At 43.6% G+C, this 47,189-nt stretch carries 49 protein-coding genes, 12 tRNA genes, 3 pseudogenes, 1 riboswitch and 2 other annotated features; of the genes and pseudogenes, 16 read left to right on the top strand and 48 right to left on the bottom strand.

The features are described 5' to 3' along the window. Positions 1-101: 101 nt before the first annotated feature. From FFM78_RS10560 to FFM78_RS10545, 4 genes are all read right to left on the bottom strand, one after another. The gene (locus FFM78_RS10560) at positions 102-398 is read right to left on the bottom strand and encodes an ArsR/SmtB family transcription factor (protein WP_137638385.1); all 297 of its coding nucleotides are present in this window, start codon (positions 396-398) and stop codon (positions 102-104) included. A gap of 125 nt (positions 399-523) precedes the next feature. Next, the gene (locus FFM78_RS10555; protein ID WP_137638384.1) at positions 524-793 is read right to left on the bottom strand and encodes a type II toxin-antitoxin system RelB/DinJ family antitoxin; all 270 of its coding nucleotides are present in this window, start codon (positions 791-793) and stop codon (positions 524-526) included. Positions 794-930: 137 nt separating this feature from the next. Further along, positions 931-1,314 carry a type II toxin-antitoxin system HicB family antitoxin gene (locus tag FFM78_RS10550; protein WP_137638383.1) on the bottom strand — a complete coding sequence of 128 codons (384 nt, stop codon included), beginning with the start codon at positions 1,312-1,314 and terminating at the stop codon, positions 931-933. Between the two features lie 37 nt (positions 1,315-1,351). Continuing rightward, positions 1,352-1,549, bottom strand: coding sequence for a type II toxin-antitoxin system HicA family toxin (locus tag FFM78_RS10545; protein ID WP_137638382.1), 198 nt, complete (start codon positions 1,547-1,549; stop codon positions 1,352-1,354). A gap of 225 nt (positions 1,550-1,774) precedes the next feature. Between FFM78_RS10545 and FFM78_RS14000 the strand changes: the two genes are divergently transcribed. Both FFM78_RS14000 and FFM78_RS10540 read left to right on the top strand, forming a co-directional pair. After that, positions 1,775-1,933, top strand: a complete 159-nt coding sequence (locus tag FFM78_RS14000; RefSeq protein ID WP_223877056.1) for a hypothetical protein — start codon at positions 1,775-1,777, stop codon at positions 1,931-1,933. Positions 1,934-1,945: 12 nt separating this feature from the next. Then, positions 1,946-2,368 (top strand): annotated as a pseudogene (locus FFM78_RS10540) (nucleotidyltransferase family protein); the annotation flags it as partial. Between the two features lie 272 nt (positions 2,369-2,640). On the opposite strand, the gene FFM78_RS10535 reads toward FFM78_RS10540, so the two are convergent. The 5 genes from FFM78_RS10535 to FFM78_RS10515 are packed head-to-tail and all read right to left on the bottom strand — an operon-like array spanning position 2,641 to position 5,995. Continuing rightward, the gene (locus tag FFM78_RS10535; RefSeq protein ID WP_137638381.1) at positions 2,641-3,288 is read right to left on the bottom strand and encodes a hypothetical protein; all 648 of its coding nucleotides are present in this window, start codon (positions 3,286-3,288) and stop codon (positions 2,641-2,643) included. After that, the gene (locus FFM78_RS10530; protein ID WP_137638380.1) at positions 3,278-4,465 is read right to left on the bottom strand and encodes a hypothetical protein; all 1,188 of its coding nucleotides are present in this window, start codon (positions 4,463-4,465) and stop codon (positions 3,278-3,280) included. The genes FFM78_RS10535 and FFM78_RS10530 overlap by 11 nt, the downstream gene beginning before the upstream one ends. After that, positions 4,452-5,177 carry an ATP-binding cassette domain-containing protein gene (locus tag FFM78_RS10525; RefSeq protein WP_171001879.1) on the bottom strand — a complete coding sequence of 242 codons (726 nt, stop codon included), beginning with the start codon at positions 5,175-5,177 and terminating at the stop codon, positions 4,452-4,454. The genes FFM78_RS10530 and FFM78_RS10525 overlap by 14 nt, the downstream gene beginning before the upstream one ends. Continuing rightward, entirely contained in the window at positions 5,174-5,452 is a 279-nt protein-coding gene (locus tag FFM78_RS10520) for a hypothetical protein (RefSeq protein ID WP_137638378.1), read from the bottom strand. The genes FFM78_RS10525 and FFM78_RS10520 overlap by 4 nt, the downstream gene beginning before the upstream one ends. Positions 5,453-5,470: 18 nt before the next feature. Further along, positions 5,471-5,995: an RNA polymerase sigma factor gene (locus tag FFM78_RS10515; protein ID WP_171001878.1), complete on the bottom strand. Its 525-nt coding sequence runs from the start codon at positions 5,993-5,995 to the stop codon at positions 5,471-5,473. A gap of 207 nt (positions 5,996-6,202) precedes the next feature. Here FFM78_RS10515 and FFM78_RS10510 point away from each other — a divergent pair, with 207 nt between their 5' ends. Then, positions 6,203-7,060, top strand: a complete 858-nt coding sequence (locus FFM78_RS10510; protein WP_137638376.1) for a hypothetical protein — start codon at positions 6,203-6,205, stop codon at positions 7,058-7,060. A 78-nt stretch (positions 7,061-7,138) separates the two neighbouring features. Here the strand turns inward: FFM78_RS10510 and FFM78_RS10505 are convergent, their stop codons facing one another. The 5 genes and pseudogenes from FFM78_RS10505 to FFM78_RS14100 form a co-directional block, all read right to left on the bottom strand. Then, positions 7,139-8,833, bottom strand: coding sequence for an oleate hydratase (locus FFM78_RS10505; RefSeq protein ID WP_137638375.1), 1,695 nt, complete (start codon positions 8,831-8,833; stop codon positions 7,139-7,141). A gap of 21 nt (positions 8,834-8,854) precedes the next feature. After that, positions 8,855-8,983 carry a methanol dehydrogenase gene (locus FFM78_RS10500; protein WP_137638374.1) on the bottom strand — a complete coding sequence of 43 codons (129 nt, stop codon included), beginning with the start codon at positions 8,981-8,983 and terminating at the stop codon, positions 8,855-8,857. 319 nt (positions 8,984-9,302) lie between these two features. Further along, positions 9,303-9,466 (bottom strand): annotated as a pseudogene (locus FFM78_RS13995) (MFS transporter); the annotation flags it as partial. A gap of 3 nt (positions 9,467-9,469) precedes the next feature. Next, positions 9,470-11,491, bottom strand: a complete 2,022-nt coding sequence (locus FFM78_RS10490) for an immunity protein YezG family protein (RefSeq protein WP_137638373.1) — start codon at positions 11,489-11,491, stop codon at positions 9,470-9,472. After that, positions 11,488-11,619, bottom strand: a complete 132-nt coding sequence (locus FFM78_RS14100; RefSeq protein WP_263390753.1) for a hypothetical protein — start codon at positions 11,617-11,619, stop codon at positions 11,488-11,490. The genes FFM78_RS10490 and FFM78_RS14100 overlap by 4 nt, the downstream gene beginning before the upstream one ends. A 193-nt stretch (positions 11,620-11,812) precedes the next feature. Beyond that, positions 11,813-12,060 (top strand) — a binding site (T-box leader). A 182-nt stretch (positions 12,061-12,242) separates the two neighbouring features. Between FFM78_RS14100 and brnQ the strand changes: the two genes are divergently transcribed. Further along, positions 12,243-13,619, top strand: coding sequence for a branched-chain amino acid transport system II carrier protein (brnQ, locus tag FFM78_RS10480; RefSeq protein ID WP_137638371.1), 1,377 nt, complete (start codon positions 12,243-12,245; stop codon positions 13,617-13,619). A 110-nt stretch (positions 13,620-13,729) separates the two neighbouring features. On the opposite strand, the gene FFM78_RS10475 is transcribed toward brnQ, so the two are convergent. The 10 genes from FFM78_RS10475 to FFM78_RS10430 form a co-directional block, all read right to left on the bottom strand. Further along, entirely contained in the window at positions 13,730-14,041 is a 312-nt protein-coding gene (locus FFM78_RS10475; RefSeq protein ID WP_137638370.1) for a bacteriocin immunity protein, read from the bottom strand. Between the two features lie 36 nt (positions 14,042-14,077). Continuing rightward, entirely contained in the window at positions 14,078-14,404 is a 327-nt protein-coding gene (locus tag FFM78_RS10470; protein WP_137638369.1) for a bacteriocin immunity family protein, read from the bottom strand. A 46-nt stretch (positions 14,405-14,450) separates the two neighbouring features. After that, positions 14,451-14,624 carry a DNA helicase UvrB gene (locus tag FFM78_RS10465; RefSeq protein ID WP_137638368.1) on the bottom strand — a complete coding sequence of 58 codons (174 nt, stop codon included), beginning with the start codon at positions 14,622-14,624 and terminating at the stop codon, positions 14,451-14,453. 39 nt (positions 14,625-14,663) lie between these two features. After that, positions 14,664-15,314, bottom strand: a complete 651-nt coding sequence (locus FFM78_RS10460; RefSeq protein WP_137638367.1) for a CPBP family intramembrane glutamic endopeptidase — start codon at positions 15,312-15,314, stop codon at positions 14,664-14,666. After that, complete coding sequence (locus FFM78_RS10455) at positions 15,302-15,586, bottom strand: bacteriocin immunity family protein (RefSeq protein ID WP_137638366.1); 285 nt, start codon at positions 15,584-15,586, stop codon at positions 15,302-15,304. Before FFM78_RS10455 ends, FFM78_RS10460 begins: the two co-directional genes overlap by 13 nt. 18 nt (positions 15,587-15,604) lie before the next feature. After that, positions 15,605-15,871, bottom strand: coding sequence for a bacteriocin immunity protein (locus FFM78_RS10450; RefSeq protein ID WP_137638365.1), 267 nt, complete (start codon positions 15,869-15,871; stop codon positions 15,605-15,607). 51 nt (positions 15,872-15,922) lie between these two features. Beyond that, positions 15,923-16,693 carry a LytR/AlgR family response regulator transcription factor gene (locus FFM78_RS10445; RefSeq protein ID WP_137638364.1) on the bottom strand — a complete coding sequence of 257 codons (771 nt, stop codon included), beginning with the start codon at positions 16,691-16,693 and terminating at the stop codon, positions 15,923-15,925. Between the two features lie 5 nt (positions 16,694-16,698). Then, complete coding sequence (locus tag FFM78_RS10440) at positions 16,699-18,006, bottom strand: sensor histidine kinase (RefSeq protein ID WP_137638363.1); 1,308 nt, start codon at positions 18,004-18,006, stop codon at positions 16,699-16,701. A gap of 106 nt (positions 18,007-18,112) precedes the next feature. Then, positions 18,113-18,970 carry a ParA family protein gene (locus tag FFM78_RS10435; protein ID WP_137638362.1) on the bottom strand — a complete coding sequence of 286 codons (858 nt, stop codon included), beginning with the start codon at positions 18,968-18,970 and terminating at the stop codon, positions 18,113-18,115. 68 nt (positions 18,971-19,038) lie between these two features. Continuing rightward, the gene (locus tag FFM78_RS10430; protein WP_373280666.1) at positions 19,039-19,533 is read right to left on the bottom strand and encodes a methylated-DNA--[protein]-cysteine S-methyltransferase; all 495 of its coding nucleotides are present in this window, start codon (positions 19,531-19,533) and stop codon (positions 19,039-19,041) included. A 145-nt stretch (positions 19,534-19,678) separates the two neighbouring features. On the opposite strand from FFM78_RS10430, the gene FFM78_RS10425 reads away from it, so the two are divergent. Together FFM78_RS10425 and FFM78_RS10420 are read left to right on the top strand one after the other, a co-directional pair. Then, positions 19,679-20,251 carry a bifunctional transcriptional activator/DNA repair enzyme AdaA gene (locus tag FFM78_RS10425; RefSeq protein ID WP_137638360.1) on the top strand — a complete coding sequence of 191 codons (573 nt, stop codon included), beginning with the start codon at positions 19,679-19,681 and terminating at the stop codon, positions 20,249-20,251. Continuing rightward, the gene (locus FFM78_RS10420; protein ID WP_137638359.1) at positions 20,235-20,885 is read left to right on the top strand and encodes an endonuclease III domain-containing protein; all 651 of its coding nucleotides are present in this window, start codon (positions 20,235-20,237) and stop codon (positions 20,883-20,885) included. Before FFM78_RS10425 ends, FFM78_RS10420 begins: the two co-directional genes overlap by 17 nt. A gap of 177 nt (positions 20,886-21,062) precedes the next feature. Here FFM78_RS10420 and FFM78_RS10415 read toward each other — a convergent pair whose 3' ends face one another. Beyond that, positions 21,063-21,545, bottom strand: coding sequence for a cysteine hydrolase family protein (locus FFM78_RS10415; RefSeq protein WP_137638358.1), 483 nt, complete (start codon positions 21,543-21,545; stop codon positions 21,063-21,065). Positions 21,546-21,613: 68 nt separating this feature from the next. After that, positions 21,614-23,007 (bottom strand): annotated as a pseudogene (locus tag FFM78_RS10410) (L-cystine transporter). Between the two features lie 620 nt (positions 23,008-23,627). On the opposite strand from FFM78_RS10410, the gene FFM78_RS10405 reads away from it, so the two are divergent. After that, positions 23,628-24,221 (top strand): TVP38/TMEM64 family protein, encoded by a 594-nt coding sequence (locus FFM78_RS10405; protein ID WP_137638357.1) that lies wholly within the window; start codon positions 23,628-23,630, stop codon positions 24,219-24,221. Between the two features lie 43 nt (positions 24,222-24,264). On the opposite strand, the gene FFM78_RS10400 is transcribed toward FFM78_RS10405, so the two are convergent. Continuing rightward, positions 24,265-25,425: a pyridoxal phosphate-dependent aminotransferase gene (locus tag FFM78_RS10400; protein ID WP_137638356.1), complete on the bottom strand. Its 1,161-nt coding sequence runs from the start codon at positions 25,423-25,425 to the stop codon at positions 24,265-24,267. A 101-nt stretch (positions 25,426-25,526) separates the two neighbouring features. Here FFM78_RS10400 and FFM78_RS13880 point away from each other — a divergent pair, with 101 nt between their 5' ends. Then, a complete protein-coding gene (locus tag FFM78_RS13880; protein ID WP_171001877.1) occupies positions 25,527-25,685 on the top strand; it encodes a hypothetical protein in 159 nt (52 codons plus the stop codon). Here FFM78_RS13880 and FFM78_RS10395 read toward each other — a convergent pair. Further along, on the bottom strand, positions 25,682-26,110 hold the full coding sequence (locus FFM78_RS10395) for a hypothetical protein (RefSeq protein ID WP_137638355.1): 429 nt from the start codon (positions 26,108-26,110) through the stop codon (positions 25,682-25,684). The two genes, FFM78_RS13880 and FFM78_RS10395, sit on opposite strands and share 4 nt — an antisense overlap. 100 nt (positions 26,111-26,210) lie before the next feature. Between FFM78_RS10395 and FFM78_RS10390 the strand changes: the two genes are divergently transcribed. Continuing rightward, on the top strand, positions 26,211-26,525 hold the full coding sequence (locus tag FFM78_RS10390; protein ID WP_137638354.1) for a nucleoside triphosphate pyrophosphohydrolase family protein: 315 nt from the start codon (positions 26,211-26,213) through the stop codon (positions 26,523-26,525). Between the two features lie 55 nt (positions 26,526-26,580). On the opposite strand, the gene abc-f is transcribed toward FFM78_RS10390, so the two are convergent. Both abc-f and FFM78_RS10380 read right to left on the bottom strand, forming a co-directional pair. Next, positions 26,581-28,083 carry a ribosomal protection-like ABC-F family protein gene (gene abc-f, locus FFM78_RS10385; RefSeq protein ID WP_137638353.1) on the bottom strand — a complete coding sequence of 501 codons (1,503 nt, stop codon included), beginning with the start codon at positions 28,081-28,083 and terminating at the stop codon, positions 26,581-26,583. A 259-nt stretch (positions 28,084-28,342) separates the two neighbouring features. Continuing rightward, entirely contained in the window at positions 28,343-29,176 is an 834-nt protein-coding gene (locus FFM78_RS10380; RefSeq protein ID WP_137638352.1) for an NAD(P)H-hydrate dehydratase, read from the bottom strand. A gap of 106 nt (positions 29,177-29,282) precedes the next feature. On the opposite strand from FFM78_RS10380, the gene FFM78_RS10375 reads away from it, so the two are divergent. Continuing rightward, positions 29,283-29,366: transfer RNA gene (locus FFM78_RS10375), tRNA-Leu, on the top strand. A 392-nt stretch (positions 29,367-29,758) separates the two neighbouring features. Continuing rightward, positions 29,759-30,121: a DUF1304 domain-containing protein gene (locus FFM78_RS10370; protein WP_137638351.1), complete on the top strand. Its 363-nt coding sequence runs from the start codon at positions 29,759-29,761 to the stop codon at positions 30,119-30,121. Between the two features lie 36 nt (positions 30,122-30,157). Here the strand turns inward: FFM78_RS10370 and FFM78_RS10365 are convergent, their stop codons facing one another. Continuing rightward, entirely contained in the window at positions 30,158-30,610 is a 453-nt protein-coding gene (locus tag FFM78_RS10365; protein ID WP_137638350.1) for a universal stress protein, read from the bottom strand. 96 nt (positions 30,611-30,706) lie between these two features. Between FFM78_RS10365 and FFM78_RS10360 the strand changes: the two genes are divergently transcribed. Together FFM78_RS10360 and FFM78_RS10355 are read left to right on the top strand one after the other, a co-directional pair. Next, the gene (locus FFM78_RS10360) at positions 30,707-31,264 is read left to right on the top strand and encodes an Ntn hydrolase family protein (RefSeq protein ID WP_137638349.1); all 558 of its coding nucleotides are present in this window, start codon (positions 30,707-30,709) and stop codon (positions 31,262-31,264) included. A 59-nt stretch (positions 31,265-31,323) separates the two neighbouring features. Continuing rightward, positions 31,324-31,394 (top strand) — tRNA-Gly (locus FFM78_RS10355). 2,008 nt (positions 31,395-33,402) lie between these two features. On the opposite strand, the gene FFM78_RS10350 is transcribed toward FFM78_RS10355, so the two are convergent. Further along, a complete protein-coding gene (locus FFM78_RS10350) occupies positions 33,403-34,167 on the bottom strand; it encodes a sulfite exporter TauE/SafE family protein (protein ID WP_137638348.1) in 765 nt (254 codons plus the stop codon). Between the two features lie 54 nt (positions 34,168-34,221). Continuing rightward, complete coding sequence (locus FFM78_RS10345; RefSeq protein ID WP_137638347.1) at positions 34,222-35,691, bottom strand: MFS transporter; 1,470 nt, start codon at positions 35,689-35,691, stop codon at positions 34,222-34,224. 147 nt (positions 35,692-35,838) lie between these two features. Between FFM78_RS10345 and FFM78_RS10340 the strand changes: the two genes are divergently transcribed. Then, positions 35,839-36,615 (top strand): PhzF family phenazine biosynthesis protein, encoded by a 777-nt coding sequence (locus tag FFM78_RS10340; protein WP_137638346.1) that lies wholly within the window; start codon positions 35,839-35,841, stop codon positions 36,613-36,615. A 281-nt stretch (positions 36,616-36,896) separates the two neighbouring features. Here the strand turns inward: FFM78_RS10340 and FFM78_RS10335 are convergent, their stop codons facing one another. Beyond that, positions 36,897-37,622, bottom strand: a complete 726-nt coding sequence (locus FFM78_RS10335) for a pseudouridine synthase (protein WP_137638345.1) — start codon at positions 37,620-37,622, stop codon at positions 36,897-36,899. An 8-nt stretch (positions 37,623-37,630) separates the two neighbouring features. Further along, positions 37,631-39,262 carry a putative polysaccharide biosynthesis protein gene (locus tag FFM78_RS10330; protein WP_137638344.1) on the bottom strand — a complete coding sequence of 544 codons (1,632 nt, stop codon included), beginning with the start codon at positions 39,260-39,262 and terminating at the stop codon, positions 37,631-37,633. A 120-nt stretch (positions 39,263-39,382) separates the two neighbouring features. On the opposite strand from FFM78_RS10330, the gene FFM78_RS10325 reads away from it, so the two are divergent. Further along, positions 39,383-39,811: a universal stress protein gene (locus tag FFM78_RS10325; protein WP_137638343.1), complete on the top strand. Its 429-nt coding sequence runs from the start codon at positions 39,383-39,385 to the stop codon at positions 39,809-39,811. A 106-nt stretch (positions 39,812-39,917) separates the two neighbouring features. On the opposite strand, the gene leuS is transcribed toward FFM78_RS10325, so the two are convergent. Then, positions 39,918-42,338 carry a leucine--tRNA ligase gene (gene leuS, locus FFM78_RS10320; protein ID WP_137638342.1) on the bottom strand — a complete coding sequence of 807 codons (2,421 nt, stop codon included), beginning with the start codon at positions 42,336-42,338 and terminating at the stop codon, positions 39,918-39,920. A 59-nt stretch (positions 42,339-42,397) separates the two neighbouring features. Further along, positions 42,398-42,597, bottom strand: a binding site (T-box leader). A 124-nt stretch (positions 42,598-42,721) separates the two neighbouring features. Here leuS and FFM78_RS10315 point away from each other — a divergent pair. After that, positions 42,722-43,381 carry a phosphatase PAP2 family protein gene (locus FFM78_RS10315; RefSeq protein ID WP_137638341.1) on the top strand — a complete coding sequence of 220 codons (660 nt, stop codon included), beginning with the start codon at positions 42,722-42,724 and terminating at the stop codon, positions 43,379-43,381. On the opposite strand, the gene FFM78_RS10310 is transcribed toward FFM78_RS10315, so the two are convergent. The 12 genes from FFM78_RS10310 to FFM78_RS10255 all read right to left on the bottom strand — a co-directional run bounded on the left by FFM78_RS10310 (position 43,378) and on the right by FFM78_RS10255 (position 47,178). Beyond that, positions 43,378-44,850 (bottom strand): MDR family MFS transporter, encoded by a 1,473-nt coding sequence (locus FFM78_RS10310; protein ID WP_137638340.1) that lies wholly within the window; start codon positions 44,848-44,850, stop codon positions 43,378-43,380. The two genes, FFM78_RS10315 and FFM78_RS10310, sit on opposite strands and share 4 nt — an antisense overlap. 85 nt (positions 44,851-44,935) lie before the next feature. Continuing rightward, complete coding sequence (gene metK / locus FFM78_RS10305) at positions 44,936-46,123, bottom strand: methionine adenosyltransferase (RefSeq protein ID WP_137638339.1); 1,188 nt, start codon at positions 46,121-46,123, stop codon at positions 44,936-44,938. Continuing rightward, positions 46,121-46,213, bottom strand: a riboswitch (SMK box riboswitch). Its footprint overlaps the gene before it by 3 nt. A gap of 108 nt (positions 46,214-46,321) precedes the next feature. Then, positions 46,322-46,395: transfer RNA gene (locus FFM78_RS10300), tRNA-Asp, on the bottom strand. Between the two features lie 3 nt (positions 46,396-46,398). Next, positions 46,399-46,472 (bottom strand) — tRNA-Met (locus FFM78_RS10295). A 9-nt stretch (positions 46,473-46,481) separates the two neighbouring features. Then, positions 46,482-46,569: transfer RNA gene (locus FFM78_RS10290), tRNA-Ser, on the bottom strand. A gap of 10 nt (positions 46,570-46,579) precedes the next feature. Beyond that, positions 46,580-46,651: transfer RNA gene (locus FFM78_RS10285), tRNA-Glu, on the bottom strand. A 24-nt stretch (positions 46,652-46,675) separates the two neighbouring features. After that, positions 46,676-46,763 (bottom strand) — tRNA-Ser (locus FFM78_RS10280). A 4-nt stretch (positions 46,764-46,767) separates the two neighbouring features. Then, positions 46,768-46,841: transfer RNA gene (locus FFM78_RS10275), tRNA-Ile, on the bottom strand. 7 nt (positions 46,842-46,848) lie between these two features. After that, positions 46,849-46,919: transfer RNA gene (locus FFM78_RS10270), tRNA-Gly, on the bottom strand. A gap of 24 nt (positions 46,920-46,943) precedes the next feature. Continuing rightward, positions 46,944-47,016 (bottom strand) — tRNA-Phe (locus tag FFM78_RS10265). An 11-nt stretch (positions 47,017-47,027) separates the two neighbouring features. Beyond that, positions 47,028-47,101: transfer RNA gene (locus FFM78_RS10260), tRNA-Asp, on the bottom strand. Positions 47,102-47,104: 3 nt separating this feature from the next. Next, positions 47,105-47,178: transfer RNA gene (locus FFM78_RS10255), tRNA-Met, on the bottom strand. Between the last annotated feature and the right edge of the window lie 11 nt (positions 47,179-47,189).

Genomic DNA, 47,189 nt, shown 5'->3' with positions numbered 1-47,189 from the left:
GCAACAAATGCGGACCAAACCAAGTAAAAAAACAGCATTAGAAGTTAAGTAACTTCTAACACTGTAAAATTGACTATCAACAGGATTTGACAGAGAGCCATTTAAATACTGTCAAAAAAGCCGGTCACAAATTGCGCGATCGTTTGCCGATCAAGCGCAACGTACTTCTCGCGGGCTTCTTTTCTTGCCGTGATCAACCCAGCTGCTTGCAGCAACTTGAAATGATATGAACCAGAGGATTTACTAATATGAACTGCTTTTCCCACCTCGCCACAAGCAACCTCATGGTCAGTATTTTTCAAATACTTAATAATATCAAGTCGCACCGGATCAGCCAACGCCTTGAAAATCGCGATCCTTTGCGCTTCTAATTGGTCTTTATTTTGTTTAGTCATCATACTTTGTATTCTACTAGAAAAAGGGGCGGTTGCAAGCAATAATGATCTCGGTAAGGCGGCATCGGCCTAAATTCTTATCCAACTAGTCACACATTTGCGCCGGTATTACTGAAATAATGATTATTTTAATCTTTGGCGTTCAGCCATTCATTAACTTTGGCGGTTGTATCTAATTTTTTCGCCGGCAAACCTTTTGTCATTGCAAGTAGCGCAAGCGTATTTTGCTCCCGTTCAGTTAATGCAAACGGCAAGCCGCCTTGGGCAACGATTCGTTTGAAGAATAGATTAATTGCTGTCGTTGACGTTAAACCAAGCGTTTTTAAAACCTGCTCTGTTTGCTCAGCTAATGAACGGTCGATCTGGACCTGGATTCGCTTTTTAGCGGTCACCTTCAAAGTAATATCACCTTTTATCGTCTAAATCAATATTGAAATGATTTTATCTACTATTTTGAAAAAAGTATTAACATCAACGTGTCAGTAAATTCAGAATCGATTTTACTGACATTAATGCTAAAACGATAGCGGCTTGGTCAAATCCCTAATTTTACTTTTAACGCCGCCGTCGCGACTTGCGAAACATTAATTTTTTGATCTTTGGCCAAACGATTCAAATACTCTGGTATCGTAATATTTTTACGCACTAGTTTGCCATACTTGCGTCTAAAAGCATCAATATCAACCGACACATATACCAATTGCTCATCAGTGGCCAGCTTAATATCCGCTGGCGCTGAAGCTTTTGGATAAACAGACACATCCGCTAAAAGATTGCCAATCAAGTCTTCCGCCATAACGATTGCATCCTTTAAATCGTTGCCCTGTGTGAACCCACCGGCAATATCTGGAACCTGAACAAATATATAATCCCCGTCTTTTGACAAAATGACTGGATAAACTAAAATATTTTTTGACATTTTTTCACCATCCTTATCGAAAGTACACTCAAAAAGTCTAGGACTTCTTTAACTTGGCTTCGCGTAAAATCGCATTTTCAAGACCTCTTCCCAATTCTTTTGCATGAATTGGAATCATAACCGTTATGTTGGTAACCGGATTGTACATCTTTAAGTGCGAAGAACCATTCTGTGACTTTTCGATAAAGCCGTTTTGTTTAAGCAATTTTATCAATTGCCGTGGCTTCATCGGCACTAAAAGCACCCCCACTCAATATCTATGGTCTTTATTATACACACTCAATACACACTTATCAAATTTTTAAACCACTGATTTTCATTAACAAAGAATATACTATCTTTACACCCCACACCTTGCAGTATACTTAAATTAGAAAATACCAAGTTAGTTTTTACTGTTAATTTAGCGTAAGCGTAGTTGAAAAAGCACTATAGGTTACTGAACAAGGAGTGACCCACCATGTTAACTGGCGTCAATCAGCCTCTCACCAAACAAGTTGCCCTGCTGGCGCACATTTTGCGGTTAAACCCTGCGCTATATGAACTGATCACGACCGTTGCCCAACTGAATCTGCCCAACCTATACGTTGGCGGTGGCAGCATCACCCAATCAGTTTGAAACACGCTTTTTCACCAAGCACCGGATTACGGCATCAGCGACGTTGATATTATGTATTACGACCCCGATTTAAGTGTTGCAAAAGAAGCCGCCACGCAAGCAAAAATTGCGCAACGGCTGGTCGGAAATCAATACAGTATTGACGTTAAAAATGAAGCGCGGGTCCATTTATGGTACGCACAACGCTTTGGCAAAACGATCACGCCCTATCGATCAACCGAAGATGCCATCAGCACTTGGCCGACGACCGCAACCGCGCTAGGCGTCTACGTTGACGAAAACGCGCAGTTGCAAGTCTTCGCCCCTTACGGCATGAATGATTTATTCATGGGCATCGTGCGCCCCAATAAAAAGCTGATCACGCCAAGCGTTTATCAAGCTAAAGTTCACAAATGGCGACAAAAATGGCCTGATTTGACGGTTGTGGATTGGTGATCACAACTGCACGTCGTGAATGATCCGCGCCACCACTTCACCTTGACTTAATTCCGCCGGCAGCAACTGTTCCTGCGGAATATTTAAGTAGTCGCGTTCCAGTCACCACTTTTGCATGACTTCAACACCAGAAACTGCCCTCGACGTCGCCTTTTTATTATTACAGCAACTTACTTCCAGCGCAAATGTCGCTAAGGTGAAGGCACGGATGGGCTTTAAAGTTTGAGGCTGCAAAGCCCCCGACTACCGTAAAATAGTCGGGGGCTTTGTGGTCAATTAAATTTTCCATTATCGCGCAAGCAAGCCCAGAATAAAGCTAAAAGCAACGCGCCACAACTAATGCCCAGTACGCTCAACGTACTGAATTTAATTTTATTGGGTTCGACTAATAGTGTCAGTGGATAATACGCTAACCGCCGGCTCATCCCAAAGACAATGTACAGGTAAGCCAAAACGACCGCTAAAAAACCAATGGCCGCATTTTGCGTCAAAATACCTAACACTGCGGAAATGGCGCCCCAGAAAAACGCCGCCGCTAGTCCAGCAACAATATAAACGGTGATCGACAGTGCCAAATTAAATTGATGCAAAAATACAGCCCAGCCGGTGGTCAATAATACCAGCAGCACTAAGTCACCACCAAACCGTAGACTTAAGATCTGTGCCGAATTAATTGGCCTACTCCGCAACAGTTCCGCAAAATCAGCCCCACTTTCCGGCAAACTGATCGTGCCAATTAAAATCAGGCCAACCAAACTAAAGTAGCATTCAGTCACCCTGGCAGCTTGAAAGAGATCGATCGCCTGAAAACTGACCATTGACGGCAATAATAATAACAGCACCACACACGCCAAAAGTTGCTTATTAAAAAGAATCTGCCACTGATAGCCTAGCAGCGCAAATAGTCGCCTAACGCCCATGAACGCCACCCTGCTTCCGCGCTTTGATCAATACCGCTAAGCCAAACAATCCGAGACTTAACCCAACGTACAATAACCGATTTAAATAGATACTGTGGCGCAAAGTAGCATATAACTGCCAATCATCTGATTCATTAAAGCGCAGCAATGGTGACCATTTAGTTAAGCCGGTGATATTGGTCGTTGCGATGATAAAAACGCCTAACGCCACACTGCTGATCATGGTGAGCAACGGCTGGAAAAATTGTGTCAACAGTAGCAATAGCGCCGCGACCCACATGATCGTCGGTAATACAAATAATGTGATCGTTTTGGCAAAAGCAAAATAGTCCACTTGCGCACCTAGAAAATGGCCCATATTAATTAACTGAATCGTGGGCAAAATGGCAAAGGCCAGCGTTAACAAAAATAAGGTACCCACTACCGCCAAATATTGATTACCTAAATAGCGCCACAGCGGCAGCGTGCGTATCGTCAGCACTTCCTGACAATTTTCTCGCGAACTTTTGGCATAATACAACGAGATCGGAAAAACACTTAGTAACACAATAATAATGCCCCAATAATCACTATACAGTCGGGCAAACGAGCGACTGACCTGATCGACCTTTAACTTTTGCTGGTAGGTCTTTAATGCGGCGTGGTAAGTTAACTTTTTGCCGCTGACAAAACTAGTCAAATTATCAGTTCGGTAAACGGAATGACCGCCAATAATCTGATCCACATGGGCCATACTTTTAACAAATTGTGAATAACTAGCTCGCCGCTGCCACTGTAAATCTTTTTCTGAAAATGAACGAATATTTTGTCCCGTCAACTGTTTAAATTCAGCACGAATTTTTTGCTTATCCGCTTTATTCAAATGAACCGTTTTTAAAAACAAGAAGGGATAGGTTTCAAAAGTATTATGCTGATATTCATACTGTAAATTAGCTAACGCGTTTTGCATTAATTGTCCGTGCGAGCGCTGCTGCGACTCACCATAATCAGAGCAGTTAGCTTGTGGCCGCATAAAATAGTTGGCCGAATCGTACTGTTCACCTGCTTTAGCCGCACTAATTTGTTGATTGACTGACGTTTGGTATTGCGTGTAGTAAAAGGCAAAACCGGCAAAGACGAAAGCAAAGAAAGTTAAACTTTTGATGAACAACCCCAGCTCAAACCTAAAAGCCTTCATCACTGCCACCTCGGATCAATGCTAAGTATTTCGTTTCTAACTCATCTGGATCAGCCGCAAAAGTAGCGGTTGGTCCGGCAAATGCAACTGTCCCACCTTCAAGGATCACCAATTGATCACTGATCCGGGCAATATCTTCCACAATATGCGTCGAAAAAATCACGATGCGCTGATCGCCTAATTCGCCGATCAAGCGGCGAAAATTATCCCGCTCTTCCGGATCAAGGCCGACAGTCGGTTCATCAATGATCAAGATCTTAGGTTCGTTTAACAAGGCTTGTGCAATGCCAACACGCTGCTTTAAACCGCCGGATAATTCTTTGATCTTATATTGGCGGTACTTGCCTAAATTTAAACGGATCAATAGCCGATCAATGCGTTGAGCTAGTGTCGCCGGCTCAAGCTCTGACAAAAGGCCGAGATAAGTTAACGCGTCAACCACGCGCATATTGCGGTAAATTTGGAAATTCTGGGGTAAGTAACCAATCATTTGGCGAACTTGGCGGACATTAGTCACCGGTGCCTGATCGATCATAACCAGCCCAGAACTCTGCCTTAACAATGTGGCAATAATTTTCATCAAGGTCGTTTTACCAGCGCCATTGCGCCCCAACAAACCGACTACGCCATTGGTCAACGTGAAATTTAATTGGTTCAGTACGGTCGTTCCTTTAAAACTTTTGGTGAGCTCACACACTTGAATGGTCGTCATTTTCGTGTGCCTCCTAAATCGGTGCGGACATCCAGCAGCCAACATAATAAAATCAAAATAATTTGCGTACTCATGGTCACAGCAAAGTCGGTTTGTAACATGACTAATAATAGGCTGCTTGCGATAACAACCAAGATCAGTAGCCGCTTCAATTGCCGTAATCTTTTTGCGTGGCGCTGCTGTTTTTCCCGCGCGGCCAGGCGGGCTTCACTTTCCAATTGTGCGACTTTATTCCACATACTGACCAAAAAATTGCGTTCATCGTTATTTTTCATTGGTCAAACAAACCTCCCTTACTTTTCCAGTGCCTGCTGCCAAAACGGCTCGTGCCGCAATTTCCAACGTAAACGACTACAACGGACCCGCGCGTTGCCGGCAGTAATCGTCATCAGTTGCGCAATTTCTTTAAACGTGAACCCATAATAGAACCGCAAAATTGCCAGCTGGTAATCAGTTGGAGTCAATTCTTGCTGCAACACCTGTAAATAATCGCTAGCGTTGACCTGCTCGAACGACAAGGTGAAATTATCAATATCGACGGTTGCCACTCTTTTGGTTTTGCGAATCCAATCGATTGCCTGATATTTAAGCGCTTTAAAAAGATAGAACTTAAATGACGCCACCGGATAAATCGCTTGCCGCTTAAAATAAATATTGGCAAAAACATTTTGCGTCAGATTCTGAGCGTAATCGCGATCATGGATCAACTTAGTCACGTAATTGATTGCCGGCAGGCGGTATTTGCGCACTAGCGTTTCAAAGGCCTGCTGATCATCGGCGCGCGCCACCAACTCAAACAGCACTTCATCACTTATCATCGCCCACCCCACCTTTCCCCAACTGATCACGGCCCTATACTTATAATACGAATTGCAATCGCAAAATGTTACAAGATTCAAAAATAAATTAAAACGTGCCCACACCTTAACCAAAACTTTACCCATATTTCTGTTTGTCTTCACACCTTCGCCGCCAAAATGTTGTACACTATGAACAACAAATTGAACCCATTGGAGCTGTTATGTATGGCAAATAATCATTTGGATTCATCTATGAGTCGTGAAGAATTGCGTCACCGCAAACAAGAACAACTAGCCGACGAACAGGTCGACGCAAAATTAAATAAACTACGCAAAAAGAAAAAGCGCCGCCGGCACCGTAAATTCTGGTTTGGTCTGATCGTACTTGTTTTGCTTATTGGCGCTTTTTTCATATGGCATCACTCGCGATCATCCCTAACTGGTTCCTGGGTGGCGATCAGTGATGATCAAGGCAAAACCTATTCCGCCGTAACGGACATCACTAAATTAAGCACATTAACTATAAAAAATGGTCAGTACACGTACACGCCTAATGACGAGCAAAGCAGCGCAACCACTGGGACATTTAGCGATAATGCCGCCAGTGATCAGGCCACCTTTGATTCTAACTCGGCTAGTTACACGCTTACCGCTGACAACGATCAAGTGACGTTTACCACCAATGGCTCGATTCCAGGCCTAGGCCGCAACACAACAATTACTTTTGTCCGTTATAATTCCAGTGAATATCAAGAAATTAAAACAAAAATCACCAGCGCAAGTGAAAGCCGTGCGGCGGCCGCTAGCAGTGCCAGTGTCGCCAGCAGCACCAGCGCTGCCGCTGAATCTAGTGCTGCAACTGATTCTAGTTCAAATAAACTAAGCAATGCACTTTCCAGCATCAAGGAAAAAATCACCAGCAATTCATCAACGGCCGACACCAGTAGCGCAGAATCGGCTGCGTCAAGTAGTACAGCAGAATCAACCGCCACCGATGATAGTAGCACGGGTACCAGTGTTTTCAATAATATCGAAGACCAAGTCCGTAGTTGGCTCAGTGGTTTAGGCGTTAACCCAAATTAATTATTGTATACAAATAAGCCTGCACAAAAGTAATTTCTGTGCAGGCTTATTTTTGTTTTAATTCAGGTTAGAGGCGGACTAATCAAACATTTTTTTAGCTGCTTTAGCCAAAGTCTTTAAATCTTTGTCATACCGCGGTGTTTTGACTAAATTAGCCATTGGGATACCTGCAAAATGATAGGCCGCAATTTCACCAGAACGGACAGCACTTTGCTCTGTAAAGATCATCTGGTAAGGTTGTTCCGCAAATTCACCAGTAAAGGCTAAGTTAGTGGCGTGTTGCGGAATTACTTTAGGCCGATCCGTTTTGGCACGATTATTAAATAATGCGGATGCGTATGGCATGTAGACTGGGATATTATTAATAATGCTAGCCATAATGGCATCCTGCTTGTCCCGAATATTACCAGGGCCTGGATCAACCTTGGACAACTGACCGATCAATTCTTCGGCCATTTCTTTACCAGTCATCTCAATGTAGGGTTTATCGACGAATTCGCCCCGCCGCCGCGGATACAGGAAATAGCCCCAAATGACGGTTTCATTTGGTTTTTGCGTAGTAAAATGCGGCTGATGATGAACTACGATCGACATATTAACATCTTTATGGCCTAAATTGGTGATCGGACTAGTTGAAATAAACGAATTCAGCGCATTACCTGGTACTTGTGTGGTGATCCGCGTAATTTCATTAAGCAATAAATGATCCTTAGTAGTCAATGTGAAGCTGACCCATTCGCTGGCATTGCGATCAGCGAAGAATTTGTCAGGATTACCTAGATTGTAAAAGCGCTGACTAGCCTTCTTCCAAAGACCTGCGGCAGCACCATAATCCATATTTTCCGGCGCTGGCGTATCAAAATCACCTAACGTCGCTGAATCAGTGATCGAACCATTGGTGAAAATAACCGCGGTTTCATCATCAACGGCGACTTGTTCGGTTTCACCAGTCTTTGTGTTGGTCATCTCCAAGCCAGTGACCGTGATCTCGTCTTGCATTGGCGTGTCTTTAAAGGTCCAATCCGTCACTAAACGATTCAGAACAATGTTACAGCCCTGATCGCGCAAGTAGTTGACCAACGGCAGCATAATGCTTTCATATTGATTGTAGCGCGTCCGGTTAACGCCAACCAAATGCTCGATCTGCGTAAATTCGTAAATCATTTGGTGCATATAACGCCGCAATTCCTGCGCCGAACTTTGAATTCTGAACGCAAAAGTCGTTTCCCACATGAACCAGAAATTAGTGCCAAAGAAATGCGGATCGTCACTAAAATACTGGGCAATGGTCACATTATCCAGCTTTTCTTCTTCTGAATCCGGCATGGCGATTAATTTGGTTAAATGTAAGCGATCAGCATTATTCAGTCCTAGATGACTACCATTAACGATCCCTTTGCCACCTTCGAGCAGGCGCGCCTTGTCAAAAGTACGGTGCTTAGCGTCAAAATCATAGGTATCTTCCGCCACCGTCATATTTTTCTCGGTTGCAGAAGGAATCCGATCCAATAGATCCATCAAGTCAACGTAGGTCCGATAATTTAACATCCGACCACCACGAGCCACATACCCACGGCGGTTTTCCATTGGATGATTTTTATTCCAGTATTCATCAGTTACAGTATCAGTCGGCGCGCCATCATTTGAACCATGATCATCTAACGAATAAAAGGTGATCTGATCACCACTCCAGTGACCCTCTTGAATCAAATAAACCGCGGCGGCCATATTAGCCAAGCCAGCACCAATCATAATTGCTTTATTTTTGCGCATATTTATTCCTCCAATCGTTAACTAGCGTGATTCGAATTCGTCATACAAATGACGATCATCTTCAAAGAATCCAGTCTTCTTAGCAAGGTACAAAACGCTGGCCGCAATTAGACCAACAGTAACACCGAAATAAACAGATTTCTTATTCATGTTGATGAACCCCTTTCAAGGACTTGGTAATTGAATCTTGCAAGTTAGCCGGAGGCGCGCAAAGCTAGGGCAGCAGATACCTTACCATTAGTTCTGACTCCTTCAACTATATTGTGCCTCTATTATAGACGCCTTAGCTAGAAAATCCAATTAATTTGGACACTTAGAGCAAGCTGTCCAGCGGTATTTGATCACCAAAATAGGCCATTAATAAGCACCACTTGACAATGCTTTGAAGTATAAGCCTTATTTTTGTTTTAATGATGATGAAATTTAGTTTTTCCAATTAAGAAATTCTTAGTCGCATCCGCTTAATGAAAATAGTCGCTGATAAGAAAATAATCTTTTCACCAAAACGATCACCTAATTTAGAGATCGGCAATAACATCATGGCGTAAACCAAGGTATACGCGTTTGAAATCCACTGCAGATCAGTAAAATTAGCCGTAAAACTTTTTGGATCGCAGGCAAAGCCACATTCACGGTCTATCCTTTATCCTGGTCATACTCCGCCATTTTCTTAAGCGTTAGCCGATTATGTTGCGGAACTTTGAGCTTACTATATTGGGCGATCAAGTAGGCCAGAATTTGCTCATCCGAAAAATAGAACTGGTGCCAGTCGGTGTAAGTAAACTTAACCTTTAATTCATGGGTTGACGTTAAGTGCAGAACAAGATTACGAAACGGCTCTTGCTTATACGCCACAAAGGTTGCCCGCAAATACGCCACGATCATCTGTAGGTCAGCTACTTCCTGATCAAACTTTGTTTTACTGATCAGGTGAACCTGGGGCAATAGACCATCAACGAAGGTCGTCGGCGCCACCACTGCACTGTAGTACAAATAAACCGAACTATTTTGGGCTGTAACGTCGGCAAAAAGGTACAGCTCATGCCACTTTTCTGGGATCAATTGAGCGGCACTGCGGACCAATTCCGCCAGCAACGTATCGATTTGTGTCGTCAATGGCATACTGTACGGTGTATTTAGATCTGCGTTCGGCGATTGCGTCAGCACCAAAATTCTAGCAGCAAGTGCGGTAGCGATTTGCACCCGCTGCACCCAACTTTCGTTGCCCGTTGCCAAACGGCGACAGTCGACCATGACAAGTAGCCGGTTTAAAGCCGCCTGATAATCTTTTTCCGGCGCCGCGTTATCATTGATCACCGCTAGGATCTGAGCCAGCAAGTCAGCCGCTTTTTCATGCTGGGCTTGCTGTAACAACGGATTAAGTGCCTGCAATTCAGCGATCAAAGTCGTATTCACTTGTTCCACACGTTGTTGTTCAACCCGCGATGGCCCCTTAATGTTCAATCTGGCCTTGATGGCGCGCAGACTATACCAATGAGTGCTGTGTACCAACTGTTTAGTTCTATCGGGGAACCAAAGAAGTAACTGGCGCCGCACCCGCTGATAAATTTGCCATTTTGCAACTAAGCTTAACGACTCCTCTTGGTACGGCGGCGCCCATCCGGTGATCCGACTGCTGTCAAACCAGAGCTGCGGCTGCCGGAAATCAAGCGCAACGGCTAACGTGCGCGCCCCGACGGTGTATTCAAGCTGATAGAAATGGGGAATTGTGATCTGGTAATCGGCCCGCTGTAATTTTTTAAGCAATTGACTGATTTTATCAATGTCACCTAAATAAGTTGCTTGGGAAATCATTGTTGCGTCCACAAACTGACGCACTAAACTAGACCAATTAAACACAATTGCCGCCACCGAACCATTTTGAGCGGCAGTTAGCGTTGCTGTGAGTGCCGCTGTTAAATCATCCACCGGCGCCGCAAAGCCCTGTGGATAATTTTCTTTGGCTAACCCATTTAAGGCCTGATAACAAAACTTGCTCAGCCGCTTCATTCTATTTTTTCTGTACAAGGCAATTAGATCCGGTCGCCGCAAAATCAGCGTCAGGAGCGGGATCACAGCACACACGCTGAATAACACGACGCCGGTATTAGCCGCAAACCCAACAATTTTTAAACCATTCAGTAAATACGCCGGTAGCGTTACTTTGACTAGCTTGGCTAGCGCAGTGATCGTCACCCCCAACAGGCCCAGTCCCATAACGCTATCCATGATCAACCAGGTGCGTTTGATCCGGCCCGCACTGAGCAAGCAGTAGAACAAACAAAACGAATAACCTTGAACGATAATGCAAAGCGGCGCCAGCACGAAACTTTCCGCAAACAGGTAACCAGACAACGCCGAATACTTGGCTGTAGCCGCAATAGAGGCCACTGTCTGCACACCAATTGCCAGCAACCAAGGAAAGGCAAAATTAATACCAAATAAGTACCACCTTAACCAGGCCTTACTACTGGCACCAGCCGAGTCAGGACGAAAATAAAAACTGACGCCACCTAGTCCAATCACTAATAGGCCTAAAAATAGCCACAGTAGCGCCGGACCAAACCAAAATTCAAACGCTACGCCGCAGATTAAAAATAAACTGACACCGATCAAAGTCAGGCCGTAAGTCACACTAAATTTCCCTAATTTTGTCATTTTGCCCGCCCATCATTAAGCCCATAGAAAAACACCATCGCCTGCACCATTAAAAAAGTCAGGCCGCTTAAAATAAATGCCGTAACTAATTGATGGTCTACCACCCACCGCAACCGTTGCTTGATCATCCCAATTGGCTCCCTATGTCGTTAATTACTAATTAAGAACTTTTATTAACTTATTTTGATAAAGCTAATTTTACCCTAACCAAACACTGACGCCAAGAAACAATTACTAACCTACTATATTTCTTTCTAAACCCGCTTGACAAATGCCCAAATCCGCGTTAAATTATAGCCACATGATAAATCAATGAGTAAATTAAACGCTGTGATAAGAAAAGTATAATTGTATTCACCAATTAAGCGAGCGTCGTTTGGTGCAAGGACGTCAAGGTGCAACAATTAGAAAATCATCTTTGAGCGATGGATGCGAAGTTTGAGCGTTCATTGGGGGCTCCCATTATCGAGCTAGGGTATTTCGTACCAATTGGTGCTTGTACCCGAAAAGGCTGTTTTCGTGAGAAAATGGCAAATCAAGGTGGTAACGCGTTTATTAACGTCCTTATCTGAAATTAATTTTTCAGATTGGGGCGTTTTTTGTTTATCACGATCAGCCCTGCGCAGGCTGATCGTCGCCAAAGCTAAAGTCGACTTAGCAATGGCAACACTCATGATTTAAGCGTGGATCAACAGACGCTTAGCCTTTGAACCACATTTTGACAACCAACAAAATTTAAGGAGTGCTGCTTATGTTAGAGGAACGTAAACTCACTAAACGCGATTATTTCGTGGTTAGTTCAATGCTTTTTGGTCTATTCTTTGGTGCTGGGAATTTAATTTTTCCCTTACATTTAGGACAGTTAGCGGGGCAGAATTGGGTGCCTGCCGCGTTAGGTTTCTTAGTCACTGGTGTGTTATTGCCCTTATTATCTGTTTTAGCGATCAGTATCACCCGTTCCGAAGGGGTTTATGATGTTGGCCGGCCTTTAGGTCCAGTATTCGCGCTATTATTTATGATCTTGATCCACGGCACCATCGGCCCGCTTTTCGGTACACCGCGGACGGCCACCGTTTCTTATACAGTCGGTTTAGCGCCACTGGTACCGAAAAACTTGCAAACGGTTGGTTTATTAGTTTTCTCGGCTGTTTTCTTCGGTTTAGCCCTTTTCTTCTCATTAGAGGAAAGCAAAATCGTAGGCAATGTGGGTAAATTATTAAACCCAGTTTTCTTAGTCTTATTGGCGGGTGTTTTCTTCTTGGCTTTCAGCTCACCACTAGGTCATGCTGGTGTTCAACACGCCACTGCCGCTTACACTTCTGGTTCATTTGTCAATGGCTTCCTACAAGGTTACAACACCATGGATGCCTTGGCCGGTCTAGCCTTTGGGGTCACTGTCGTTACTGCCGTGCGCTCACTAGGTAAGAAACGGGCTAGTGGTGTCGCACTAGTCACTGCCCGTGCCGGCGTCTTCGCCATGGCCATGATTGCTGTGATCTACGTTGGCCTGATCTTCGTTGGGGCTATGTCACTCGGCAAATTCAAGCTTTCTGCGAATGGCGGCGTGGCTTTTGACCAAATCGTCAACCACTATATGGGTGTCGCCGGTCAAGCTATCTTAGCCACTTTGATCACCGTCACCTGTTTGACCACTGCTATCGGTTTAGTCGCTGCTTTTGCCCAAGATTTTCACAAACATTTTCCTAAAGTCAGCTACCGCACTTGGTTAGTGTTAACCACCTTAGCTTCATTTCTAACAGCTAACGTCGGTCTAAATCAGATCATTGCTTGGTCAACACCGATGTTGATGTTCTTGTACCCACTGGCCATGGTTCTGATCTTATTATCCGTTGCCTCACCACTATTTCACAAAGATCCAGTTGTCTACAAATTTGTGGTTTTATTCACTGTTGTGCCCGCATTTTTTGACATGGTCACTGCTTTCCCAGCAGTTGTCAGTCAAAGTAGCTTCGGCAAAACAATGACTGGCTTCGAGCAGGCCTACTTACCATTTGCCAGCTATGGCCTAGCTTGGCTGGTGCCAGCATTAGTCGGTGCCGTATTAGGGGTAGCCGTTCACGTCTTTAAACGTGCCGGCGCGCATAACACCGTTTCCCAAACCAAGTAAAAATTAAAATCAGTGCCACCGGCCACATTTAGGCTTGGTGGCATTTTTGATCGGCTTAACTCAAAAAAGCAACCTCTGCTGACTAACCAGAAGTTGCTTTTTTGATACTGCTAAAAACTGTCTTTATTCCCATAAGCCATAAAAGCGCCACCAGCTGGGCCAGCGCGTTTGCCGATCTCGGCCAGATCACGGATCAGGCGTTCCTGCTCCTTGGTCAAACCTAAATAACCCACCGTTCCCGTAGAATAGATCATATTGACCAAACGACTATAAAGCGGCTCAATATTAGCCACCTCATCCGTTTTATTGTAGGCCTTCAACAACGCCGCCCGAATATCCGCGATTTCCGGTGTCTTATTACTACCTAAACTATTGTACAACTCATGGATCGTTTGCTTTGCTTGTGCTTTATCTGGTTTCATTTCCCGATTCCTCCTTGTATTTATTTTGCAATCTACTTAATTTAATGGGCCAAATGTAAAATGCGTTGCGATCAGCCCATAACCTAAATTAAATTCGCTTAACTGCTTTTGACTGAGATCGTGCAAACTATCTTTGACGTAGGTGTATAGCAGGCGATTATTTGCCGGCAGTGTCATCGGTACCATGTAATTTTGCCGATAATTTGCAAAAATATTGGCGCAAACCTGGAGCGGTGCAATTCCAGAATTTAGTTCTTGCGCGCGCTGTAGCAGCGCTTGTTTGTATTTTACCGGTTGATCACTTAAATCTTCAGCATAAGCCGCATCGATCAGCGCGAATAATTTTTGTGCGTCATTTTCCATGATTTTCCCCATCAAACTTGTGTTTTTGCGCCATTCTAATTAATTTTTAACGAAGTCGCTTGTCCCGTTTTAGACTACCACCAAAAAACGCCAATCCCAGCATTAACTCTTCAATAACAAACTCAATCCAGCTCTGTTTAAAAATAATTGTTATTACCAAAATGACCATCAAGGCAATTGCTAATACAGCATCTTTTGTTCCAATTGGCAAATTTACCAATCCATTCTCCTCCTAAATTACACACCTTAATCTTCATTTTCAAACGAACAACTGGATCGTCGCAAAAATGTTAACCAACTGATGACTCATGATCGATGTTCCGATATTTTTAGTTCGTATAAATAAATAACCATAACCCAATCCAGCAACTAAGTTAATTGGATCGAATGGATTGCCGTTATGTAAGTAGGCAAATATTAAGCTGGAGACGGCTAAACCAATCACCCATGAGTGACCGATCTGACTAATGAATTGCAATATTAAACCACGAAATAGCAACTCTTCCAATATTGGCCCAGTCAAATTAATTGTAATAAACGTGACTAAAAATTTTAATTTATTATGGCTTAGAAAATGTTGTGCAATAAACTGATTACTGCCATGATCGCCTGGAAAAATTAAGCTTAGACAAATTGCACTAAACGTCAAAAGTACCGCTAATAAAACCGCCCACAGTCCCATTTGTAACGTAAACTGTTCATTTACTAAATTTAAATCAAGTTGCTGGCTTAATTTCCATAAAATTCGACTTAGTATGAGAAAAATAATAACCATGTAAAAAAATGTCCAAAAACCAACTGTCTTAAACATCAAGCTTGCGCCATTTAATTGAATAACGAATCCTAATACAAATAATCCCACACCAATAATGGTATTGATCAATATATTTTTAACTTTCAATAACCCCATCTAATTTCACTTAATGCCATCAGCGCTTTCAACCGCGTCTCATTATCAGCGTCGACTACAATATTATTTTCCCGCATCACTTTGGCGATTGCAACGTTCATTCGACTCAAAATGTACGGAATCGACTGACCTTGCGCCGCTATTTCTTGATGAAATTGAAACAATAACTGCTTTAACGGTAATTCATTATCACTGTTTAAATGATTGATCAGCTCAGCTAAAAGCTCAACCGCCTGCTTGCCTCGTTCTGTACCACCCGCGTACCATTTCACTACGCACCACCTCCCAAATTAAAAGCCTGACCAAGCCTGTGGCGTGGTCACGTACCGCAATAATTTCAACAAAACGGTTGGTGTGCGCATACTGTGTAGCCGCGTATACCGACTGATCAACGGTTGGAACTGATTTTTATCATCGTAAAAGACTTGGCCTTGAACCGCCGCCGTCCGCATTTGGCGTAAAATAGCGACCAATTCAATATCTGCACAGATCGTTGTATCCGCCAACGCCTGATCGATCAATTGGATCACCCGTTGGTCGTTTGCCGGCTTAGTCATTTATCGCACCTCCATAATTAGCATAAAATACCCGGCGCCTGGTTGCACAAATTATTTATTAACGTCGGAAAATGGCCGATTATCGTTGTGTAGTAACCGGCGCCGCAACTGGCCTTCTTTACGAAACGATACTTCGCATTGACTGCCATCTTGCATCGTTACCAAGCGCTGCTTAATATCATAAGCTGCGACTTGGGCAGGATTGATCAGCCAGCTTTTGTGGCAGCGAAATAATTGCGGGTACTTAGTCGCCAGCTGATTTAGATTGCCGGCGTATTCAACCATGCCGTTTATATAATGCACCTCGATTTTACCGGGATGCCCGGCCACAGTCACAATGTAAAGCACATCGGCCAACGGCAGCGTACGCAAACGTGAACCGATTTGGTAGCTAAAGTATTGCGTTGAAGTCACTAACTGTTTCTGATAGCGCTGATAAGCCACTTTAATATCGCCGCGCATTTTTTCCGCCACCGTAGCCGCACCACGATCTTTTAAAATATAATCTAGCGGCTCCACTTTGCGTTCAAAAGTCAAAAAGGCCATTTCTGAATGGGTGGTCACAAAAACGATTTCGGCAAAATTCAGTCGCGCGCGAATTTGTTCGGCCACCTGTAAACCATCCAGCGTCGCATTAGTCAACTCGATATCGAGGAAAAATAAAGCTGGCTGGTCGGTCAACTGCTGCAATAACACTTGTGGATCAGCGGTCGCCAACATTACTTTCATATCCAGCCCTTCAATAAAAAGGTAACTGTCAATCAATTGCTGATAAACTTGGCGTTGCTGCTGATCATCTTCCAAAATATAAACTTGTAACATGCCGCTCACTCCCCAATTAAACTAACTACAACCCGATATTCGCCGGCAGTTTGACTGATCGTCAAGGCCATATTCGGTGTTTGATCAATAATTTGCTTGACCGTCACCAGGCCCGCCCCATGGTCGCCACCTTTAGTGGTATAAGTATCCTTAAACAGCTGGGCCAACGGTAACGCCGTTGGCAGTGTATTCTGGATCACGATTTCCTGTTCATTGGCATCAAGCTGAATGTAGGCGATACGGATCACGCCCCGCTCCTGTTGCCGTGCTGCCTCTAGTGCGTTATCAAATAAAATTCCCAGCACGCGCACCAATTTGACAATATCCACTGGCACGGTGGTGATCGGTTCACGGACTTCCAAATGGGTGGCGATATTTAGCTGACGGGCAGTCGCTAATTTATGATAGGTCAAGCTACGCAAAGCCGGTAACTGCAATTGTTCGAGCCCATCAAACCGCAGATTATCGGTTGCCAACGTTTGATTAGTTTGCGCCACGATTTTTTGATAGTAGGTCTTTAATTCCGGCTCAGCCGTTTGCTCAATATAACCACTTAACGACAATAAAATATTTTGATAATCATGCTTAAATTTGCGTAATTGCTGATAATTGGCCGCTAATTCATTGGTATATTTAGCCAAATTAGCCTGTGCTTGCGCCGCTGCCTTTTGCTTTAAACTGATCTGATAAGTACGAATAAAGTAGACCATCACAACAACGGTGGCGCCGATAAAAAACGCGGTAAATAAAATAAGTAACCACTGGAAAAAGACCGCAATATCCAGCACATCGGCGGTAAATTGAATAAACTGAAAGGCCAAGAAGATCGTTAAAGCAAAGTTGATAACGATCTTAAGCAACGCGGGTTGAACCAAATTAGTGTTTTTAAAAGTTGTTACTCTAGCTTCAACCAATGGATAGCCCATAAGCAAAATTAAATAAAACAGTGCATTAATAGCCGTTGTTAAAACGATATTCGGCCAGGATAAGGTCAGTTCTTTAAAAACCAGATGACCAATAAAAGTACTGCAATTAGCAAGCACCATATCGTTGGATAAAATAAAAATAAATACCAACGTATTAAAAGAAAGCCACTTACGGCGTCGTATAAGCCGGTATAACCCAAAAACTAACAAAAAAACCGATTGAATCAAATCAACCATAAAGCCGCCGACCCACGCCCCAATAACTGCTAAAATAAAAAATAAAAGCAATCGCGACTTCTGTTTAACGATCCGACTATATAGCAGAAATAGTAGGAAATTACTCACCGTATCCGACACCACAATTTGCGTCACAGTTCCTGTGTACATGCCGTAAAAATCCCCCTTGACCCCAACTTACTATATTTATCATACCATACGCACTTTTTTGTAAAAAAAAAGCCGCCACAATTGTGACAACTCTGTGTTAGCTTAATTAGGAAAATAAATCTACAGCCTGCCCCTGCTTAGTTAACCCAGCACTGGTCGCAAACTTACCTAACTGCTGCTGCAACGCGATCCGTGCCTGCAACTCGTTGAAGATCTCGCTGTACATAACGCTGGCCAGCTGCTGTGCCGCCGACTGCGGTGCTGTGCTCAATGCAAACGGCGCACTTCCCGCCAACCAATCATTGTACGTGATCACCGTTTTGAAGGCATCCACAACATCGACCGACGACACTGGCTCTACCTGATAAAAAGGCTGTTTGTTCGTCAGATCGATCATCAAATGACCGATGATCGTTGCCTTAATATTAGGTTGTTCATCCTTCAACTGTTTCAAATAATAGAATAGCTTATCTGTAGCCTGGAAACCAGCATTGCCAACTGGTTGCATCACGACCACATAGTCGGTGCTAGCCAAGCAATTATCCATCACCGTTGCAAACTGAGCATCAGTATCCAATAAAATATAATCATACTGAGCGCGTAAGGCTGCCAACAATGCCGGCATTAATTTCGATGCCCGCGTTGTTTTTGTCGTGGCCTCGGCTTCCATTGCCCGATCAAAATAAGCCTCTAATTCTGCTGTACCAGCAATTAAATCTAATTGCGGCGTTAATTGGGTCACCACGGTAGCCAGATTTTTAACCGCCAAACCTGTTAATAAATTAGCTTTAGGAGCAACACCAAAGCGTTCTCCGCAAATTTTTGTTGCCTGCAAGGTTGACGTCGCGTCGATTATTAAGACACGTTGTTTAAATAATTGTTCAGCCGCCAATGCCGTCATAACAGTGGCGGTGGTTTTGCCAGTCCCAACCTTTGAGCCTGCGAACATAACCACTTGCCCCATAGAATCACCCGCTTTAAATGTTTTAAATCCATTTTCATTATAACTTAAATGCGTGATCCTGACAGTACCTAATTATTTTTCTGTTCTAAAGTTAATAATGCTGTTTTCATCGTTAATCCGCCGCGATAACCTCCCAGGCCACCATCCTTACGTAAAACACGGTGACAAGGTGCAACAATCAGTAATGGATTTTTACCGACTGCACTGGCCACCGCGCGAATTGCCTGCGGGTAACCGGCCTGCTGGGCTAATGTACTGTAAGTCAGCGTTGTGCCATAGGGAATCGCAACCAATGCCTGCCAGACTGCCTGTTGCAGTGCAGTTGCCTGTGGCCAGGCCAGCGATAACGTAAAACTAGTCCGTTGCCCAGAAAAATATTCGGTTAGTTGCGTGGCTGCCGCCATCGTTTGCGTTGTCGCTGGTAATAATCGTGCTTGTGGATAGAAATGGCTCAATTCGGTTAATGGTTGATCCCAACCGCCAACAAAACACAAACCCTGCGCGGTTGCGCCTAAATAATAAGAATGCTGCGCAATCGTGTTGCGACTGTAATAGATCGTCAGCATGGTGCCACCTCCAATGTTTTAACTTGGCTTCAGTATAACAGAAAGCCAACGCTAAAAACTTCACTATCTTGCTTTTCAATTCAAAACACTCGAATTCAGCGCGACTTTTGCGTATGATAGTCATTGAAAGGTGGTGGTCAGCATGACCCAATACCGCTTAACTGCCCAGCGTTGGCAGGCGATCCAAAACAATGATCCCCGTGCTGACCGGCAATTCTTCTATGCCGTCACCAGCACTGGTATTTTTTGTCGGCCTTCTTGTGCATCGCGGCTACCTAAACGGCAGCATGTGCGCATTTTCAAAACCAGCACACAAGCTCTAAGCGCTGGTTTTCGTCCGTGTAAACGTTGCTGCCCTACCGGTACACCATTAAGTGACGCGGCATGGTGTGCCGAAATTAAGCAGATCATTGATCACAATTATGCCCGTAATTTAACCTTGACTGAATTGGCACAGCTTGCCCATGGTGCTCCTTATTATTTGCACCACAAATTTACTATGGTTACCGGGCTGACACCACAACAATACCTGACCCAAGTTCGCTTACAACACGCCAAAGTACTATTGCGCACTACCACGTTAACGATCAAAACGATCGCCGCAAACTGTGGCTGGCCTAACCCCAACTATTTTAGCACCTTATTCAAGCGGACAACCGACGTCACACCAAGCCAATATCGTAGCGAGAAGGATTGTCATGCAACTAACGATTAAACAACTCTATCAAACAATGTATACCGAAATGGGTCCCCAAGGCTGGTGGCCAGCTGATTCTAAATGGGAAATTATTCTCGGCGCAATTTTGGTCCAAAATACCAATTGGCGTAACGTTGTCCCCGCGCTGAAGCAATTACAAGCGACCACTGCCTTTGACCCCGCCAAGCTTCACGCCTTAAGCGTCGCCCAACTAGCGCCGTTGATCCATTCTAGCGGTTTCTACCATAATAAAAGTAAAGCGATCGCCGCCGTTTTTACGTGGCTAGCGCAATTTGATTATGACCTAACTGCAATTAAACAAACTCGCGGCCCTCACTTACGCCATGATCTACTGCAATTACAAGGAATCGGTGCCGAAACCGCCGACGTTTTGCTTGTCTATATTTTTGATGTCCCCACCTTTATTGCCGACAACTACGCCCGCCGTTTGTGCCGGCAATTAGGCGTAACCACCAACAACTATCAGCAACTCTACCACCTAATTCAGCTCCCAGCGGATTTCACGGCGGCACAGGCCCAAGAATTTCACGGTTTGATCGACGAATTCGGCAAACTTTATTTACAAAATACCGCCGCCTGGTCCCAAAGCTTTTTGGCCGGTGCCCAGTTAATAACGATAAATAACACGTAACCGTTAATAGGTAACTATTTGGTCATACGGAATAACGCACCGCTGCTTATAGATTGATCAGCACAATAAAAAGCTTAGTCTGATTTCACACTAAGCTTTCCTTTAATTATGTTATGAAAATTTATTTGGCAACTATCCCGCCTTTAAAACGCGCGAAGAACCAATAAATACCCTCAACTAATCATGTAATACAGTTGCAAACCGGCCAGCCCAAATATGTGCGTGGTGGGCATTGATTTGTGCCGCTGTCAAAGTCGGTGTATCGCAGGTGCCAAACGCACCTTGCATAATGCTCAGGTGATAACCTAAATGAAAGGCCACCCGCAATGTCGTGTCGATACAAAATTCCGTTTGGCAACCGCAAAGCTCCAAGTCAGTCAGTCCCTGTGCGGTCAGCACCTGTTGCAAATTGGTTTGATAAAATGAATCTGGGTGTGCCTTATGGACAATCGGTTCACCTTGGTAGTCTAATTCAGGTGCCAATTGCCAAGCTACGCTGCCCATGATCATTTCTGGTTCGTGGTGCTGAATGAAAATAATCGGTTTGCGTCGCTGCCGATATAAGGCGATTCGCTGATTAACTTTCGCCACAACCGCCGCAAAATTGGCCACATCGTGTAACCCATTTTGCATATCGATCACTAATAATGCTTGTGCCATTTATTCACCTCCATAATAGGCTCAGTATAACAAAAAGCACCTACCTTTGCAGATAAGTGCTTTCAAGCCTATAGCGTTGATTCCACAACATGCGTTTCATCAGCAAAAACTGCTTCATCCAATGTGCCACCGCGCTTAGCAGTGATCACACCCGCTAAAATACTATCATTGACGTTAGTCAAAGTCCGTGCCATATCAACGATTGGATCAATGGCGATCAAAACGCCTAATACCGCGATCGGTAAATTCAAAGTTCCCAAAACGATCAAAGTTGAGAAAATTGAACCCCCACCGACACCAGCGACCCCGAAAGAAGCCAATGTGACCACCGCAATGATCGTCAAAATATATTGGATCGAGAAAACATTAATGCCTACTGTCGGTGCAATGATCGTTGCGATCATCGCTGGGTAAACCCCAGCACAACCGTTTTGGCCGATCGTCAAACCGAAACTTGCAGCAAAGTTAGCCGTTGGTGTGTCCACGCCTAATGATTTCGTTTGAATCTCAACGTTTAACGGTAAGGTTCCGGCACTGGTCCGCGAAGTAAATGCAAAAATCAGTGCGGGCCAAGCTTTTCGATAAGGTAAATAACTGGGTTGATATGGTGCGCTAACAAAATTAGCGTATGTAAAAGTAAAACAACGATCAACGCAACATAGGCCGCAACAATAAAGACGCCTAAATTAGCGATCAAAGCGATGCTATCCGTGGCCGTCGCCTTCGTCATCAGGGCAAAGATCCCATAAGGCGTTAATTGCAAAACTAAATGAACTAGCCGACTGACAAGTTGATGAATGGCCTCAAAACCTTTGGCAAAAACAGTGGCTTCTGCCGGATGGTCTTTGCGGATACCCAGAAAAGCAACGCCGACAAAAGCAGAAAAGATCACGACAGCAATCGTACTAGTTGCCCGTGTCCCAGCAAAGTCGGCAAAAATGTTGCTAGGCAAAAAGCTAACGATCTGTTGTGGAATGCTTAAACCGGTGACTTGGGTTTGGTGTTCCTTTAAAATCGCCAAGTTAGCTTTGCTGGCAGTGGCTTTAACAAAGTCGGCGCCTTGCAAATGAAATAAGAAAACACTGAAAACGCCTAATAGTGCGGCAATTGCAGTGGTTGCTAACAAAGTGACTAACACCGTTGTCCCGATTCGCCGAATATTAGTGGATAATTTTAATTTAATAAAGGCCCCGACTAATGAAACGAAAATCAGTGGTGTGATCAACATTTGCAGCAACGCAACATAACCACCACCGACAATATTCAACCAATCAATTGCGTTGGTCACGATTTTACTAGTGGCCCCAAAGGATAATTGCAAAATCAGGCCGAAGACGATTCCTAAGCCTAACGCCAGAAAAACTTGGCGGGAAAATTTGACGCGCCGCCGCTGTAGAACATATAAACCACCTAAAATAATACCTGCAATAATAACGGTTAAAACAGTTAAACTTGTTGCCATGAAAATCCCTCCTAAATAATGACACACCCCTTAATGGTGCGTTTACAGATCAAATGATTTACTTGCGGCCACATCACACCGGCCATTGCGCACCACCTCCTTATTATTTAGCCAACAAAAAAACGCGCTCGCCCCTGGATCAGAAAATCCAGGGACGAACGCGTTCGTGTTACCACCCTTATTTGTCACTATTTCACAATAGCCACCTCAAACAGTACGGCACTGAGCATAAACGATCAGTGATTATACTGGGCAAATTATCGCTTGCGACTCGAAATAGTGGCGTCAACCACTATTTAGCTCAGAGCTCATCTTCAGTTATTGGGTTTTTATGCGCTCCCATCAATCGCACTTGCTGGAAAAAACCGCTTAACTTACTCTTCTCTTCAACACCACTTATTAAATTAACATTAATTATTGATCTATTTTAGGTAACTGTCAACCCTATTTATTAATTTTTCTTAAACTATACCTGAACTAAGTCGTGCCAATACATTAACCGTGCCTACCTCCGTCCAAAGCCAATTCAAATTTCCGACTTTTGGCCGAAGCGTTTAAATCGTCAAATTCGTTAAAATATGGTATAACCTTTAGTAATTTAGTGAATGGAGGACCTGTGTATGAGCACTGTAACTTCGCGTCGACTGCTCAATTTGATTTCCTTAGCCGGCTTGATCATTTCAGTCTGGTTCACGATTTATTGCTTCCATCTAGGTGTATTTAGAAATACTACAGCGTTACAAGCCTTAGTTAGCCGTGCGGCAATATTTGGCCCATTACTATTTATTGGCTTACAAATCATACAAGTTGTTATTCCGATCATCCCTGGTGGTATCAGTTTAGCAGCAGGTGTCCTGATTTTTGGCCCAATTGAGGGCTTCATCTATAATTACATCGGGATCGTCATTGGTTCAGTGATCGCCTTTTCCCTTGGCCGGCGCTTCGGTAAACCGCTGATTCACCATTTGGTCAGCCAAAAAACTTATGACCGTTATATTGGCTGGCTAGACAATCAAAATCGTTTCACCAAACTATTTGCGCTTGCGATTTTCTTACCGGTTGCGCCAGATGACGTTCTCTGTCTATTAGCCGGTTTAACTAAAATGTCACTTAAAACCTTTACAATAATTATTCTACTCGGTAAGCCGGCCACCATTTTGGCTTATAGCTACGCTTTAGTTTACGGCGGTATGTTTCTCAGTCACATCATCTAAAAAAGACGTTGCCCCAAAATTGGGACAACGTCTTTTTTAGATTTTAATGCGCTTGTACAAAAGCGGTTAAACGTTCAACAGCTTTGTGCAGATTTTCCATGCTGGCCGCATAACTGATCCGTACATAGCCTTCCCCACCGGCACCAAAGGAAATACCAGGAATCAATGCTAACTTTTGTGTTTGCGCTAATTCACGAACAAAGGTCCATGAATCTTGCGGACAATTAGCGGGAATTTTAGCGAATAAATAGAAGGCCCCATCAGGTCGAGCCATTTCAAAACCTAAAGGCTGCAATTCCTTAATCAAGTAATCGCGTCGCGCAATATATTCTTTAGCCATAACTTGGCTATCAGCCTTGCCGTTAGTCATTGCCTCCAAAGCCGCGTACTGCACGATCGTAGTTGGCGCTGTAACCATGTATTGATGTGCCTTAGTCATTTCATCAGTAACCTGTTTAGGTGCGAGCAAAAAGCCGACCCGCCAGCCAGTCATCGCGTGCGATTTAGACAATCCGTTAACAACGATCACTTGATCAGGAATGAAGTTGGCCAACGATTCATGGGGTTCGCTATATGACAATTCGGCATAGACTTCATCACTGACCACCCACAATTGGTACTTCTTAATCACCTGAGCTAGTCCTGCTAATTCAGTATGATTATACGTTACCCCAGTTGGATTATTCGGGTAGTTCAAAACGATTGCCTTAACCGTTTTATCACCTTGCGCCTTGATTGTTGCCTCTAGTCGCTCTGGAGTAAGCACAAATCCATCAGCACTAGTATCAATGAAAACAACTTGACCATGATTTAATAAGGTATCAGGAATATAAATTGGAAAAATCGGCGTCGGAATAATGACCACGTCGTCAGGATTAACGATCGTTTGAATTGCCGTGGCAATCCCTTCAGTAGCACCAACAGTGGTGATCACATTTTCAGCTTGGTAGTGCCAGTTAAATTTTTCATTGTAGTAAGCGGCGGCGGCTTCCCGCAAAGCCGGAATCCCTGGATTTGGCGTATAGTGTGATTGGTTGTCTTCGATTGCTTTGATGGCCGCCTGTTTAACATGCTCAGGCGTATTAAAGTCAGGTTCCCCTAACGTTAATTTGACCATTCCTGGCACTTGACTCACTTCATTGTCGAACTGGCGAATATCTGAGACCGCAATTTTTTTAACAACCTGATTAAAATCTTCCCGCAAAATACTCCCTACTTTCTTAATTTATTTTAATCTCTATTATACTCGCTTTAAGTGATCTGTGGCGGGAAAATTCATAATCATACAAAAAAGGAATGATGATCATGAGCCGTGGACAACGCCAACCTGGCAAAGCATATGCGGATCTGCTAACTCATTTTCCACAAACTGGTCAAGTTAAACTCACGGATTTTGCTCAACAATTTGCCGCTGTTTACCATGGTGAAGCAACCGGCCATGCACATACACTGGCCGACCGTTAAGTATCATTACGTCGTGCATCGCGCTCCTTATAACACGCCAATTGCGCATTTAGCTTTAAAATTTGATTTTCTAAAACTTTAATATATTGTTTAAGCTGTTTGCTATCAGTTGTTCGCGAATTAGGGCTTGCACATTGATATTTTTTTACACGTCTACGACTAGTATGACGCTTGGGCAAGATTAAACAATCACAGCGTTGAGTCATCTCAGCCTGCGCCTGCTCATCCAGATCAACCCAAGTTTTAAAGCCGATTTCATCATTTTCTTTAACGTACTCGCGAATTTCGGTTTTCATACCCGGTAAAGCCTTAACACCAAGCGCTTCCCCCATGCTTGTTTGCTGTATAATTTGCTGTTCTTGTAACCAGGCGTAAAACGTATTCTTTTGGAAACCGAGACGCCGTTGCACTGTACAAAGTTTCATCCTATCCCTCATTAAAATTTATTTGGTGTACTATATCATTAATATCCGCAGATGCGTTACCATTATTTTTAATCAACCAAATTAAAGTGAGGTCAAATTTATGGAAATCAATGAACTCGTAGCACGTACCAAAAAAATTCGTACTGCTTATCACAAATTAGAAAGCAAACAAAATGGCCAGCCTTGGTCCAGTGAACAAGACGCTTTGGCCTTTTTGACTGATGCAGGTTTGGTCGGTCGTTTGGTTATGGCCCATCAAGGTAGTTGGCCGACGGACCAAACGGAACCTACTTTAGACTATAAAATTGCCGAATGCATGTGGTGGCTCAGTACCATCGCTGATGCTAGTCATATTGATCTAGACACCGCGCTTGAAAATTTTTTACAGTCCCGAGAACAACATCTGACCAACTAAACAGGCCTGCAGATTTAGCCAATATCATTTTTGCCGACAGAAAAGGCACGCAAAATTATTTGCGTGCCTTTTTTAAGGTCACTACTTGCGTCGCAACTTGTTCAATAAAGGTCTGATCATGTTCGATCAACAGCATGGTTGGTTGCACTGCTAAAATTAGTTGCTCTAGCTGTTCTTGATTGAAAACATCTAAATAATTCAACGGTTCATCCCAAATATACAATTCTGCTGGTAATGATAATGACTTGGCCAGTTCCACTTTCTTACGCTGCCCCATACTCATCAGCTCGATCCGCGTATCAAAAACAGGTCGCGGCATCCCTAATTTGTGTAAATTGTTTAAAAAAGCAGTGTAATCTAGCCCTTGCGCCTCGGCAAAATCAGTTAATGACCCCTGATTATCCTCGTAATCCTGGCGTACATAACTAATTCGTAACTGGGCGGGCCGCTGGACATGTCCAGTGGCTGTCCCGGTGAATTGACCTAATAATTGCCGAACGATCGTCGATTTACCCGCACCATTTGGCCCAACTAAGGCTAACCGTTGCCCTTGTTGCAATTCAAATGACAATGGTTGAAATAACGGTTGCTCGTAGCCTAATTGCAGCTGTTCCACGGTGAGTAACCGCTGATGGTGGCTAGGTTCAAACGCCATGGTCAACGGCTCGACCTGCTCAATATTTTTCAGTAATTGTTCCTTTTCACCGATTTCATTCGCCATGCGCTTGGCCAAGTGTTTTGACCGTTTCATGGTTCGTGCTGCCCGCGCACCAATAAAGCCAGTATCGTAAACCGCACCGCTACCTTTTTTACGCGGATCGCCATATTTATCGCCTTCACGGGATTGCGACCACTTTGCCTTTTCTGCCGCAGTTTGTTTCAACCGCCCAATATCTTTTTTTAACTTACTATTTTGCGCCTGCTCAAAATTATCGCTTAATTGTTTCTGCGCCTCGTAGGTGGCAAAATTACCTTGGTAGCTACTGATCTGATTTTTTTCGATGGCCAAAGTATGATCGGTAACCTGATTGAGAAAATGACGATCATGGCTGACCACAATAAAGCCTTGCCGCTTACGTTGTAAATAAGCGGCCACTTGCTGCCGACCTTGCAGATCCAAATGATTGGTTGGCTCGTCAATCAACGGAAATGCACCTGCTTCAATAAATAACACTGCCAGCAACACTTTTGTTTGTTCACCACCAGATAAGGTCGCAAAGGGACGCCACAATAAATCAGTGCTCAGCCCGAGTTGGTTCATTTCCCGCTCAATTTGCCACTGTTCCGCTGTACTAATTTCTGCCAACACATAATAGGTCAGTTGACTTTTATCCTTCAGCGGCTGCGGAAAATAAGACAAACGCTGATGCTGCTGAATGGTGCCTTGATAAGGTAACTCACCTTGTAATAAACGCAGTAATGTCGTTTTACCGCGACCATTACGCCCAACTAAACCTAATTTCCACTGGCTATCCAGTAAAAAATTAGCCTGTTCAAATAAAGGTCGCGCCTGACCATCATAGCCGAACGTCAAGTTTTTAATTTCAATTTTTGACATAAACTCACCTCATATTAAGCTAGTGACCTAACGTCACCAGTAACACAACTTGCTTTCAGAATTAGCTGAAAAAGTGAGCACACAAAAAGGACCCACGCCTTGAGTAACTAAGCTAATCCTGAAAATCTGCAGACTCCACCTGTAAAAACAGCTAGAACATAACAGTTTAATCAGATAACTTAGTTTCTCAACGCACGGATCCCTCATTTCGTTTTATAAATTACATGTAGTATACCACGCCAGCCTGATCAGCCGCAAGTTAACTAGCCAACTGTGCCATAAAAGTTGGTAACGCCGCAATGATTTGGGTCGGCAACGTGACGTATTGCGTCCGCGCCAGTTGATCGCTGATGGCACTGTGGGTATAAACCGCCGCCAAAATCGTCCGACCACGATCGGCACTAAACTGAGCTAAAAAACCAGCTAAAATACCGGTCAAACAATCACCCATTCCACCAGTGGCCATTGCCGCCGAGCCAACCGTATTTTGCCAAATGGTTGATTGGGCCGCCAGGTAAACTTCGGTTCGGTGAGATTTAACAATTACCGTAGCCCCTAACTTTTGTTGCACAGCTTGGTTATTAGCAGGAGTTTGTGCAGCAATTTTTAAACCTGATAATCGTTGCCACTCCATTTGGTGCGGTGTAAAAACAATTTGCGCAACCGGTAACGGTAAATGATATTGCGCAATTAGCGTGATTGCTGAACCATCAACGATCAAGTCTTGTTGCGGCCGAACCTGCGTAAAAACAAACTTGAGAATTTCTAAAGCAGTAGCATCTGTCCCTAGACCTGGACCGATGACCACGGTATCCATTTGCGCAATCAGCGTACTCAGTAAGTCTTGATCCTGATAATCCACTACCATTGCCTCTGGCAACCGCGCATGTAAACTTACAAAATTCTGTGGGTCCGTTGCACAAGTGACTAAACCCGCACCACTATAAACTGCCGCGCTGGCACTCATAATGATCGCACCACCAAAATTACGGTTACCACCAATCGTCAATACACGCCCAAAACTCCCCTTATGACTTTCTTGCGTCCGTGGCTGAATAACCTGCCGCACCAGCGTCTCCGTAATCTGTTGCATACTCGGCACTCCCTTTACGAATATTTGTATAACTACTCATATTATAGCATTTTCATCTTGACCAACTGCCGGTGAAAATGCTAAACTGTTTAAGTGCTCAATAATTGCCGCTGTGGCGGAATTGGCAGACGCGCAGCATTCAGGGTGCTGTTTCCTTCGGGAAGTACAGGTTCGACCCCTGCCAGCGGCATATAAAATCATACTAGTTCACTATTTTCTTTTTAAGAATGCTATAATAACGGCTTTTGACGTTATTGTGGCATTTTTATTTTGTATTAAAGAGGACTAGTTTTTTAAAAGTCTGCACACAAAAATAAATCGTCCCTAACCCACGAATGTTAAGTAGGAAAAAGACGATTTATTATGCAGATTATTAGAAAACTGCCACTATATCGGACATAAACACTGCAAACCCTAGTACAACAGTGCTGTTTTGATTAGCCTAAATACAAAATTAATATCATTTTGTCACACATTTTGGATAGCTAACTTAGCCATAAAACAGGCTTTAAACCGCTTAATTGCACCGACTGAAAGAATGCAGTATGCTTATCTTATCAGTTCATTTTTGGAGGTAAAATTATGCTACGTTTCACCTTAATTTTAACCGCATTAGTTGGTCTTGAACACTTAGGTATTATGCTGCTAGAAATATTTGCTGACCCTAAAACTCAAGCCAAGGCTTTTGCAATGCCCCTTAATTTTGTTAAGTTACCTAATGCCCAGATTGCCCTAGGTAACCAGGGAATTTACAATGGTGCACTGGGCTTGCTGATCCTCAGTAGTTTAATGCTATTTTCCGGTTCAACTTTGCTGACATTATTGAAATTATTAATGCTGTTTGTAATGATCGTTGCCACCTATGGCGGTTTCACGGCAACTAAAAAAATCTTTGGTCTACAATTATTGCCCGCAACGCTAGTTTTTATTTTTTTATGGCTTTAAAAAACGCCTAAGTCCATCGACCTAAGCGCAGGTTAATTATTCTTGATCGTCGTCCGCATCGTTAACAACCAATACTTTAGTCGTACTGTGCCGTACCACATAGCTAGTTGTCGAGCCTAACATGATCCGAGATAAGGCGTCGACCCCACTTTTACCCATAACGATCAAATCGATGGCATACTTTTTCGGTAATTCCAAGGCGATAGCTTTTTTCGGAATACCATCAGCTAAAATTGTGGTTGTCTGAACGCCGGCTTCTTTAGCGACTGTTTCAGCATCTTTCAGGATTCGTTGGGAGCGTTGCTTGAGATCATCATAAAAATCAATCGGTGCTGCCATGCCGTAACCGTAGGCCATGTAATGTTGTTCATCAACAATACAGGCAATAAACAGCTTAGCAGCAAATTTTTTACTGAGTTCAATGGCTTCTTTTAAGGCTTGTTCAGCATTTTGACTACCATCCAGCGGCACTAAAATACGTTCATACATATAAGGCACCTCTTTCGCTTTTGATAATATTAGTATACGTTATCTTAACGAACCAACAACAGAAATATGCATAAGCATTTAGATAAGGAGTAAACTATGACTATTGCAATCGGCTTTAATACCGGTGAGGGCAGCATTATTGCCACCGATTCACGTTTGACCATGCAATTAAATCGCCGCCTATTCGTCAAAAGTGATCAGACCCAGAAAATTTTTCGGATCAACGACTATTTATTCACCACAGCGGGCCAATATAATTTAAAATGGAACAATCAATGGCTGTCGGTTAAAGAATTTTTAATCAATTTTGTGGCACGCCACCCGGCTTGGCAACACCAAGCCTTGGCCACGGCCCTACAAGCAGAAATGATCACCACTAATTTAGATGATAATGACTTTATCATGGCGGTGGGACGTGAAACCTGGTTGATCAATCGCAATGAAGTCAGTTCCCTCAGCTACACCGCCATTGGCACTAAAAATGCCGCTGAAAAATTTTATCCCGTTTTTTTCACACTTAACGATAATCTTCCTTTGCCGTTACTTGCCCAAATGCTGGAAACCAAATTAACCGAGTTTATTGCAAAGAATCCTCAAATTGGTAAAATCGGCGGTCCGGTGCAAGTCGCGTACATTCAATACAAAAATGCATGAAAATTCAAATAGGACTGGCGACACTAAACTAGATATGCTATACTATAATAGTTGAAATTGCGGGTGTAGTTTAGTGGTAAAATATCAGCTTCCCAAGCTGAAGTCGCGAGTCCGATTCTCGTCACCCGCTTAAGTGAATAAAGCTTGTTAGACCAACGTTTATAAGGCGTTGGTCTTTTTGTGCGCTGATTTGGAAAAGGACTAAAGTTGTATTGAATTTTAATGTAAAAGCAATCACATGTACGGGACTAGATCACATTAGTGGCTTAGTCTTAAATTGAAGTCATGAGGTCACCTCCTGAACCACGAATTTAATAGGATAACAGTGCCACTATCCTTAACGATAGTGGTATTTTTGTACCTTGAAAATGAACCAGTATATGAATCACCCACTACACCACAAGATACGATTGCGCCTATTTTAGAACGTTTCTTACTCTCAACTACTTAAACGGTACCTCAGGTCAAAAGTTCTTATCTGAATGATTGGGACAACGAACTAGAACAACAATCAAAGCGCCACGCTATACTGATTTATCACGCCTTTAAACCTGAAAAAGAACAAAGGTCGTCCCATACAACGCCCCAAGTTAGCGTTAAAACACACTTACTTGCATTTTCCTGCAGTTTTGCTATTATGGGTATATAAAAAGCGAACACCGTTGCAGGATGTTCGCTTAAGCGTGAGTATAGCACGTGCTTAGAGTTGGCTAATCCTTTTTAGTGGGATTAGCTTTTTTTATTATCTCGTAGGCCTTAGCAAAATTAATTGCGGCTTTAGAAATAATAAAAATCGCTACGGCGTAAACCGTCTTGAACTCCTAACACAATAGCTAAATTGCACATACAGCCATCACCACCGTTTTTGTATAGAATTGGTGGGATAGTGTGGCGTTTACGTGCTGCTCACTAAACCGCAATAGAGTAGCTACTCCCTAAATTGACCATGAACTAAGTATATAGGGCGTTGCCGCTAATGGCAATATCGTTTGAGTATCTGCACACTTATCTGCACGCAACGGCATCAAACGCCGTTATCCCAGCATCTCATCTACTCGTTATCCGCTTTGCTTGCCACTGCTTAGCATTATTTTTTGAACATGTTATAATGTGATTGTAGAAAACAGTAAAGATAATTATCACTGCTTGAGTGGCCTCTCAAGCGAGCCGGCGCCGCTATCCTGTTTTTATTTGTAATTAATTGAAATCATGAGATACTTTTGTATCAGGTAATACTTGGGGATGCTATCCCTACTGGCCTTATCAGCCAGTAAACATGGCGCTGCCGCTATCTTTATTGATGGCGGTCTTTGTTTATCTTTATTTAAAATTATGTTATACTAAGTCTACCGAAAGAAAGTAAATGGTTTTCACCGTTTGAGTGGTCTCTCAAACAAGTAAAGCCGGTGCCGCTATCCTCAACGATAGCGGTTTTTTTATGCACTAAAAGAAGCTTAACAGGTGGTCTAAGCCTGATAAGCTTCAAGTAGGACTAGTGGCGTTGATGCTTGCCACCTTTACACTTTGAGTGTCTCCCAACCAGCGGGCTAAGTACATAACGCACGAAGCAATAACGGCCAAAGGCTAACACTGTGGTACTAACAACACTCACGATCACGGCTTCAATAATATCCACCGTAACCGTTCCGAAAGAAAAGTAAATAGTTTCTCACCGGCAACAGACTCCAGTTGAGTTTTAAACTGCTACCGCTATTAATTCTATCAAGAACCAACAAAAATTGATATAGCATCCCTAATCACAACCGGTTATAAGCAAAAAAATAGCACACCTTTGCAAGTGTGCTTCACGCCCCCGACAACTCGTTATTTTATTAAAACATGCAACTTTTTAGTTTGAATCACGTGAAGCACTGATCTAACAACGTTTAGCGGACGTTGGTCTTTTTGATTAAAGCATATTATTGATTTTTTTGTCTTCAATTAGAGTTGTCTTTTGAGTCACAATAATTAAAGGTAGCCTCTAATCCACTCAACACCCCGCTATTGCCGTAGGTAATAGCGGCTTTTTATTGGCCAAAATAAAAAAGCCAATAGTCTGAAATAAACCACTGACTTTTAAAATTGGCAAGGTTACTACGTTAATAAGCGACTAACTTAGTACAACAAATCGCATTAGGTTAATAATATGCCGTATAAAACAAATACCCGGCCAGGCCAAACGCCGCAAAACAAATCAGGATCCGCAGTGGCCGCACTGGCACGTGCCGGACAACGATCGGCCCTAAAAAGCCACCCACAAACATACCTAATCCCAAAGGTAGCACCATCCACCAGTAAACTTTAGTAGTGAAAGCATAAATAACCAAGGAAAGCATGTTGGTTAAAAAAGAAGCAAAATTTTTGATGGCATTGGTCACAGGAAATGATTTATTCAAGGTCACACTTAAAATAGCCAACAAAATCATCCCCGCAGAAGCACCAAAATAACCAATGTACATACCAACTAAAAAAATGGCAATATTTTTCAAAATGGTCACGCCTAAATGCTGCACCTGAACCGGCCGAGGAATCTTATGCCGTAATTGATCCCAAAGCATTAAAACACCAGCACCAAAAACTAAAAAAGGAACGATGCGTTCAAACGTTTTTTCCGGCGCTACCACCAGCAAAATACTACCGACGATTCCACCGGCTAGCGCATACAACGTGACTTGCCACATTGTATGGCGATTATGCCGTAATTCTTTTAATGAGGAAATACTGGCACCTGCACCTGTAAAGATTAACGCCGCCGTATTGGTGGTATTAGCGCTGACTGGGGGCAAACCTAGTAGCAATAAAACTGGGTATGAGATCAACGATGCTAAGCCAGCAATCGACGAGATCAGACCAGCAGATACACCGGTAACCAAAAGAATAATTGACATTAACCATAATGACAAAGGCAACTCCCTCCTTTCCTGATGACTTTCTATTCCCAAGTACGTACGTTTCTGTTAGTTTTTAACGGCCTGTTTTTCCAAACGCTGTGCCCAAATATTAATGGCCAACGCGATCAACATCAAAATCAAGGCCAATGACATAATATTGTGTAAGCCATTATGTAAAATCAACCGCATCTGCGGAATTAAATGTGCCGGCAAACTATTAATATTAGTCGCATCACTTAATTTATTCATCATCTTCATCGTGATTGTTCCACCAGAGTTAGCAATCCCCCGACTTAAAGCGTGGTTCATGACCAAGCCAAAAATTGCGGCCGTAAATGTCTGACTAAGCATCCGAATCAAAAAGCTAAATGATGTTGCCACCGGAACGTCCTGTTGTTCAGCGTCTTGCTGTACTTTAACTTGCAGCTCGTTAAAACAAGCCCCATTTCCAAGACCTTCAAAAGCACCAGCAATTAATAACAGCCAATAAGGTGTTTTAACGCCGCCTAGCAGTAATACAAATGAAATCGTCAAGGTCACGATCCCTAGGGCCAACACTTTTTGCGGGGTAAAGTATTTGCGTAACGACGCCACTGACCCTGACCCGATAAAATTAGTAAACGAGCTAGGAATCTGTGTTGCACCCCCGATCAGTGCGGTGGTTCCCAGCAGGCCCTGTGCCCACATTGGACTATAGATCAAAAAGCCGACAAAAGCACCCCAGATAATTGTAAATAGCGTAAAATCGATCACCAACGCACGATTTTTAAATAAACGGCTAGGAATGATTGGATCCGCTACTCCTTTTTCAAAGTGGATCATGCTCCCAAGGCAAATCACAGCAACGATCAGCGCCCCTGCAACTAAAACAGCATTAGCGCTGCCGATCATTTCAATTCCTGCTAACAAACTAGTGAGGCCGATCGTCATTAAAATAGATCCAAGATAATCTACAGGCTTGGTTTGGGTCGTTGTTTGGTCCGTTTTATAGTAAATTTGCACTAGCAATGCGGACAACAAACCGATCGGAACATTTAAATAAAATACCCAGTGCCAAGTAAAGGCGTCGACGATGAAACCGCCGACCAGTGGGCCAATGATCGTGGCGGTACTGTAACTAGCCGACACGAAACCTAGTACTTGCATCCGTTTACGCGGATTGGCATACATCTGCGCATAGATAATGTATGGCAATGACACCACACCACCGTTGCCGATACCGGCGATTGTCCGCGCAATGATCAGAAAAACAATGTTTGGCGCTAAGCCTTGCAACAATGAACCAATAATAAAAAACAGCGCGGCCAACTGATAACTACGTTTATTACCGATATGCTCGCCTAATTTACTCCATAACGGCGTACTCACTGCGGTTCCCAGTAAGAACACAGCTACGATCCACCCCATCATTTCGATCCCATGGAGATCAGAAATAATCGCCGGGAGTGCTGTGTTAATAATTGTGCTGTCCAAACCACTCATAGCGTTGGACAATAATAACGCACAAGTGACAATAAAGATATTCCGTTTTGACAAAAGTTTCGCTTCTTCCTCCAAGGTTTTCTACTCTTCATGTTACACTTTATAAAATAATTTTGAAAACAAAATTATTAAATAAACGTTTGCATCCTACTGGCCTTCATCTATAATTTAATTAGTAACTATCAAAAAGGAAATGACACCATGAAAAATTATCTCGTTGATGCCTTCACTAAGGAAATTTTTAAAGGTAACCCAGCAGCTGTGTGTATTGTTAATGCCTTTCCCACTGAGCAGCTAATGCAAAATATTGCACAAGAAAACAGGTTATCGGAAACCGCCTTCGTCGTTAAAAATAATGCTCAATATGAATTACGCTGGTTCACCCCTGGTGGCGAGATTGATCTTTGCGGCCACGCCACTTTGGCTGCGGCTTATGTTTTACTTCATTTTTACGTACCAACCGCACAAAAAATTGAATTTAACACTAAAAGTGGGCAGCTAACTGTCAGTAAGGCTGGCGGTTTGCTGACAATGGATTTTCCTGCCTACTCCTTAAAAAAGGTAGCGGTGACCGCTGCAATGACTCAGGCCTTAGGCGTTACGCCCCAGGCTGCTTATTACGGCCGCGATTTAGTTTGCGTTCTAGCTAATGAGCAGCAAGTCAAGCAGTTAACACCCGATTTCGCACAATTAGAACAACTACCTGGGCTGTTGCAACACGTGACCGCTGTAGGTAACGGCGAGTTTGATTGCGTTTCACGCTCCTTTGGCCCAAAACTAGCCGTACCTGAAGATCCGGTTTGCGGTAGCGGCCACTGCCATATTGTCCCGTTATGGGCACAGAAATTGCACAAAACTAAATTAACGGCGCTTCAAGCATCGCCGCGCACCGGTATCCTTTATTGTGAAAATCAGGGGTCACGCGTAAAACTCAGCGGTTACGCTGTCTTATATGCGTTAAGCGAACTTCAGCTTTAACCTAATTATGGCGGCCTAAACCTGTATTTTCTGAGCGCATAGCAAGCAGACTCAGGACAATTTTGCCGATACTTCGGCCTAAATTCAGCGGCAAACTGCCAACCACGTCCGCAGCGCCGGTTTAGCAGCACAGTCAAGCTATTCAAAACATAAAATGGTCGTTGCTACTCAATTCGAGCAGCAATGACCATTTTATGTTTTCCGTTAGTCTTACTGGTTAGCTTGTATCTAAAATACTGCTCAATTGATCACTTAAAATTGAATTATAAAACCAACTTCTTTTAAGAAACTGTTTTGCGCAACAATGCGATTTCGGCCATCGTTAACGGCCGGTATGCTCCTGCCGCTAAAGTAGCGTCCAGTTGTAGCCCGCCCATTTGAATTCGTTGCAAGGTCAGCACTTCTTTACCGACGGCTTGGAATAAGCGTTTAACCTCATGAAATTTACCTTCATAAACAGTGACCTCAATATCACTTTGTTGCTGGGCTGTATCCGTTGCGAGGATCCGCAGCGCAGCGGGGGCAAAAGTGTTACCGGCCTTGGTCGTGATCCCCGCCGCAAAGCGCCGCTGATCAGCAGCTGTCACCACGCCAGCGATCAATGCGCGATAAACTTTAGCAACCTGCCGGCGGGGGCTCAATAATTGATGCGCCAACTGGCCGTCATTGGTTAAAAGTAATAAACCAGTAGTATCTTTATCCAAACGGCCTACTGGAAATAGATCCGTTCGCGCATCCCCAGTTGCCAATAAATCAAGTACTGTCCGTTGCTGTGCATCAGTGGTGGCAGATAGCACATTAACCGGCTTGTTTAGCATATAATAATAGAATTGCTGATAATGAACCAACTCACCAGCAACACGCACTTGATCAGTCAGCGGGGTTATGTCCGTCCGATTGCTGCTAACCACCACCGTATTGACCTGAACCTGCTTACTGCGAATCAACTGTTGGACTTCTTTGCGACTGCCAATACCAGCGTGCACTAAAAATTTATCTAAACGCATTCTTAACCTCACTTGATTCGTAGACGCCGCCGTAATCCGGCGATCCGACTACCTAATAATTGATCACCGAGCCGACTCTTTAAAACTAAATAACCATATAACGCTGCACCGATCACAGCAACCACTACGATCACCAACATGCTTTGAACGCGGCTAGCAGGATTCAAGAATAAATACAGCCCCTGCTGCAAACCGATACAAACCGCATACATCACCAATGCAAATAACAGGGTCTCCGAGAAAAATTTAACGATCTCGGCTACTTTCAAATGGAACATATTATTCATCGTGTTCATCATTAAATAACTAGCTACCATAAAGCCGATTGCCGTCGCCATCAGCGGCCCAAAAACTTTAAATAAATAAATCATTGGGTACTGAATCGCAACCTTGACCACTAAGCCAACCACGAAATAAGCAATGGCCAAACGATTTTGATACAACCCTTGCAGCATAGCCGCTAAAACTGTAAAAAGCCCTAGCACGATCGACGTATAAGACGAGAACTCTAACACCATGGTGCCAGTAAAATCGTACCCGTAGAAAATGGTGTACAACGGCTTGGCAACGGCTGCCATCCCAATCGCAGACGGGATCATGATGAAAAAGAAAAGTTCAATGGTATTATCCACTTGATCGCGAACGTCGTGAAAATCACGTTTGGTATAAGCCTCTGATAACAAGGGAATCGAAGTGATCGCCATCGAAGCAGCCAAGGAAACGATGATCATGATCAACTTGTTGGCATTAAAAGCAAACAAAGCGTACAAACCGTTGAAGGTAGCCCGCGTACCAACCACAAAATCATCGATCATGTTGAAGAAGGTATATTGATCGACTAACTGAAAAATCGTGATCCCAGCGTCTAGAATAATAAATGGAATCGCCTGCCGAACCATTTCCATGAGCATATCCCGCGTTGAAATATCCAACTCAGTAGCACTATTTTCGGCTAAAACATCCCATTGCTTACGTTTGCGTAAATAATACCACGCCAAAACCAATAGGCTAGCCACCGCACCGACGAAAGCCGCAAACGTTGAATGCGCAACGGCGGTCACGTAATTACCGTGGATCACTTGCATGATCCAGTACGTCGCCGCCAACATATAAACAACTCGCGCCACTTGTTCAATAAATTGCGACACTGCAGACGGCGCCATATCCTGATAACCTTGAAAAAAGCCACGAAATAGGCTCATTACTGGGATCACCAGCAACGGCCACGCTAACGAACGAATAACTGGAACCGCATCTTTATCACCGGTGGAGATCCAGGGTGCCAATATGTACAAGGCCACCGCCGAAACGACCCCCATGATCGCCATTAAATACAAGCCACTGCGGAAAAGTTTACGACCCGTTTTATATTCATTCATGGCATTATAATGCGATACCTGTTTGGCTACTGCCCCTGGAATACCGGCCGTAGAAATAATTAGAAAAATACTGTAAATATTATAACCAATCGCAAACAATGCGTTAGCTTGACCACGCTCATGACCAAACCACATCATCCACGGAATGACGTACAAGGCACCTAAAATACGTGAGAACATGCTGCCAGCCGTCATCCAGGCTGAACCGCGTAACATTTTCTCTTTTGATGTTGCTGTTTTTTCTTCTGGCTGCTTCGCCATATTCATATCCCTCGCAAACTAAAGCTCAAATTTACTGTTGTTACGCGCCTTTTCTTTGACGCCTGAAGCCCGAAGCTTCTATAATGAAAATGGAGTTAAATAAGTAAAGGTGGCGATCTTATGCAGCAAACAACATATTTAGTCGCAGTCGATGGCTCAAAAAATGCGGAACGCGCATTTCAGGCCGCAATTGATCTGGCGACAGTTACTGGTGCTCAAATCAATATACTCTACGTGATCAATGATCGTGGCTACGACCGCCAACGCTTTGAAGCCGAATATTTACGCTTGATCGATGCCGAACATCAACTAGCTGAAGAATTGATTCATACCTATCTCAAAACAGCGCAAGACCAGCAAGTTGCTGCCAAAAAAGTCATCCAATATGGTTACCCGAAGGAACAAATTATCGCCTGCAGTCATGATCAACCTACTGACTTGATTTTTATTGGCGCCACTGGCAATAACGCGTTTGAAGATGGCGAACTTGGCGCGACCGCCGGCTATATTATCCGGCACGCCCCCGCCAACGTTTTCGTTGTTAAATAAACTCGACTAGATTTAATTTTAGCATTTTCAACGCGTATTAGATACCAGGAAACAACAAAAACAGGTTCTGAGTTTTATTTCAGAGCCTGTTTTTAATTTATTCACTTTAATTAGCAACAATATTGACTAACTTTTGCGGTACCGCAATTACTTTACGCACTGTTTTACCGGCAATAAATTCTTGAACTTTAGCATCAGCTAATGCCAATTTTCCCATTTCATCCTTGGCAGTATCCTTACTGATCTGGATTTTTGAGCGTAGTTTACCGTTGACCTGCAGAACAACTTCCACTGTATCCTCGACCAATTGACTAGCGTCATAAGTTGGCCATGGTTCGTAGGTAATACTGCCATCATGACCTAACTTCTGCCATAATTCTTCAGTAATGTGTGGCGCGATCGGATTCAACATTTTAATGAACCCTTCCACGTAAGCCACTGGCAGGATTTCCGCTTTATAGGCCTCATTGATGAAGACCATTAATTGTGAAATTGCGGTATTAAAATGTAAATGCTCAAAATCTTCGGTAACTTTTTTAACGGTTTGGTTATAAATTTTAGTTAAGGTATCGTCACTGATGGTGGTCACGCGGTCGCGCAATTCGTCTTCATCATCAATAAATAAACGCCATACCCGATCCAAGAATTTGCGGCTACCATTTAAGCCTTCATCACTCCAAGCGATCGAAGCATCCAATGGCCCCATAAACATTTCGTACAAACGAAGCGTATCAGCACCATACTCAACAACAATATCATCTGGATTGATCACATTGCCTTTAGATTTAGACATCTTTTCATGATTATTACCTAAAATCATCCCTTGATTAAATAATTTTTGGAATGGTTCCGGCGTCGGTACCACACCGATATCATATAAGAACTTGTGCCAGAAGCGAGCGTACAATAAATGCAGCACTGCGTGTTCCGCACCACCAATATAAAGATCGACGGGCAACCACTGTTTTAACTTATCAAAATCGGCTAATTTTTCCTTGTTGTGCGGATCGACGAACCGTAGGAAGTACCATGAACTACCTGCCCATTGCGGCATGGTGTTAGTTTCCCGTTTACCTTTACGGCCATTTTCATCGACAACATTGACCCAATCTTCCACATTGGCCAGCGGACTTTCAGTACTCCCAGAAGGCTTAACGTCAGCGGTCTTGGGCAAGATCAGTGGTAATTGGTCTTCTGGTACTAATGTAGTTTCACCGTCTTCCCAGTGAATTACCGGAATCGGTTCACCCCAATAACGTTGCCGAGAAAAGATCCAATCACGTAACCGATAGTTAACTTTACGCTTACCGATCCCCTTTTCTTCGATCCAATCCAGCATTTTAGCAATGGCATCTTTTTTATTTAAACCATTTAAAAAGTCGGAATTGATGTGGGGACCGTCTTCGGTAAAGGCAGCCGTAGCAACATTGCCACCTTCGATCACTGGTTTGATCGGTAAATCAAAAGTTTTCGCAAACTCATAATCACGATCATCATGTGCAGGAACCGCCATGATCGCACCAGTACCGTACGAAGCCAAAACGTAATCGCCGATCCAGATCGGAATTTGCTCACCATTAACCGGGTTAATGGCATAGCTACCTGTAAAGGCGCCGGTTTTCTCTTTAGCTAGATCTGTTCGTTCCAAATCACTTTTGTGTGAGATCTCTTCTTGATAAGCGTCAATAGCCGCTTTTTGATCAGCCGTCGTTAATTGCTTGACCAATTCATGTTCGGGTGCCAATACCATATAGGAAGCACCAAACAAGGTATCAGGCCGGGTCGTGAAGACTTCGATTTTAGCATCCTTATGCCCGGCAACACTGAATGTTACACTAGCGCCTTCAGAGCGACCAATCCAGTTACGCTGCATTTCTTTAATGCTTTCCGGCCAATCAACTAGATCCAGATCCTTCAATAAGCGCTCCGCATAGGCGGTGATCTTCAGCATCCACTGCCGCATAGGTACCCGATAAACTGGAAAGCCACCACGTTCGGTTTTACCATCAATTACTTCTTCGTTGGCAACGACGGTTCCTCCCAATAGATCAGGTGCCCAGTTAACTAACACTTTAGATTCATAGGCTAGCCCTTTTTTATACATTTGTTCGAAGATCCATTGCGTCCATTTGTAAAAATTAGGATCAGTGGTATTGACTTCGCGGCCCCAATCATAAGAAAAACCTAGCGAATTGATCTGTTTACGGAAAGTTTCAATATTTTTACGGGTAAAGCTAGCCGGTGAATGGCCAGTATTGATCGCGTATTGTTCAGCTGGTAGCCCAAATGCATCCCAACCCATTGGATGTAAAACATTGTAACCTTGCATCCGCTTCAACCGAGCAATAATATCCGTAGCGGTGTAACCTTCAGGATGGCCTACATGGAGTCCTTTCCCTGATGGATAAGGAAACATATCCAGCGCATAAAAATTCTTTTTATTTGGGTCTTCGGTTGTTTTGAATGTATTGTGTTGCATCCAATACTGATTCCATTTACGTTCAACGACTTTGTGATTGTAACTCATGCATTAACTCCCTTTCTCCACTAACTCACTATAAGAAAAAAGCCCCACAGGAAATATTCCTGTAGGGCGAATGGACCGCGGTGCCACCTACATTTTGCGCAAAACGCAACTCTTTGCTATAACGCAGCACGCGAATCGACCTACTACATTCAGTCAATTATTCCAAGGTGAGTTCGCTTATTTGCGCTACGATTTTCCATTGCCCAATCGCTTGCTGGCTAGTCACAAAAAAGCTACTACTCCTCATCAACATTTCTTATTAATACTCAAATCATACCAAAAAGAATTTTTTAATTCAAGATTGTTTTGTCTGAACATGGTACACTAACTTTATTTACTGCAGTTTATTGCCTTAACTGCGAATCTGCTAAAGGAGTTTATTCATGCCCGCAAAGCGTTTACACCAACAACTATTGCTTACAAGTCTAGCTGCCTATTTTATTTTTGGCATTTTACTTTACTTAGTCTTACAACAAGGCCCTTGGCTGCAACAGATTGATCTACAAGTCAATCACTGGTTCACCGGCCTGCGTACACCTAGTCTTAATTCAGTTATGATCACCATCACTAATTTCGGTAACCCTGGTAACAGCACTTTACTGAACGCAGTTTTGTTAGTCGTATTGCTCAGTTTTCAGCAACGCCAATTGGCCGTTTTCAGTCTACTTAATGTAGCTTTGATCGGTGGCTTAGGCAATCACTTGCTTAAACTTGCAGTTATGCGGCCCCGACCGACTGCTGTAGCTCACCTAGTTGCCGCTGGGGGAACTAGCTTTCCCAGTGGTCACAGTGCCGGCAGCATGGCCTTTTTTGGCACCTTGATTGTGATCACCTATTACTTAGTTCCCGCAGCAAAACAGCGGTACGTCCTTTATAGCCTCTGGATCAGCCTGATTATTTTGATTGGTTTAAGCCGAATCTACGTTGGCGTACATAATGCCAGTGATGTGCTTGCTGGCTGGACCTGGAGTTTAGCCGGCCTTAGCCTCTGCTGGTGGTTATTTTTGCTTAATCATTTGTTGCCCGAAAGGCGGTCCGTTTAAACGGACTGCTTTTTTGTTTGTCGATCCGTTAATAAATTGATCACTAAAGCAAGCACCATCAGACCTGCTGATACGTAAAAAATCACGTGCAAGCCACTGTACAAAATTCCCCGCAACGTTGGCAACAAATGCCGGGGCAGATCAACCGCAGTTTGCGGATTAACTAGGCGGTTCATCATATCGCTGGTGACGCCATGAGCACGATTTTGTTGCACCCCACTAGCTAAATGAACATTGATCACAATGCCATAAACTGAAACCATCAGCGTCTGGCCTAAAGTGCGACACAATGTGTTAAACGACGTCGCCACACCGATCTGATCCTTGGCCACAGAATTTTGCGATACTACCGTTGTCGTTGTGATCGTCACCCCGAAACCAAGTCCGAGAAAGGCCGCAATAAACAGAAAAGTAGCAAATTGCGTTGTTTGGGGAACTAAAGCCAGTACAAAGCTACCACAAGTCAACAATAGCAAACTCCAAAAAAGAATCAATCGTGGCCGGTACTTTGCAATCAGGCCACCAGAAACAAAGGAAGCCACTACCCACATAACCGAACTTGGCGTCACCACAAAACCACCCATAGAGGCCGGCAAACCAAGGATACCTTGCATCCACATCGGCATATAAACTTCAAAACCCATCAAAAAACCACTAACTAGTGCCGCCACAATATTTTGAACATTGAAGGTACTGTTCTTAAACAATGCCAACGAAATAATCGGATCGACCACCCGTTTTTCCGTACGGATAAACAAACCAAAACCTAACAGCGCCCCAGCAAATAAAAGGATCAACCAGAATGAGAACCCCTTTTCCATCACTTGAAAGGCGTACATTACCGCCAACAGAGTCAGCATTAACCAAACGCTACCTAAGTAGTCGATTGGCGTATGATTCACTTTGCGTTCCTCATCTAAATACCGCCAGATCAGCCAAATCGTGATTATCCCGATAGGCACATTCAAGAAGAAGATCCAGTGCCAACTTAATCTTTCTACAATAAAACCACCCAGTAACGGCGCAACCACCGAGGCGATTCCCCAGGCCGAACTATTGAAGCCTAACACTTTGGCACGTTTATTTAACGGATAAATATCCGCGATGATCGTAAACGATACTGGCATAATTGCACCAGCACCGATCCCCTGTAGTGCACGAAAAATAATCAACGTCATCATATTCTGCGCCAGACCACACAAGGCTGACCCTAGAATAAAAATTGCTAAGCCGATCATAAAAACCGGCTTGCGGCCAACGCGATCGGCCAGCTTGCCATAAATCGGTGTCAACATCGCATTAGTCAATAAATAAATTGAAAAAATCCAATTCATCATGTTCAAACCTCGTAAATCACCAACAATTGTTGGCATCGCTGTCGACACGATTGTTCCTTCAATTGCTGACATAAAAGTCGCAATAAAAATCGCAATCGTCACCACAGTTACATTTGTTTTATTTTTACGCATGATCTCTTCCCTTCGTTTGTTCCCCATAAGGCATAAAAAATGACCCTCACCAAATAAAATTGGTAAGGGCCGCCTCTTGTACTCGCTAATCTAATTCTTGGTGCAACGCATCGACTTTATCGAGGTGTTCCCAAGGCAAATCAACATCTGTACGACCAAAATGACCATAAGCAGCCGTTTGTTTGTAAATTGGCCGTTGTAAGTCTAACATTTTAATAATTCCAGCAGGTCGTAAATCAAAAACCTTACGGATTGCAGCTACTAAAGCAGCTTCGGAAACTTTGCTTGTTCCCTGAGTATCAACTGAAATTGAAACTGGTTTAGCGACCCCAATTGCGTAGGCCAACTGAACTTCACACCGAGTGGCAAAACCAGCGGCAACGATATTCTTGGCAATATAACGAGCAGCATAACTAGCGGAACGATCAACTTTAGTTGCATCCTTACCAGAGAATGCACCACCACCATGCTTAGCATAGCCGCCGTAGGTATCAACAATAATCTTACGCCCAGTCAAACCGGCATCACCTTGTGGTCCGCCTAAAACAAACCGTCCAGTGGGGTTGATAAAGTATTTAGTTTGATCGTCTAATAAGTTAGTAGGTACCACCACTTTAATGACCTGTTCAATCATATCTTTCCGAATCTGTTCAAGTGTAGCGTCAGGATCATGCTGCGTACTAATAACTACAGTATCCACACGACTTGGCTTACCTTGATCATCATATTCCACGGTGACCTGCGCCTTAGCATCAGGCCGTAAGTATTTGATTGTGCCGTTTTTACGTAATTCCGCTACTTTACGCATCAAACGATGACTTAAAGAAATTGGCAGTGGCATCAGCTCTGGTGTTTCGTCGATGGCAAAACCAAACATCATTCCTTGATCACCGGCACCAATTTTATCCAATGGATCTTGATCATCTTCACGTGCCTCAAGTGAATCATCGACCCCTTGAGCAATATCCGGTGATTGTTCGTCTAAAGCAACCATGACCGCACAGTTATCGCCATCAAAACCATATTTGGAATGATCATAGCCAATCCCTTTGATCGTGTCGCGGACAGTCTTTTGAATATCCACATACGCACTAGTCGAAACTTCACCAACAACTAATACTAATCCAGTTGTAACCGTTGTTTCAACAGCCACACGTGCTTTTGGATCTTGTTCTAACATAGCATCTAAGATTGCGTCACTAATTTGATCAGCAATCTTATCTGGATGTCCTTCAGAAACAGATTCCGAAGTAAATAAATGTCTTTCTCGCATAAGAAAAATATTCCCCCTTAAAATAATCGGTTACAAGGCACCTTTGTAGTTTAGCTACAAATCCTATCGGGAACCTAAGTATAAACCAACAACTAGTTTAGCACAGTGATCCACGCTTTAAAAGGATTCATTAAAAAAAGCACAAAAGCTAATAGCTTTTGTGCTTTTACTGCCGTCTTACCGCCGATCACGGTACGACGGTCCCAACGGGACTCGAACCCGTGATCTCCTGCGTGACAGGCAGGCGTCCTAACCAACTAGACCATGGAACCATATTGCGGGAGCAGGGTTTGAACCTGCGACCTTCGGGTTATGAGCCCGACGAGCTACCAGACTGCTCCATCCCGCGATAATATAAAGGAGGATGAGAGATTCGAACTCTCGCATGCTTTTACACATCTGACGGTTTTCAAGACCGTTCCCTTCAGCCACTTGGGTAATCCTCCAAGCTGAAAATGACCCGTACGGGATTTGAACCCATGTTACCGCCGTGAAAGGGCGGTGTCTTAACCACTTGACCAACGGGCCATACAAAAACATAAAAATATAAAACGGAGAAGGAGAGATTCGAACTCTCGCGCGGTATTACCCGCCTACACCCTTAGCAGGGGCGCCTCTTCAGCCACTTGAGTACTTCCCCAAAATGGGCCTAAATGGACTTGAACCATCGACCTCACGCTTATCAGGCGTGCGCTCTAACCAGCTGAGCTATAGGCCCATAGTAAAGCGGGTGACGAGAATCGGACTCGCGACAACAGCTTGGAAGGCTGTGGTTTTACCACTAAACTACACCCGCATACTATAGAAAAACTGGCTATGATGGCGCGGGACAGAATCGAACTGCCGACACATGGAGCTTCAATCCATTGCTCTACCGACTGAGCTACCGAGCCATTTTTTTAAACGGTCCCAACGGGACTCGAACCCGTGATCTCCTGCGTGACAGGCAGGCGTCCTAACCAACTAGACCATGGAACCATATTGCGGGAGCAGGGTTTGAACCTGCGACCTTCGGGTTATGAGCCCGACGAGCTACCAGACTGCTCCATCCCGCGATAATATAATA

It is taken from the genome of Loigolactobacillus binensis (assembly GCF_005405165.1).
Taxonomy (GTDB): Bacteria; Bacillota; Bacilli; order Lactobacillales; family Lactobacillaceae; genus Loigolactobacillus; species Loigolactobacillus binensis.
This window is presented reverse-complemented; position numbering and strand designations above follow the sequence as displayed.

What these genes read in the sequence shown, in the direction of transcription:
- FFM78_RS10560 (WP_137638385.1), bottom strand. Translation starts at nt 398, where the DNA reads ATGATGACTAAACAAAATAAAGACCAATTAGAAGCGCAAAGGATCGCG.
- FFM78_RS10550 (WP_137638383.1), bottom strand. Translation starts at nt 1,314, where the DNA reads ATGTCAAAAAATATTTTAGTTTATCCAGTCATTTTGTCAAAAGACGGG.
- FFM78_RS14000 (WP_223877056.1), top strand. Translation starts at nt 1,775, where the DNA reads ATGTTAACTGGCGTCAATCAGCCTCTCACCAAACAAGTTGCCCTGCTG.
- FFM78_RS10535 (WP_137638381.1), bottom strand. Translation starts at nt 3,288, where the DNA reads ATGGGCGTTAGGCGACTATTTGCGCTGCTAGGCTATCAGTGGCAGATT.
- FFM78_RS10530 (WP_137638380.1), bottom strand. Translation starts at nt 4,465, where the DNA reads ATGAAGGCTTTTAGGTTTGAGCTGGGGTTGTTCATCAAAAGTTTAACT.
- FFM78_RS10525 (WP_171001879.1), bottom strand. Translation starts at nt 5,177, where the DNA reads ATGACGACCATTCAAGTGTGTGAGCTCACCAAAAGTTTTAAAGGAACG.
- FFM78_RS10520 (WP_137638378.1), bottom strand. Translation starts at nt 5,452, where the DNA reads ATGAAAAATAACGATGAACGCAATTTTTTGGTCAGTATGTGGAATAAA.
- FFM78_RS10515 (WP_171001878.1), bottom strand. Translation starts at nt 5,995, where the DNA reads ATGATAAGTGATGAAGTGCTGTTTGAGTTGGTGGCGCGCGCCGATGAT.
- FFM78_RS10510 (WP_137638376.1), top strand. Translation starts at nt 6,203, where the DNA reads ATGGCAAATAATCATTTGGATTCATCTATGAGTCGTGAAGAATTGCGT.
- FFM78_RS10505 (WP_137638375.1), bottom strand. Translation starts at nt 8,833, where the DNA reads ATGCGCAAAAATAAAGCAATTATGATTGGTGCTGGCTTGGCTAATATG.
- FFM78_RS10500 (WP_137638374.1), bottom strand. Translation starts at nt 8,983, where the DNA reads ATGAATAAGAAATCTGTTTATTTCGGTGTTACTGTTGGTCTAATTGCG.
- FFM78_RS10490 (WP_137638373.1), bottom strand. Translation starts at nt 11,491, where the DNA reads ATGACAAAATTAGGGAAATTTAGTGTGACTTACGGCCTGACTTTGATC.
- FFM78_RS14100 (WP_263390753.1), bottom strand. Translation starts at nt 11,619, where the DNA reads ATGATCAAGCAACGGTTGCGGTGGGTGGTAGACCATCAATTAGTTACG.
- brnQ (WP_137638371.1), top strand. Translation starts at nt 12,243, where the DNA reads ATGTTAGAGGAACGTAAACTCACTAAACGCGATTATTTCGTGGTTAGT.
- FFM78_RS10475 (WP_137638370.1), bottom strand. Translation starts at nt 14,041, where the DNA reads ATGAAACCAGATAAAGCACAAGCAAAGCAAACGATCCATGAGTTGTAC.
- FFM78_RS10470 (WP_137638369.1), bottom strand. Translation starts at nt 14,404, where the DNA reads ATGGAAAATGACGCACAAAAATTATTCGCGCTGATCGATGCGGCTTAT.
- FFM78_RS10460 (WP_137638367.1), bottom strand. Translation starts at nt 15,314, where the DNA reads ATGGGGTTATTGAAAGTTAAAAATATATTGATCAATACCATTATTGGT.
- FFM78_RS10450 (WP_137638365.1), bottom strand. Translation starts at nt 15,871, where the DNA reads ATGACTAAGCCGGCAAACGACCAACGGGTGATCCAATTGATCGATCAG.
- FFM78_RS10445 (WP_137638364.1), bottom strand. Translation starts at nt 16,693, where the DNA reads ATGTTACAAGTTTATATTTTGGAAGATGATCAGCAGCAACGCCAAGTT.
- FFM78_RS10440 (WP_137638363.1), bottom strand. Translation starts at nt 18,006, where the DNA reads ATGTACACAGGAACTGTGACGCAAATTGTGGTGTCGGATACGGTGAGT.
- FFM78_RS10435 (WP_137638362.1), bottom strand. Translation starts at nt 18,970, where the DNA reads ATGGGGCAAGTGGTTATGTTCGCAGGCTCAAAGGTTGGGACTGGCAAA.
- FFM78_RS10425 (WP_137638360.1), top strand. Translation starts at nt 19,679, where the DNA reads ATGACCCAATACCGCTTAACTGCCCAGCGTTGGCAGGCGATCCAAAAC.
- FFM78_RS10420 (WP_137638359.1), top strand. Translation starts at nt 20,235, where the DNA reads ATGCAACTAACGATTAAACAACTCTATCAAACAATGTATACCGAAATG.
- FFM78_RS10415 (WP_137638358.1), bottom strand. Translation starts at nt 21,545, where the DNA reads ATGGCACAAGCATTATTAGTGATCGATATGCAAAATGGGTTACACGAT.
- FFM78_RS10405 (WP_137638357.1), top strand. Translation starts at nt 23,628, where the DNA reads ATGAGCACTGTAACTTCGCGTCGACTGCTCAATTTGATTTCCTTAGCC.
- FFM78_RS13880 (WP_171001877.1), top strand. Translation starts at nt 25,527, where the DNA reads ATGAGCCGTGGACAACGCCAACCTGGCAAAGCATATGCGGATCTGCTA.
- FFM78_RS10395 (WP_137638355.1), bottom strand. Translation starts at nt 26,110, where the DNA reads ATGAAACTTTGTACAGTGCAACGGCGTCTCGGTTTCCAAAAGAATACG.
- FFM78_RS10390 (WP_137638354.1), top strand. Translation starts at nt 26,211, where the DNA reads ATGGAAATCAATGAACTCGTAGCACGTACCAAAAAAATTCGTACTGCT.
- abc-f (WP_137638353.1), bottom strand. Translation starts at nt 28,083, where the DNA reads ATGTCAAAAATTGAAATTAAAAACTTGACGTTCGGCTATGATGGTCAG.
- FFM78_RS10380 (WP_137638352.1), bottom strand. Translation starts at nt 29,176, where the DNA reads ATGCAACAGATTACGGAGACGCTGGTGCGGCAGGTTATTCAGCCACGG.
- FFM78_RS10370 (WP_137638351.1), top strand. Translation starts at nt 29,759, where the DNA reads ATGCTACGTTTCACCTTAATTTTAACCGCATTAGTTGGTCTTGAACAC.
- FFM78_RS10365 (WP_137638350.1), bottom strand. Translation starts at nt 30,610, where the DNA reads ATGTATGAACGTATTTTAGTGCCGCTGGATGGTAGTCAAAATGCTGAA.
- FFM78_RS10360 (WP_137638349.1), top strand. Translation starts at nt 30,707, where the DNA reads ATGACTATTGCAATCGGCTTTAATACCGGTGAGGGCAGCATTATTGCC.
- FFM78_RS10340 (WP_137638346.1), top strand. Translation starts at nt 35,839, where the DNA reads ATGAAAAATTATCTCGTTGATGCCTTCACTAAGGAAATTTTTAAAGGT.
- FFM78_RS10335 (WP_137638345.1), bottom strand. Translation starts at nt 37,622, where the DNA reads ATGCGTTTAGATAAATTTTTAGTGCACGCTGGTATTGGCAGTCGCAAA.
- FFM78_RS10330 (WP_137638344.1), bottom strand. Translation starts at nt 39,262, where the DNA reads ATGGCGAAGCAGCCAGAAGAAAAAACAGCAACATCAAAAGAGAAAATG.
- FFM78_RS10325 (WP_137638343.1), top strand. Translation starts at nt 39,383, where the DNA reads ATGCAGCAAACAACATATTTAGTCGCAGTCGATGGCTCAAAAAATGCG.
- leuS (WP_137638342.1), bottom strand. Translation starts at nt 42,338, where the DNA reads ATGAGTTACAATCACAAAGTCGTTGAACGTAAATGGAATCAGTATTGG.
- FFM78_RS10315 (WP_137638341.1), top strand. Translation starts at nt 42,722, where the DNA reads ATGCCCGCAAAGCGTTTACACCAACAACTATTGCTTACAAGTCTAGCT.
- FFM78_RS10310 (WP_137638340.1), bottom strand. Translation starts at nt 44,850, where the DNA reads ATGCGTAAAAATAAAACAAATGTAACTGTGGTGACGATTGCGATTTTT.
- metK (WP_137638339.1), bottom strand. Translation starts at nt 46,123, where the DNA reads ATGCGAGAAAGACATTTATTTACTTCGGAATCTGTTTCTGAAGGACAT.